Source organism: Parafrankia elaeagni (genome assembly GCF_000374165.1).
GTDB lineage: Bacteria > Actinomycetota > Actinomycetes > Frankiales > Frankiaceae > Parafrankia > Parafrankia elaeagni.
This window is the reverse complement of the sequence record NZ_KB893670.1, coordinates 115344-173014: the sequence shown is the minus strand read 5'-3', so window position 1 is coordinate 173014 and position 57671 is coordinate 115344. Positions and strand designations below refer to the sequence as shown.

The 57671-nt window shown below is 73.7% G+C and carries 52 protein-coding genes and 1 pseudogene (2 of these 53 cut by a window edge); 32 read left to right on the top strand and 21 right to left on the bottom strand.

Annotated elements, in window-relative coordinates; all coding sequences use genetic code 11:
• The 5 genes from xseA to B207_RS0100740 all read left to right on the top strand — a co-directional run.
• A protein-coding gene (gene xseA, locus B207_RS0100760; protein ID WP_018634595.1) for an exodeoxyribonuclease VII large subunit crosses the window boundary here: on the top strand, positions 1-804 show its 3' portion. Its footprint begins 474 nt before the window's first position; the window shows 804 of its 1278 coding nt (coding positions 475-1278); its start codon lies off the left edge, out of view; its stop codon occupies positions 802-804.
• A complete protein-coding gene (locus tag B207_RS0100755; RefSeq protein WP_018634594.1) occupies positions 791-1069 on the top strand; it encodes an exodeoxyribonuclease VII small subunit in 279 nt (92 codons plus the stop codon). Before xseA ends, B207_RS0100755 begins: the two co-directional genes overlap by 14 nt.
• Before the next feature lie 170 nt (positions 1070-1239).
• Positions 1240-1830 (top strand): DUF4245 domain-containing protein, encoded by a 591-nt coding sequence (locus B207_RS0100750; RefSeq protein WP_084691939.1) that lies wholly within the window; start codon positions 1240-1242, stop codon positions 1828-1830.
• A 351-nt stretch (positions 1831-2181) separates the two neighbouring features.
• A complete protein-coding gene (glpX, locus tag B207_RS0100745; protein WP_026310529.1) occupies positions 2182-3207 on the top strand; it encodes a class II fructose-bisphosphatase in 1026 nt (341 codons plus the stop codon).
• Positions 3208-3389: 182 nt separating this feature from the next.
• Entirely contained in the window at positions 3390-4241 is an 852-nt protein-coding gene (locus B207_RS0100740; RefSeq protein WP_018634591.1) for a sterol desaturase family protein, read from the top strand.
• Between the two features lie 22 nt (positions 4242-4263).
• On the opposite strand, the gene B207_RS0100735 is transcribed toward B207_RS0100740, so the two are convergent.
• The 4 genes from B207_RS0100735 to B207_RS0100720 form a co-directional block, all read right to left on the bottom strand.
• On the bottom strand, positions 4264-5571 hold the full coding sequence (locus B207_RS0100735; RefSeq protein WP_018634590.1) for a glycosyltransferase family 4 protein: 1308 nt from the start codon (positions 5569-5571) through the stop codon (positions 4264-4266).
• Positions 5572-5586: 15 nt separating this feature from the next.
• On the bottom strand, positions 5587-7161 hold the full coding sequence (locus B207_RS0100730) for a hypothetical protein (protein ID WP_026310528.1): 1575 nt from the start codon (positions 7159-7161) through the stop codon (positions 5587-5589).
• A 71-nt stretch (positions 7162-7232) separates the two neighbouring features.
• Positions 7233-8207, bottom strand: coding sequence for a polysaccharide deacetylase family protein (locus tag B207_RS0100725; RefSeq protein ID WP_026310527.1), 975 nt, complete (start codon positions 8205-8207; stop codon positions 7233-7235).
• Positions 8208-9314: 1107 nt separating this feature from the next.
• Positions 9315-9917, bottom strand: coding sequence for a DUF6542 domain-containing protein (locus B207_RS0100720; protein ID WP_018634588.1), 603 nt, complete (start codon positions 9915-9917; stop codon positions 9315-9317).
• A gap of 484 nt (positions 9918-10401) precedes the next feature.
• On the opposite strand from B207_RS0100720, the gene ychF reads away from it, so the two are divergent.
• A complete protein-coding gene (ychF, locus tag B207_RS0100710) occupies positions 10402-11478 on the top strand; it encodes a redox-regulated ATPase YchF (RefSeq protein WP_018634586.1) in 1077 nt (358 codons plus the stop codon).
• 42 nt (positions 11479-11520) lie between these two features.
• Here ychF and B207_RS0100705 read toward each other — a convergent pair whose 3' ends face one another.
• The gene (locus B207_RS0100705) at positions 11521-12702 is read right to left on the bottom strand and encodes a heparan-alpha-glucosaminide N-acetyltransferase domain-containing protein (RefSeq protein WP_018634585.1); all 1182 of its coding nucleotides are present in this window, start codon (positions 12700-12702) and stop codon (positions 11521-11523) included.
• 101 nt (positions 12703-12803) lie between these two features.
• Between B207_RS0100705 and B207_RS0100700 the strand changes: the two genes are divergently transcribed.
• Positions 12804-13145 (top strand): DUF952 domain-containing protein, encoded by a 342-nt coding sequence (locus B207_RS0100700; protein ID WP_018634584.1) that lies wholly within the window; start codon positions 12804-12806, stop codon positions 13143-13145.
• Between the two features lie 72 nt (positions 13146-13217).
• On the opposite strand, the gene B207_RS0100695 is transcribed toward B207_RS0100700, so the two are convergent.
• Positions 13218-13517, bottom strand: a complete 300-nt coding sequence (locus B207_RS0100695) for a 4a-hydroxytetrahydrobiopterin dehydratase (RefSeq protein ID WP_018634583.1) — start codon at positions 13515-13517, stop codon at positions 13218-13220.
• Positions 13518-13749: 232 nt separating this feature from the next.
• Between B207_RS0100695 and B207_RS0100690 the strand changes: the two genes are divergently transcribed.
• From B207_RS0100690 to B207_RS0100660, 6 genes and pseudogenes are all read left to right on the top strand, one after another.
• Positions 13750-14214: a (deoxy)nucleoside triphosphate pyrophosphohydrolase gene (locus tag B207_RS0100690; protein WP_018634582.1), complete on the top strand. Its 465-nt coding sequence runs from the start codon at positions 13750-13752 to the stop codon at positions 14212-14214.
• Positions 14215-14406: 192 nt separating this feature from the next.
• Positions 14407-16248 (top strand): translational GTPase TypA, encoded by a 1842-nt coding sequence (gene typA, locus B207_RS0100685; RefSeq protein WP_026310526.1) that lies wholly within the window; start codon positions 14407-14409, stop codon positions 16246-16248.
• Between the two features lie 128 nt (positions 16249-16376).
• Positions 16377-17291, top strand: a pseudogene (gene mshB, locus B207_RS0100680) (N-acetyl-1-D-myo-inositol-2-amino-2-deoxy-alpha-D-glucopyranoside deacetylase); the annotation flags it as partial.
• A gap of 297 nt (positions 17292-17588) precedes the next feature.
• Positions 17589-18683, top strand: a complete 1095-nt coding sequence (locus B207_RS0100670) for a S1C family serine protease (RefSeq protein ID WP_084691937.1) — start codon at positions 17589-17591, stop codon at positions 18681-18683.
• 55 nt (positions 18684-18738) lie between these two features.
• Positions 18739-19416 (top strand): DUF6113 family protein, encoded by a 678-nt coding sequence (locus tag B207_RS42700; RefSeq protein ID WP_154675062.1) that lies wholly within the window; start codon positions 18739-18741, stop codon positions 19414-19416.
• A gap of 156 nt (positions 19417-19572) precedes the next feature.
• Positions 19573-20184 (top strand): flavin reductase family protein, encoded by a 612-nt coding sequence (locus B207_RS0100660; RefSeq protein ID WP_154675061.1) that lies wholly within the window; start codon positions 19573-19575, stop codon positions 20182-20184.
• Between the two features lie 47 nt (positions 20185-20231).
• Here the strand turns inward: B207_RS0100660 and B207_RS0100655 are convergent, their stop codons facing one another.
• Both B207_RS0100655 and B207_RS43120 read right to left on the bottom strand, forming a co-directional pair.
• Positions 20232-21137 carry a transglutaminase family protein gene (locus tag B207_RS0100655; protein ID WP_026310525.1) on the bottom strand — a complete coding sequence of 302 codons (906 nt, stop codon included), beginning with the start codon at positions 21135-21137 and terminating at the stop codon, positions 20232-20234.
• A gap of 199 nt (positions 21138-21336) precedes the next feature.
• A complete protein-coding gene (locus tag B207_RS43120; RefSeq protein WP_456095346.1) occupies positions 21337-21720 on the bottom strand; it encodes a putative acetyltransferase in 384 nt (127 codons plus the stop codon).
• 89 nt (positions 21721-21809) lie between these two features.
• Here B207_RS43120 and fdxA point away from each other — a divergent pair, with 89 nt between their 5' ends.
• The 6 genes from fdxA to B207_RS0100615 all read left to right on the top strand — a co-directional run bounded on the left by fdxA (position 21810) and on the right by B207_RS0100615 (position 27568).
• On the top strand, positions 21810-22133 hold the full coding sequence (gene fdxA / locus B207_RS0100640; protein ID WP_018634573.1) for a ferredoxin: 324 nt from the start codon (positions 21810-21812) through the stop codon (positions 22131-22133).
• A 59-nt stretch (positions 22134-22192) separates the two neighbouring features.
• The gene (dapC, locus tag B207_RS0100635; protein WP_018634572.1) at positions 22193-23854 is read left to right on the top strand and encodes a succinyldiaminopimelate transaminase; all 1662 of its coding nucleotides are present in this window, start codon (positions 22193-22195) and stop codon (positions 23852-23854) included.
• Positions 23855-24031: 177 nt separating this feature from the next.
• Complete coding sequence (locus B207_RS0100630; protein ID WP_018634571.1) at positions 24032-24877, top strand: 2,3,4,5-tetrahydropyridine-2,6-dicarboxylate N-succinyltransferase; 846 nt, start codon at positions 24032-24034, stop codon at positions 24875-24877.
• A gap of 36 nt (positions 24878-24913) precedes the next feature.
• Positions 24914-26011, top strand: coding sequence for a succinyl-diaminopimelate desuccinylase (gene dapE / locus B207_RS0100625; protein ID WP_018634570.1), 1098 nt, complete (start codon positions 24914-24916; stop codon positions 26009-26011).
• Between the two features lie 97 nt (positions 26012-26108).
• Entirely contained in the window at positions 26109-26972 is an 864-nt protein-coding gene (locus B207_RS0100620) for an LOG family protein (protein ID WP_407671332.1), read from the top strand.
• A complete protein-coding gene (locus B207_RS0100615) occupies positions 26969-27568 on the top strand; it encodes an LOG family protein (protein WP_018634568.1) in 600 nt (199 codons plus the stop codon). Before B207_RS0100620 ends, B207_RS0100615 begins: the two co-directional genes overlap by 4 nt.
• Before the next feature lie 24 nt (positions 27569-27592).
• On the opposite strand, the gene folP is transcribed toward B207_RS0100615, so the two are convergent.
• On the bottom strand, positions 27593-28405 hold the full coding sequence (gene folP, locus B207_RS0100610; protein WP_051102312.1) for a dihydropteroate synthase: 813 nt from the start codon (positions 28403-28405) through the stop codon (positions 27593-27595).
• Positions 28406-28660: 255 nt separating this feature from the next.
• On the opposite strand from folP, the gene B207_RS40960 reads away from it, so the two are divergent.
• The 3 genes from B207_RS40960 (at position 28661) to B207_RS0100595 (ending at position 31578) form a co-directional block, all read left to right on the top strand.
• Positions 28661-29350, top strand: coding sequence for a DivIVA domain-containing protein (locus tag B207_RS40960; protein ID WP_018634566.1), 690 nt, complete (start codon positions 28661-28663; stop codon positions 29348-29350).
• 172 nt (positions 29351-29522) lie between these two features.
• On the top strand, positions 29523-29690 hold the full coding sequence (locus B207_RS37685) for a DUF3117 domain-containing protein (protein WP_018634565.1): 168 nt from the start codon (positions 29523-29525) through the stop codon (positions 29688-29690).
• Between the two features lie 52 nt (positions 29691-29742).
• On the top strand, positions 29743-31578 hold the full coding sequence (locus tag B207_RS0100595) for a leucyl aminopeptidase family protein (protein ID WP_018634564.1): 1836 nt from the start codon (positions 29743-29745) through the stop codon (positions 31576-31578).
• Positions 31579-31641: 63 nt separating this feature from the next.
• Here the strand turns inward: B207_RS0100595 and B207_RS31945 are convergent, their stop codons facing one another.
• The 3 genes from B207_RS31945 to B207_RS0100580 form a co-directional block, all read right to left on the bottom strand.
• Positions 31642-32049, bottom strand: coding sequence for a hypothetical protein (locus tag B207_RS31945; RefSeq protein ID WP_018634563.1), 408 nt, complete (start codon positions 32047-32049; stop codon positions 31642-31644).
• Between the two features lie 136 nt (positions 32050-32185).
• A complete protein-coding gene (locus tag B207_RS37715; protein ID WP_051102296.1) occupies positions 32186-33433 on the bottom strand; it encodes a hypothetical protein in 1248 nt (415 codons plus the stop codon).
• 217 nt (positions 33434-33650) lie between these two features.
• Positions 33651-34313: an O-methyltransferase gene (locus tag B207_RS0100580; protein ID WP_018634562.1), complete on the bottom strand. Its 663-nt coding sequence runs from the start codon at positions 34311-34313 to the stop codon at positions 33651-33653.
• A gap of 166 nt (positions 34314-34479) precedes the next feature.
• Between B207_RS0100580 and sigE the strand changes: the two genes are divergently transcribed.
• The 4 genes from sigE (at position 34480) to tatB (ending at position 39957) form a co-directional block, all read left to right on the top strand.
• The gene (gene sigE, locus B207_RS0100575; RefSeq protein ID WP_026310524.1) at positions 34480-35337 is read left to right on the top strand and encodes an RNA polymerase sigma factor SigE; all 858 of its coding nucleotides are present in this window, start codon (positions 34480-34482) and stop codon (positions 35335-35337) included.
• Complete coding sequence (locus B207_RS36585) at positions 35334-36161, top strand: anti-sigma factor family protein (RefSeq protein ID WP_018634560.1); 828 nt, start codon at positions 35334-35336, stop codon at positions 36159-36161. Before sigE ends, B207_RS36585 begins: the two co-directional genes overlap by 4 nt.
• 1608 nt (positions 36162-37769) lie before the next feature.
• Positions 37770-39170, top strand: coding sequence for a S1C family serine protease (locus B207_RS0100555; protein ID WP_230204761.1), 1401 nt, complete (start codon positions 37770-37772; stop codon positions 39168-39170).
• Between the two features lie 274 nt (positions 39171-39444).
• Complete coding sequence (gene tatB, locus B207_RS0100550) at positions 39445-39957, top strand: Sec-independent protein translocase protein TatB (RefSeq protein WP_026310521.1); 513 nt, start codon at positions 39445-39447, stop codon at positions 39955-39957.
• A 208-nt stretch (positions 39958-40165) separates the two neighbouring features.
• On the opposite strand, the gene B207_RS0100545 is transcribed toward tatB, so the two are convergent.
• The gene (locus B207_RS0100545) at positions 40166-41311 is read right to left on the bottom strand and encodes an Mrp/NBP35 family ATP-binding protein (RefSeq protein ID WP_018634558.1); all 1146 of its coding nucleotides are present in this window, start codon (positions 41309-41311) and stop codon (positions 40166-40168) included.
• Between the two features lie 303 nt (positions 41312-41614).
• On the opposite strand from B207_RS0100545, the gene B207_RS31930 reads away from it, so the two are divergent.
• Positions 41615-42181 carry a MarR family winged helix-turn-helix transcriptional regulator gene (locus B207_RS31930; RefSeq protein ID WP_018634557.1) on the top strand — a complete coding sequence of 189 codons (567 nt, stop codon included), beginning with the start codon at positions 41615-41617 and terminating at the stop codon, positions 42179-42181.
• Here B207_RS31930 and B207_RS0100535 read toward each other — a convergent pair.
• The 3 genes from B207_RS0100535 to B207_RS0100525 form a co-directional block, all read right to left on the bottom strand.
• Positions 42171-43058, bottom strand: a complete 888-nt coding sequence (locus B207_RS0100535; RefSeq protein ID WP_026310520.1) for a PHP domain-containing protein — start codon at positions 43056-43058, stop codon at positions 42171-42173. The two genes, B207_RS31930 and B207_RS0100535, sit on opposite strands and share 11 nt — an antisense overlap.
• A 68-nt stretch (positions 43059-43126) precedes the next feature.
• On the bottom strand, positions 43127-43561 hold the full coding sequence (locus B207_RS0100530; RefSeq protein WP_018634555.1) for a hypothetical protein: 435 nt from the start codon (positions 43559-43561) through the stop codon (positions 43127-43129).
• Positions 43558-46143 (bottom strand): AAA family ATPase, encoded by a 2586-nt coding sequence (locus B207_RS0100525; protein WP_018634554.1) that lies wholly within the window; start codon positions 46141-46143, stop codon positions 43558-43560. The genes B207_RS0100530 and B207_RS0100525 overlap by 4 nt, the downstream gene beginning before the upstream one ends.
• A 167-nt stretch (positions 46144-46310) precedes the next feature.
• On the opposite strand from B207_RS0100525, the gene B207_RS0100520 reads away from it, so the two are divergent.
• Complete coding sequence (locus B207_RS0100520; RefSeq protein ID WP_018634553.1) at positions 46311-47966, top strand: alkaline phosphatase D family protein; 1656 nt, start codon at positions 46311-46313, stop codon at positions 47964-47966.
• A gap of 89 nt (positions 47967-48055) precedes the next feature.
• Positions 48056-49093, top strand: coding sequence for a diacylglycerol/lipid kinase family protein (locus tag B207_RS0100515; RefSeq protein WP_230204760.1), 1038 nt, complete (start codon positions 48056-48058; stop codon positions 49091-49093).
• A 105-nt stretch (positions 49094-49198) separates the two neighbouring features.
• Here B207_RS0100515 and ctaD read toward each other — a convergent pair whose 3' ends face one another.
• The 4 genes from ctaD to gabT all read right to left on the bottom strand — a co-directional run bounded on the left by ctaD (position 49199) and on the right by gabT (position 53294).
• Positions 49199-50899, bottom strand: a complete 1701-nt coding sequence (ctaD, locus tag B207_RS0100510) for an aa3-type cytochrome oxidase subunit I (protein ID WP_018634551.1) — start codon at positions 50897-50899, stop codon at positions 49199-49201.
• A 66-nt stretch (positions 50900-50965) separates the two neighbouring features.
• Entirely contained in the window at positions 50966-51595 is a 630-nt protein-coding gene (locus tag B207_RS0100505) for a DUF6758 family protein (RefSeq protein WP_018634550.1), read from the bottom strand.
• A complete protein-coding gene (locus tag B207_RS39370; RefSeq protein ID WP_154675059.1) occupies positions 51592-51747 on the bottom strand; it encodes a hypothetical protein in 156 nt (51 codons plus the stop codon). Before B207_RS39370 ends, B207_RS0100505 begins: the two co-directional genes overlap by 4 nt.
• A gap of 131 nt (positions 51748-51878) precedes the next feature.
• Positions 51879-53294, bottom strand: a complete 1416-nt coding sequence (gene gabT, locus B207_RS0100495) for a 4-aminobutyrate--2-oxoglutarate transaminase (RefSeq protein ID WP_018634548.1) — start codon at positions 53292-53294, stop codon at positions 51879-51881.
• 380 nt (positions 53295-53674) lie between these two features.
• Between gabT and B207_RS0100490 the strand changes: the two genes are divergently transcribed.
• On the top strand, positions 53675-55108 hold the full coding sequence (locus B207_RS0100490) for an aldehyde dehydrogenase family protein (protein WP_018634547.1): 1434 nt from the start codon (positions 53675-53677) through the stop codon (positions 55106-55108).
• Positions 55109-55164: 56 nt separating this feature from the next.
• Here the strand turns inward: B207_RS0100490 and B207_RS0100485 are convergent, their stop codons facing one another.
• A complete protein-coding gene (locus B207_RS0100485; protein ID WP_018634546.1) occupies positions 55165-55863 on the bottom strand; it encodes a suppressor of fused domain protein in 699 nt (232 codons plus the stop codon).
• Positions 55864-55926: 63 nt separating this feature from the next.
• On the opposite strand from B207_RS0100485, the gene B207_RS0100480 reads away from it, so the two are divergent.
• Together B207_RS0100480 and B207_RS0100475 are read left to right on the top strand one after the other, a co-directional pair.
• Entirely contained in the window at positions 55927-57402 is a 1476-nt protein-coding gene (locus tag B207_RS0100480; RefSeq protein ID WP_018634545.1) for a TerD family protein, read from the top strand.
• Positions 57403-57660: 258 nt separating this feature from the next.
• Positions 57661-57671, top strand: partial view of a magnesium transporter MgtE N-terminal domain-containing protein gene (locus B207_RS0100475; protein WP_035739598.1) — the beginning only. The gene runs 1360 nt beyond the window's last position; the window shows 11 of its 1371 coding nt (coding positions 1-11); its start codon is at positions 57661-57663; its stop codon lies off the right edge, out of view.

Genomic DNA, 57671 nt, shown 5'->3' with positions numbered 1-57671 from the left:
GTCGTCGAGAACGCCCGCCGGCGGTGGCCCGCCGTGCGCATCGAGCTACGCGAGGTGGCCGTCCAGGGGCCGCTGGCGGTGGGCCAGATCCTGGACGCACTCGCCGCGCTGGACGCCGACCGGGCCGTCGAGGTGATCGTCATCGCCCGCGGCGGCGGCTCGCTGGAGGATCTCCTGCCGTTCTCCGACGAGGCTCTGCTGCGTGCGGTTGTCGCCGCCCGGACACCTGTGGTGTCGGCCATCGGACACGAACAGGATGCACCTCTGCTCGATTTCGTCGCCGACGTCCGCGCGTCCACGCCGACCGACGCGGCCAAGCGTGTGGTCCCTGACGTGGCCGAGCAGGCCGCCCTCGTGGACGCCCTGCGCGGGCGCGCCCGGCGGGTCCTCGCCCACCGCCTCGACCTGGAGACCCGCCGGCTGGCCGACCTGCGGGGGCGGCCGGCCCTCGCCGCGCCGCTGCGCGACGTCGAGCACCGGGAGCAGACCGTGGACGCGCTGCGCGCGCGGGCGCGGCGCTGCGTCACCCATACGGTGGATGTCGCCGGGCGTGACCTGGCCCATGCGGCGGCACGGATGCGCGCGTTGTCTCCCGCGGCGACCCTGGAGCGCGGCTATGCCCTGGTCCAGCGGGCGGACGGCCTGGTGGTGCGTTCTCCGGACGAGGTCACGCCGGGGGAGCGGCTGGTGGTCCGGGTCGCGGGCGGTACGTTCGCCGCCGCCGTGCCCGCCGCCGTGCCCGCTGTCGGAGATGCCGCGGCCGACGCCCTCTCCGGACAGGGAGACCACGATGACCGGTCCTGATCGCGAGCCGGCTGCCCCCGCCGGAGTCACCTACGAGGCGGCGCGGGCGGAGCTGGAGGACGTCGTCCGTCGGCTGGAGGCCGGCGGGTGCGCGCTGGAGGAGTCTCTGGCGCTCTGGGAGCGCGGGGAGGAGCTCGCCGCCCTGTGCCAGAACCTGCTGGACGGGGCCCGGGCCCGCCTGGCGGCGAGCCCGGCGGCACGGGCGGCAGCCGTGCCCGTGCCCCAGCCGGGCCCGGGGGGCCCGAGCGGGCCGGGTGGAGCCTGACCGCCGCGACAGGGTTCACTCCGCGACAGGGTTCACTCGTTGGGCGGATCCACCCGGCGCCGTACAGACTCGGCGGGCCGTAGGGTCGGGTGTGCGGGCCGTGGGTGACGGTCGCCGAGCCGGTGGCCCGACCGGGGCCGGTGCGGCCGTCTGATCTGGAAGATGAGGGCGTGGCGCGTCAACGCGGTCAGGAAACAGTTCGGGACATGGTGCTCTCGCTCGGCGTGGTGCTGGCGGCCGTCGCCGTCTTCTTCGTCTTCGCGATGCCGCGGGGGACGGAGGATCCCGAGGTCAAGGTCGTCGACGTCGAGACCACCCTGGTCCCGTACGCGCGCCAGGCGCCCTACCCGGCCTCGGCCCCGAGGGACCTGCCGGGCCTGTTCAAGCCGACGTCCATCCGGATGATCCTGCCGTCGGGTGGCACCAGCGACGGTGACACCACGAGGATCACGATCGGCTACGTGGTGGACCGGCCCGAGGACCGCACCTTCGCCCGGTTCCTGCAGAGCAACGCCTCCGACGCGGTGCAGGCCATTCTCGGAGACCGCCCGGTCACCGGCTCGGTGGACGTCGCCGGCGAGAGCTGGGAGGAGCGGCGGGACGACCGCGGCCACCTGGCGCTCACCCGGATCGTCGACGGAGTGACCACGATCATCGACGACGGCGGCGGTCCGGGTGCCGCGGAGCTGGCCGATCTGCGGACGCTCGCCGCCGCGGTCCGCCCCATCGATGTCACGGCGGCCGTCGGCACGACTTCCTGAGCCGGAGGCTCTGGTCCGGAAACGGCTGTGTGCGCTGGAAACGGCTGTGTGCACCGGAAACGGCTGTGTGCACCGAAACAGCTGCGGGTGGCCGTCACGCCCCCTCCGCGTGACGGCCACCCGTATCGACCTGTTTGACGCGGCACGTCCGGCGAAGGTTGCGCACCCATCGAAGATTTTTTTCGATGGGTGCGGGGCGGCCCCCGCGGTCGGCCGACGGGCCCGCGCGGGCCTGTGGGGGAGCCGTCATCGGCGCCGGGCCGACTGCTGACGCCTGGTGTCGGATCGCTGTCGTCTGGTGCTGGAGCGTTACCATCGGCACGCGGCGCTCCGGCCAACTACGCTCCTCCCGTGGCTGCCGAGACCGCTTCCGTACCCGTATCTCTCGCCGTCCAGGGCCAGGCGCCGGACAGGAACCTCGCGCTTGAGCTGGTCCGCGTGACCGAGGCCGCCGCGCTCGCCGCTGCCCGCTGGGTCGGGCGCGGCGACAAGAACGGTGCCGACCAGGCCGCGGTCGACGCGATGCGCCGGCTCGTCGGGACCGTGTCCATGCGCGGAGTCGTCGTGATCGGCGAGGGGGAGAAGGACGAGGCCCCCATGCTGTTCAACGGCGAGGAGGTCGGTTCCGGTGAAGGCCCGGACTGCGACGTCGCCGTCGACCCGGTGGACGGGACGACCCTGACGGCCAAGGGCATGAACAACGCGGTGTCGGTGATGGCGGTCAGCGAGCGCGGCTCGATGTACGACGCCAGCTCCTGCTTCTACATGGAGAAGCTGGTGACCGGGCCGGAGGCGGCCAGCGTCGTCGACATCGACGCCCCGGTGGAGGACAACATCCGCGCGGTCGCGAAGGCGAAGGGCATCCTGCCGCGTGACGTCACGGTGGTCGTTCTCGACCGCCCGCGGCACACCGAGCTGGTGAACCAGATCCGTGCCGCCGGTGCCCGCGTCAAGCTGATCTCGGACGGTGACGTGGCCGGCGCGGTCATGGCCGCCTCCGCCGACACCGGCGTCGACCTGCTGCTGGGTATCGGCGGCACTCCGGAGGGGATCATCGCGGCCTGTGCCGTGACCTGCACCGGCGGTGTGGTGCAGGGCCGGCTGTGGCCGCGTGACGACGCGGAGCGGGCGAAGGTGCTGGAGGCGGGCCACGACCCGACCCGCCTGCTGCAGACCCGCGACCTGGTCGACAGCGAGAACGTCTTCTTCGTGGCGACCGGCATCACCGACGGGGAGCTGCTGGCCGGGGTCCGGTACCGGCCGGGCGGGGCGAACACCTCGTCGCTCGTCATGCGCTCCCGCTCCGGCACCATCCGGCGCGTCGACAGCCAGCACCAGCTCACGAAGCTGCAGGCCTACTCGACCGTGCCCTTCTAGTCTCCTACCCTCGGGCCATGGCTGACACGGCCCGAGGCTCCGCCGCCGCGGCGGCATCCACACCGCCCGGTGGCCGGCGGCGACCCGGGCGATGGCGCCCTGATCGGCTGCGGCGTCCTGAACTGCTGCGGCGGTCCGGCGGGGCGCGGTCCGGGCAGGGGCGTCCGGCCGGTGGCGGCCCGGTGGGGCGGGCGGTGGCCCGGCTCGACCGGCCGGGGCCGCACGGCAGCGCGGCCGAGGTGACGACCATGCCCGCGGCCCTGCGGCGGTTCCTCGGGCACCCACGGCCGCCGGTCCTCCTCGGTGCGGTCGGTGCGGTCGCGGCCGTCCGGGCGCTGCGTGGCCCGATCCGCCGCCGTGACGCGGTGACCGCCGCCGTCTGCCTGGGTGCGCAGCCGTTCGTGGAGTGGTGGGTTCACCGCGGGCTGCTGCACGCCAGGCCGGGCGGGCGGCTGGGGTCGATCGGCTACCAGCTCGCCGGGCACGGACACGAGCAGCACCACCGTGACCCCACCAACCTGGACACGATGTTCCTGCGGCCCCGGGAGGTCACGGCCGGAGCCGCGGCCGGCGTGGCGGTGGCCGCGCTGGCCCCGCCGGCAGCAGGGACGGTCGCCGTCTGCTTCGGCCTCGGCGCGCTGGCCTACGACTGGACGCACTTCCTCATCCACACCGGCATCCGCCCCTCGGGCCGCTACTACCGGCGGGTGTGGCATGGCCATCGTCTGCACCACTACCGCAACGAACGGTACTGGCTGGGGGTGACCAGCCCGATCGCGGACGTCGTGCTGCGCACCTCGCCGACCCGCGACGACGTACCGGTCTCCCCGGCCGCGCTTGGTGCCTCGGCGCTGACTGCCCGCCATGGCCGCGACCGCACCGATCGGCCGGGTCGCCCCGGGCGGAGGGGCTGGGACGTCCGCACGGCTGGCGCCGCGGGCACGACCGGCCCCGGGCGTGTCGCCGGGACGGCGCCCGGCCTCCGCACGGCCACCACCGACCCGAGGGCGCGCGGGCCGTACCCGCCGGTCTGATCACCCCGCCGACCCCGTCCGGTCAGCCTGTCCGGTCAGCTTGTTCGAGCAGCCCGTTCGAGCAGGCCAGGTTCGGGTCCGGGCGTCGGCCCCCGTCGGGCAGTGGCCTCCCGCGGGTCGGGCGGCGTCGTGCGGTGCCGCCAGCCCGTCCCGGGTGGCGGACTCGGCCGGCGAGGCTGATCAGCGTCCCGGCCATCGCATCGGCCTGCGCGGCAAGGGTGTGGTGCGCGACGACGCTGGCCCGGGCCCGGGCGCCGAGCAGCTCGGCGAGCGTCTGGTCGCCCAGCACTCTTGCGATTCCGGCGCTGAGATCGTCGACATCGTCCTGGCGGGCCAGCAGGCCGGTGGCGCCGTCCGTGATCACCTCGGGGATTCCTGAGGTCGGGAAGGAGACCACCGGCCGGCCGCAGGCCTGCGCTTCCAGCACGCTCAGCGGCAGCCCCTCCAGGCTGGAGGCGAGGACGAGGACGTCGCTGGCCCGCAGCAGATCGCCGATGTCGGACCGCGCGCCCAGGAAGACGACCCGGTCGCCGAGCAGCTCGGCGCCCAGCCGGCGCAGGGACGTCCCGGACGTCGGATCGAGGCTGGGAGCGCCCGCGACGGCCAGCCGGGTCGACGCCAGGTGGTCGGGCAGCGCGGCCACCGCCCGGATCACCTTGTCGATGCCCTTGCGGGGGTCGAGCCGCGACATGGCCAGGACCAGCGGGGCGGCGGGGTCGGTGGACAGGCTGGCCCGAACACCGGGGTCCGCCGGGCCGGGGCGCAGCGCATCGGTGTCGACGCCGTTGCGGATCACTACGGTGTGCCCGGCCGCCCAGTCGGGCAGCGAGGCCGCGACGGCGTCACTGACGGCGACCGTGCGGGCTGCCGCCCGCACGGCCACGCCGCGCAGTCGTCCGATCAGGTCGGGTTCGTTCTCCTCGTGCAGGACGAGCAGCGCCGGCCGCCGGCACGCCGCCGAGGCGAGTGCGGCTTCGAGGTGGGACCAGTGGCTGTTCGCCTGCACGACGTCGATGCCGAGCCGGCCGGCGATCCGCGCCGTCCGGACCGCGGTGGCCACGGTCCGGACCGCTTCGCGGGCGGCGAGCGGCGCGCTCGGGCGGCCGTCGCCTCGGCGCAGCGCCCGGTTCACCGGGACCGGCAGGACGACGTGCTCCCGGCCGGCGGCCCGCCAGGCCGCTGCCGTGGCACTGCCCGCCGGGGCGGCCAGGATCTGCTCGATCCCGCGCTGCTCCAGCAGCGGGGCGAGCCGCAGGACGAAGCGCTGGGCACCCCAGAGGCCTTCGCCCTGCTCGATGATGAGGACCCGCGCGACCGGCTGCCTGTCCACCCCAGCGACGTTACGTCACGTCACTCGACGTGTCTTCTCGGTGATGGCGGGTGCGGGGGTGTGCAGCCACGTGGGCCGGACGGGGCGGCGGGACATCGCCGGAACGGCGGCGACGAACCGCCCGAGCAGGAGTGCCAGCGCCCAACCCGCCACCCCGTAGGCGGAGGCCGCCGCCGGGAGAACGGCGACGAGGGTGACGAGACCCGCCAGGGCTCCGACGGCGTGTGGCCGGGTCCGGGCCGCCGCGGGCTCCGCGGCCGTCACCGCATCGATCACCACGATCAGCAGCAGCAGCCGGCAGCAGGCGGTCCCCGCAGCGACGTGCTCCGGGCCGAGGGCGGCCCACGGTAGCGGAGCGGCCACCAGCGCCACGGCCACTCCCGGCAGCACCGCGGGCCCGTGCCCCTCGACCAGCCGGCCGACGGCCAGGATGACGAACACCGCCAGCGCGAACGCGCCCGAGGCGGCATCCGCCTGGCGGCCGACGAGGAGCAGGACGAGCGCGGTCGCAGCCATCGGCCAGACCGCGCCGCCGGCCAGGAGCTGCCCCGCGGCGGCCCGTGCCGCCACGACCGGCCCCACCGGGGCCCGCAACAGGTGAGGCCGGGCTGCCCGGGCCCGTCCTGCCAGCCGCCGTGTCGGCGCGGGGAACGACGCTGGCCGCTGGGCGGCGTTGGACTGCCAGAGCAGCCATCCGCACCGTGGGCCGGCCGCCAGCGCGACCGGGGCCAGCCAGGCGAGCAGAGCCAGATGCGCCTGGCTCGCGCCGGTGTCGCTGAGGGCGATGATTGTGCCCAGTCGAGCAAGGCCGACCGCCACGCCACCGAGTGCCTCGGCATCCAGCCGGCCGCGGGGGCCGGCCGGCCCCCGCGGCCGGCCCTGCCACAGGCTTCCGCTGGCCGCGGCCAGCGGAAGGAGAATGAGGAAGCCAGGACTCACGCCGAGAAAGGCGAGGCCGGGAATCAGCCAGCCGCTCGCTCCGGCGAGCAGCGCGGCGCCGCAGGCCGCGAGCAGGCCCGCGCGTAGCCGGCGGTGCGCACCGGCGCCGGCGGTGGCATCCCGCGCGAGCTGCACGACGAGCCACACACACAGTGCCGCGGCCGTGTCGACCGCGAGGACCGGGGCCGGCACCCGGTGCGCCGCGAAACCCCAGAAGGCGGCGGCGAGCAGCAGGGCCGCCACCTGGGAGGTGACGGCCACCGCTCGGCTCGCCGCGGCCGTCCGACTGGCCCGCGACACCCGCGTGGGCCAGTCCGCGCGAGCCGCGTACTCCGTCCAGTCCGCGGTGCCGGCCCAGTCGGCGTTCCCGGTCCAGGCCGCGTGCCAGGCCCAACCGGTGCCCAGGTCCCGGTCACCGCGCGCGTCACCGCGCGTGGCGGCGCTGGTGCGCCGGCCCGTGCTCACTTTCCCCCCGGCGTGGGTCTCCCGGCCGGTGCCGGGCTCTCTGCCGGTGCCGGGCTCTCTGCCGGTGCCGGTGCCGCTGCTCGCGCCTGCATCCCCGCCTGTGCCTGCTTCTCTCGCCGTGCCGGTGGCCCGGGTGCGGCCGATGTTCTCGATCAGGTCCGGGCGGCAGGTCGGATCCGCGGGCACGGTCGGCCCCGCGGATGCTGTCGGGGTTGTCGGATCCACCGGCCCGCGCCGCCGGCCTGCCGCCGGAGTACTCACTGCTGTGGACGTCCGGGCCGGTCCGACGTGGGCAGGTGCGTTCCCTCCGCGGCGCGTGGCGCGAAGCGCGGACGGTAGGCGATGCTGAGCCGGGCCGGAATACGCACGCCGATCGTGGAGGGGACGAGCCGGAAGCGCGACGCCGGCTGGACCGTGCGCGGCAGCGTGCGGCCGATGCCGTTCAGCCAGGCGCGCACACGGTGGTCGGCGAGGCCACCGTCGACGGTCAGCCGGGTGAGTGCGAACGGATCGTCTCCCGGATGCGACAGTGCCTCCCCGACCGCGCAGGCGGCGCTGTAGCCGGCGGCGATCACGAGCTGGCGGACGGTCGGGTCCCACCCGCCGCGCGGGTAGGCGAACGACCGCGGCTCCTCGCCGGTGACGGCGGCCAGCCGCCGCCGACACAGAGTGATTTCCGCGGTCACGTCGGAGCGGTGCAGCTCGTCGAGGCGCCGGCCGCTGTGGCCGCTCGCGCCGATCTCGACGCCCAGTTCGTGCAGGCGGCGGACCTCCGCCTCGGTGAGCATGCCGGGCGCTCCGAGCCGGGAGGTGGTCACGAAGACGGTGGCTGCCAGGCCCCGCTCGGCCAGCTCACGCGCGGCGACGAAGGTCGCCGCCCGGTCGCCGTCGAAGGTCACGACGAGCGCGTCGGCCGGTGCCTCGGCGGAGCGCAACGCCGCGCAGTACTCGGAGACGGTCATGAACCGGCGGTTGGATCGCTGGATCATGCGGCGGTGCCGGGCGAACACGGCCGGGGTGACGGTCGATCGGCGCGGGACGTGCCCGGTGGGATCGGCGGCCACGTCGTAGCGGAGAATCGGGACCGGCTGAGGCCGGCTGGCCGTGCCGGCACGGCCGCGGTGCCGGGTGCTCACCGGCGCGGGCTGTGCGGGCTGTGCGGGCCCGACCTTGGCCGGGCCTTCCTTGAATTCTTTGTACTCAGCTGTGGTGACGGATTGTGGGGAAGACACTATCGCCCCTCCAGCGGTCCCCGGGCCACCCGTTCTCGCCGGGTCGGCTCATATCGCGGAAAGTAACCGGTTGGCGTCCTGCGGAATCTAGCATGGGTGGTTGCTGGGTGTAGCGACGCCGTTACGGCTGACAGATCTGTGTCAAGAGGTAAGCGGAAAATGAAAGGTCGTCGACGGCTCTTCCGTGTGGGACATTGGAGCCATTTCCCGGCCTCGGTCGGCCTTTGGTGCGCCTCATTCTTGCAAGTTAGATCATTTTTTCGTTAACTCTGTGCCGCATGACGGTCGGAGAGCTGTGATGATCCTGTCGTCGCCGTCTCCGCTGTGAAGCGCGGACGCCGTCACCTCTGCCGCGGATCTCCGCTGTGACCCGCGGTGTGGTGCGCATCGGCACTGGCCGACACCAGCACCTGACGCCGGTTCGTGGGGCTGGGGCCGCTAGCGGTGCCAGGTGGACGGGCCGGACGGTCGTGTCGCACGGATTGCCGCCGGCGGCTCATGCGACCGGCCGACAGTGTCGAGAGCGGCGCTGTCGCGGCCACCGCCGACGCCCGCCGGCGGGAAGCGGCTAGGGCGGGGGTGCTCCCACCCGCCCGAAACGGCGCTGAAGGCGCGTGAACCGCGGGCACCCGCATTTGCCGCAGTCGCTTCCCGGTCGGTAATGCCGGTGCAAATCATCTCTGTGGCCGCACCGGCACGTACGCCACCAGGAGCGCGGGGCGCGACCCTGGAAATTCGGCGTGTTGGTGGGCACGGACTGACAGTACCCCACGGATCAGCCCAACCGATTGTTGTGCTGCCTACCCTCGGGTGCCCAATGGTGGTGGAGGGCGGTCCTGGCCTGAGGAAAGCCCGAGAGTGCTAACCCGTGAACAATCTGGACGAATCGTTCCGGTGGCGCCTTGGTGTGTGTCCCCGGTCGCGGAAAACTCCCTGTTCGACGCCGGTGTGGAACAGGGCGGGACGGCGCGGCTGGCGCACCCTCCGGGCTCGGGCGATCCGGGCGACGGAGTAGCCCTCCGGGATGGGTGGGTTTGGCTCGGCCCGGGCGTGGGGAGGGGTTGATGCCCGCCGCGGGGCGGGAGAGGCCGGCCGGGGACGGGGAGGCTACAGCGGTCGGCGGCGGCGGGCCGCCGCGGACTGGGCGAGCGAGCGCTGCCGCTCGCGGCGGGCGATCTGCGCGCGCCGGCCGCGCACCGCGGCCAGCGCTGCCACCAGGATGACCGCGGCCAGCAGCACCGGAGCGTGCAGGATCATCTCGGAGCCGATGTCGATCGCGCGGTTGCGCAGGCCGGTGCTGCCGTCACCGGCCGCGGGGTTCAGGAACCCCACAATGACAGTGATCAGTGCGTAGGCGAGCGGCGGCATGATCACGACACCGATCAGGTCGTCGACGTGGACCCGCGCGATCGCCAGCACACACGAGGCCACGAAGAGGACCCCGAAGACATACCGAAGATTGTCGAAGAGCAGCGAATCGACAACGGCACCGACGCTGCCGGCAATGACCACGAGCAGCGCCGCCCCCAGGGCGGTGAGCCCGCGCCTGGTTCCGGTGACGAGCGTCGTGCGTTCCGGGGCACCAGAGCGTGGGCGTGGGTTGGACGGGTACGCGTCATCCGGCGCGCGGCCGCGGCCGGGCCTGCCGGGCGATCCGGCGGACTGCCGGTGAGGCGGCGTACTCACCAGGGCAAGGTACCGCTCCGACATTGCGACTGCGTCAGGGCGATGGGCCGGAGAACGAACGCGTCCTGGTCGCTGCACTTTGGGCATACCTTTATGCACGATGCGCTACCAATTGCCGTGGCGTGTCAGGCCACGGCGGGCGCGTCCCGCGCGGGTGCGGTGGTTGCGCGGGATGGCGCGGCTCTGCGCGGATGACCGTGCGGAAGCGGCCCGATCCACCGGGTCGGGGGCGAGCGCGCCGCGTCGCGCAGTGCTTGGGACCAGGTCGGACGGCGCTCGTGGTCGGGGGCGTCGTCGACACTTTCGGTGACCGCTCCTGTCGTGTCGGGAAGAAGGTGCACCCGAATGGACCGATGGTGCCGCCGCCGGGCACCCGGGTCGCGATGCGGCCATCCCGCCCGGGGCCGCCGCGGCCCGGCGGCTGTACCGCACCGGCGGCTGTACCGCACCGGCCGCTGTACCGCACCGGCGGCGGTGACCGGGGCGATCACCCGTAGACTGCTCGGTCATGGGTCTGTCGATCGGCATCGTCGGGTTGCCCAACGTGGGCAAGTCCACGCTGTTCAACGCCCTCACCCGCAACGAGGTCCTGGCGGCCAACTACCCGTTCGCGACGATCGAGCCCAACGTGGGCGTCGTCGGCGTCCCGGACCCGCGGCTGGCGAAGCTGGGCGAGATGTTCTCCAGTGCGCGGGTCGTGCCCGCCACGGTGAGTTTCGTCGACATCGCCGGCCTGGTCAGGGGCGCGTCGGAGGGGCAGGGTCTGGGTAACCGCTTCCTGGCCAACATTCGCGAGTCGGATGCGGTCTGTCAGGTCGTCCGGGTCTTCTCGGATCCCGATGTGGTCCATGTCGAGGGCAACGTCGACCCGGCGTCCGACATCGAGACCATCAACACCGAGCTGGTGCTGGCCGACCTGCAGACCATCGGTGCCCGGCTGCCGAAGCTGGAGAAGGAATCGCGGCTCGACCGCACGAAGCAACCGCTGGTGGCCGCGATGAAGGCGGCCCAGGAGGTTCTCGACGCCGGGCGTCCGCTGTCCAGCGAGCGGTCTGTCGACCGGGCCGCGCTGCGGGAGCTGTTCCTGCTCACCGCGAAGCCGTTCCTCTACGTCTTCAACGTCGACGAGGACGTCCTGGCGGACCCCGGCCGACACAAGGAGCTCGCCGAGCTCGTGGCTCCGGCCGACGCGATCGTCCTCTGTGCGAAGGTCGAGGCCGAGCTGATCGAGCTTCCCGAGGAGGACGCCACCGAGCTGCTGGCGTCCCTCGGGCAGGAGGAGAGCGGGCTGGCACAGCTGGCCCGCATCGGTTTCCACACCCTCGGGCTGCAGACGTTCCTCACGGCCGGCCCGAAGGAGTCCCGCGCCTGGACGATCACGGCCGGTGCCACCGCGCCCGAGGCCGCCGGCACGATCCACAGTGACTTCCAGCGCGGCTTCATCAAGGCCGAGATCGTGTCCTACGGCGACCTGATGGCGGCCGGTTCGATGGCGGCTGCCCGTGCCGCCGGCCGCGTCCGCATGGAGGGCAAGGACTACGTGATGGCCGACGGCGACATCGTCGACTTCCGCTTCAACGTCTGACCGCGGGCGGCTGCCCGACAGCGCCCTTCTCGGCCCTGTCGGTCAGATACCCCGCCCGGCCGCGACAGTCGGCTGTTGGGTGTGACGCAGCAGGTGAGCCGCCCGGGGGAGGACGGAGACGGCGGCTTCCGCCGGTCCGCGGCGCCCGGTGGTTCTCCACAGGGTGGCAGCAGCCAGGGCCACCATGATCTGCAGCACGTACGCCCTGGTCGGGTCCGTGGGCAGAACGTCCGTGGACATCACCACCACATGCAGCGCGTAGAAGGTAAGGGTCATCGCGCCGAGAGCCGCGATCGGGCGGGTCAGCGGGACGTGGGCGACCAGCAGCGCCAGCCCGAGCAGTGCCAGCGCCGTCCCGGTGGTGTGCGCCAGGTCGAACGGCGTCGTCGAGTGCGGTGTGTCGACCGCCAGCCACCAGGCGGTGTCCGTCGGCGTCGTCCCGTACAGGCCCGAGTCGATGAACCAGCCCTGTGGCAGGCTTCCCACCCCGGAGATCACAGCCGGGTCTCCGAGCTCGCCGCTTCCGCCGAGTGGCCCGAGCAGCAGCCAGGACGTCCCGCTGGCCACGGCGGCGAGCAGCAGGCCGCCGGCGAACAGCCGCACCGCGACCGCGCGTGACCGCAGGTCCGCGTGGGCCACGGCCATGCCGACACAGAGGTAGCCCAGCCAGGCGAGGGCGGGGTAGACCCCGCTGATGGTGAGCTTCGCCAGCAGATGTCCCGATTCTGCCAGGTCGTCGAACCTCGGCGAGGACAGGTCCGAGGCTGGCAGGTCGTCCCGGACGGCCTGGCTGACGGCCGGCACCGCGGTCATCGCCAGTACAGCGACCGTCACCAGGACCGGGACGGCCGCTCGCAGCAGCGGCAGCGCCAGCACGAACAACAACGCGTAGTAGACCAGGATCACCGCGATGCCCGAATCGGCGTAGGCGAGTGCCAGCCCGATCACCCCGACACCGAGCGCGCGCAGGAAGACCGAGAGCCGGGCCTCGGCAGCGGTTCTCCGGCGGGTGGACAACACGAGGGCCACCCCGGCGAGGACGGCGAACGCCGCGGAGGATCGTCCCGCGGCGAGAGTGAACGCGGGTGAGACCGCCGGATCGTCCGACCCGGTGTCGGTGAAAGCCGGGTAGACGTGGGTCGCAACCATGCCGATCAGTGCGACGCCCCGGGCGAGGTCGACCCCGGTGATCCGCCCGGACCCGGGCTGGCTCGAATCGTCCATGCCTCCAGAGTCGCAGCATCTGGGGCTCCCGGGGTGGGGGACCGGCCGCGTAAGGTGCGGTTCGTCCGGGGGAACGGCGAAGCGGAACGGGTGACGAACGGATGATCTGTCATCTGGTTGGGCGGGACGAGTGGGCCTCCGGAGCGGGCAGCTACCGTCCCGCGAGCCTCGACACCGAGGGCTTCATCCACTTCTCCGCCCCGGAACGGCTGCTGGAGACGGCAAACCTGTACTACGCGGGCCGCTCCGACCTGCTGCTGGTCGTCGTGGACCCGCAGCGGCTGTCCGCTCCGCTCCGCTGGGAGCCGGCCGCCGGGCCAGCGGACCGCGGTGACGTGTTGTTCCCGCACCTGTACGGCCCGATCGACCCGGGGGCGGTGCTGGCGGTGACGCCGATCCCGTGTGGGCCGGGCGGAGCCTTCACGACGATGCCCGTCCTGTGACCCGGAACCAACGCCGGTTCGGAGCGCGGGACCAGCTCAGAAGGCGGGACCGGCTCAGAACGTGATGCCGGCTCAGAACGTGATGCCGGCGGAGCGCAGGATCGCCGAGATCCGGCGCGCGAGCTCCATGTCGAGCTCGGTCACCCCGCCGGCGGAGTGGGTCCAGACGGTGAAGGTCGTGCTGCCCGGGCCGTGCTCCACAACCGGGTGATGATCCATCTCGTCCGCCGCGCGCATCACCTCGTCGACGACGGCGGTCGCCTCCTCGCCGTCGACGAGGATCTCCAGGCGGATCCGGTCGGCGTCGCCGATCCAGCCCGGGAGGGCCTCCAGGGAGGTGGCGACAGCGCTGTTGTCCAGTCGTGTGGGCATCCGGGACTCCTCGGTGAGCGGTGATCCGTGTGAGGCGAACGGTGGCCTCGTGTGTGGTCCGTGGCCGTCCGGCTGCGTTGTGACCGGTCCCGCACCTCGCGCGGATCGTGCCACCCGCGGGCCGGCTCCGCCAGATCCACACGCGGTGGCCGGTGGCCGGTGGGCAGCGGCCGGTGGGCGGGCCCGGGGGTCCGGGGGTCCGGGCCCGCCCGGCTCTGGGAGAGTCCGGACCGTGGTCGGCACACCGGAGGAAGCACAGGGGCGTCCCGGCGGACCGGGGCGGCTGGTCGTCGCGGTCGCGCTGGTCGACAGCGCCCGGCGGGTCCTGGCCGCCCGGCGGACGTCCCCGCCGGAGCTCGCCGGGCTGTGGGAGTTTCCCGGCGGGAAGGTCGAGCCGGGGGAGGACGAGCTCGCGGCGCTGCACCGGGAGTGCCGCGAGGAGCTCCGGGTGGAGATCGAGACCGGTCGCCTGTTCGGGGAGATCGCGCTGCCCCGGCCGGGCTGGCGGATGCGGCTGTGGCTGGGCCGGGTGAGCGGCGGCACACCGGTCGCCGTCGAGCACGGCGCGCTGCGCTGGCTGGGTGTGGACGAACTCGACGACGTGCCCTGGATCCCCGCGGACGCCCCGCTCGTCGACGCGTTGCGGGTCGAGCTCGCCGATCCGGTGGATCCGGTGGACGGTTCGTGGGCACGGTGACGGTCCGCCGCGCGCGCTGTGTCGCGGCGAGTCCGTACCATGGAGATGGACCGCGGCGGTGTGGACGTCGTACACCCGGGCGGGGCCACCCCCTGGGTGGCGCGTCGAAGATCGCGGTCCTTCATCTGACGAACCGTTTCGGGGTCCAAGGTTCGAGCCCTGAAGCCCCACGTTTCCCCGGAGCTCACCACCGTGCCCGTACGCGCTGACCTTCGCAATGTCGCCATCATTGCCCACGTTGACCATGGCAAGACGACTCTCGTGGACGCGATGCTCCGGCAGTCCGGCGCGTTCGGAGAGCGCGGTGAGGCCACCGATCGGGTCATGGACTCGATGGACCTCGAACGCGAGAAGGGCATCACCATTCTCGCGAAGAACACCGCGGTACGTTTCGGTGACGTCACCATTAACATCATCGATACTCCCGGCCACGCCGACTTCGGCGGCGAGGTCGAGCGGGGCCTCGCGATGGTCGACGGCGTGCTGCTGCTGGTGGACGCGAGCGAGGGCCCGCTGCCGCAGACCCGCTTCGTGCTCCGCAAGGCGCTCGCCGCGCGCAAGCCCGTCGTCCTGGTCATCAACAAGGTCGACCGGTCGGACGCGCGTATCAGCGAGGTCGTCGACGAGGCCTACGAGCTGTTCCTCGACCTCGACGCCGACGAGGACCAGATCGACTTCCCGATCGTCTACTGCAACGCCAAGGCGGGCCGGGCGTCCATCACCCGCCCCGAGAACGGCCAGAGCCCGGACTCACCGGACCTCAAGCCGCTGTTCGACCTGCTGCTGGAGACGATGCCCGCCCCGTCGTACGTCGAGGGCGCGCCGCTGCAGGCACTGGTCACGAACCTCGACGCCTCGCCCTACCTGGGCCGCCTCGCGCTGTGCCGGGTGCACAACGGGACGATCACGCGCGGCCAGGCCGCGACCCTGTGTCGGGTGGACGGCAGCCAGCAGCGGGTGAAGATCACCGAGATGCTGATGACGGAGGCGCTCGAGCGGGTCCCGGCCGAGGAGGCCGGCCCCGGCGACATCATCGCCATCGCCGGCATCCCCGACATCATGATCGGCGAGACGCTGGCCGACACCGAGGATCCCCGCCCGCTCCCGGTGATCACGGTGGACGAGCCGTCCATCAGCATGACCATCGGCGTGAACACCTCGCCGCTGGCCGGCAAGTCCGGCAAGAAGATGACCGCGCGCCTGCTGAAGAACCGGCTGGACGCCGAGCTGGTCGGCAACGTGTCCATCCGGGTGCTGCCGACCGAGCGTCCCGACACCTGGGAGGTGCAGGGCCGCGGCGAGCTGGCGCTCGCGATCCTCGTCGAGCTGATGCGCCGCGAGGAGTTCGAGCTGACCGTCGGCAAGCCCCAGGTGGTCACCAGGGAGGTCGACGGGAAGATCCACGAGCCCGTCGAGCGGCTGACGATCGACTCGCCCGAGGAGTACCTCGGGGTCCTGACCCAGCTGCTGGCGCTGCGCAAGGGCCGGCTGGAGCAGATGGTGAACCACGGCACCGGCTGGATCCGGCTGGAGTACCTGGTGCCCGCCCGTGGCCTCATCGGGTTCCGCACCGAGTTCCTCACCGAGACCCGTGGCACCGGCCTGCTCCACCATGTCTTCGACCGGTACGAGCCCTGGTTCGGCGAGCTGCGCACCCGCCCGACCGGTTCGATGGTCGCCGACCGGTCCGGCGTCGCCACCGCGTACGCGCTGTTCAACCTGCAGGAGCGCGGCACGATGTTCGTCGCGCCGACGACCGAGGTCTACGAGGGCATGATTGTCGGTGAGAACTCCCGGGCCGACGACATGGACGTCAACCCGACCAAGGAGAAGAAGCTCACCAACATGCGTTCCTCGACCGGCGACGAGCTGGTCCGGCTCTCGCCGCACCGGCAGCTCTCGCTGGAGCAGGCGCTGGAGTTCTGCCGCGAGGACGAGTGCGTCGAGGTGACCCCGGCGACGGTGCGGCTGCGCAAGGTCGCGCTGACCGCGTCGGAGCGGGAGAAGCTGCGCTCGCGCCGCCGCACCGGCTGACGGCGCCCGCCAGCCCCGAACCGCACGCGCCGTACCCGGCCCAACCAACCAACCCGGCGCCCCACCTGCGCCGCCCCATGCGGTGGCGCGGGTGGGGGTGGCGCGGGTGGCCCACGTAGGGTCGTGCCGTGACACAAACCGTCGAAACGGTGCCGTTTCAGCCGCCCCGCCGGGTGCTGTTCGTTCACGCCCACCCGGATGACGAGGTCATCTCGACCGGGGTGACCATCGCGTCCAACGCCGCCCGGGACGACACGCACGTGACGCTTGTCACCTGCACGCTGGGCGAGGTCGGTGAGGTGCTCGTCCCCGACCTGATCAACCTGCGGGCAGACCGCGGTGACCAGCTCGGCGGCTACCGCATCGGCGAGCTCGCGCGGGCCTGTGCCGAGCTCGGGATCACCGACCAGCGTTTCCTCGGCGGTCCCGGCCGCTGGCGCGACAGCGGCATGATGGGCACCGAGGCCAACAAGGATCCGCGCTGTCTGTGGCAGGCGAGCCTGGACGAGGCGTCGGAGGCCCTGGTCCGTGTCGTCCGGGAGGTCCGGCCGCAGGTTCTCGTCACCTACGACGCGAACGGCGCCTACGGGCATCCGGACCACATCCGGGCTCACGATGTGTCCGTCCGTGCCTTCACGGATGCCGCCGACCCCGAGTTCGCGCCCGATGCCGGACCGCCCTGGCAGATCGCCAAGCTCTACGAGACCGCGATGCCGAAGTCGGTCGTGCAGGCGAGCATCGACTACTTCCGGGAGCACTCGCCGGGGAACAACCCGTTCGAGGCCGAGTCGGCGGACGACGTCCCGCTCGCCGTCCCGGACGACAGGATCACCACGCTGATCAGCGCGGAGGAGTTCCTGCCGGCGAAGCTGGCGGCGATGCGCGCCCACCGCACGCAGATGGCCGTCGACGGCTTCTTCTTCGCGCTCGCCGACGGCATCGGCCAGCGCATCTGGTCCGCGGAACACTTCGTTCTCACCCGCGGTGAGTCCGGCGCCGAGCCGGGCGCACGTGAGGGCGATCTCTTCGCAGGCCTGCCGCTGCCGCGCNGACCCGCCGGCCCCGCCGGCCCCGCCGGCCCGCCGACCGCGTCGACCCGTCAGCCGTGGTGCAGCGCCGCCGTGTCGCCGCTGGTCCGTCCACGTAAGTGGTGTTTCCGCCGAGGGTGGACGCCAGGGCGGCATGTCCTTCTCAGGTGCAGTCGTTGATACAGATGCAACGCTGTAATCAGTGCGAGGAGGTTCGGATGGCCCAGCACGGCAGCGCCCGCCCGAGCCCGAAGGGGTGGCTCGCGCCCCTCGAAACCCCGGGCGTGACCGTCATCCCCGAGGGCGGCACCGATGTTCCGTAACCGGGGGGTGCCCCGCCCTGGGGGCGAGCCGGCCGAACCCGGCCGCCCTGCGGAGCCGGCCGAACCCGGCCGCCCTGCGGAGCCGGGCCGACCCGGCGGCCCGGGTGAGTCCGCCGGCGCCGGTGCTGACGCCGCTGCCGCTGCCGACAACGCCGCGTTGGACGCCTACTCGAGGATCGTCACCCGGGTGGCCGAACAGGTGACCCCGAGCGTGGCCAGCCTGCGGGTCCGCACCCCGCGCGGCCCCGGCGCCGGCTCCGCCGTCCTGTTCACCGAGGACGGCTTCCTTCTCACCTCCGCCCACGTCGTCGAGGGAAACCACGCTGGGACGTCCGTCGGCACCGCGGAGTTCGTCGACGGGACCGAGCGGGCCGTCGACCTCGTCGGCGCCGATCCGCTGTCGGACCTCGCCGTCCTGCGGGCCCGGGGGGCCACGCCGGCGCCGGCCCAGCTCGGCGACGCGGCCACCCTGCGGGTCGGCCAGCTGGTCGTGGCCGTCGGCAACCCGCTGGGGCTGACCGGGAGCGTCACCGCCGGTGTCGTCAGCGCACTGAACCGATCACTGCCGACCCGTTCCGGCTCCGCGGTGCGTGTCGTCGACGAGGTGATCCAGACCGATGCCGCGCTGAACCCGGGGAACTCCGGCGGTGCGCTTGTCACCGACGACGGCCGGGTCGTCGGCGTCAACACGGCCGTCGCCGGTATCGGGCTGGGCCTTGCGGTGCCGGTGAACAGCACCACCCGGCACATCCTCGCCGCGCTGATCCGGGATGGGCGGGTCCGCCGCGCCTACCTCGGGGTCGCCAGCGCGCGGGTCCCACTGCCGTCCGGCCTCGCCGGCCGGACGGGGCAGCGGTACGGCCTGCGCCTCGCGGAGGTGGTGCGGGGGAGCCCGGCGGGGCGGGCCGGCCTGTTCGCGGACGATCTCGTCCTCTCGGTGGCCGGGACGCCGGTGGCCGGGCCGGGTGATCTGCAGCGGCTCCTCTCCGAGGACACCATCGGGCAACCGGTGGAGATGACGGTCTGGCGGCGCGGGGCACTCGTGGACGTCGTCGCCGTGCCGGTGGAGCTCGCCGTCCGCTGAGGAGGGGACGCGGGTCGATCACCCGTTCGCCGCCGGCGCTCGAACCGAACGGTCCATGGCCTACTGTCGGAGAATGCCCCGTCCGACCCGTGGCCCCGGCCCCAGCTCAGGCCCCGGCAAGGCTGCCCGCGGCAGGCCTGCCCGTAGCGGGGGCGGAGCCGCCACGGGCAGAAGCGGCTCCGCCCCCGCTACGAGGGGGGCCGCTCCCGGCAGCGAGCCCGTCCCGGCCGCCCCGTCCGTCCAATCAGTTCCGCCGGTTCCGCCGGTCGCATCGGTTGCTGCCGGCCCGCACGCGCCGGGACGGGTCCTCCTCGGCGGGTCCTACGCCTTCGGCGTCCTCGCCGGGTTCGTGCTCGGGTTGTACGGGGTGGTCCTGGTGACTGCCGGGCCGCGGCCGGGAGGTTTCCTGATCTCGGTCGGCCTGCTGATGGCGCTGGTCGGCAACGCCGGTGCGGCGCTGCTGGTCCGCTGGCTGACCGGTACCCGACTCGGAGCGATGATCATCCTGATCGGCTGGCTGCCGATCGTCCTCGCGCTGGCCTCGTCGCGGACCGAGGGTGATCTTCTGCTCAAGGCGTCGGCGACGGGCTATCTCTTCCTCGGGATCGGCGTGCTGACGCCGGTGGTCGTCGCCGTGGTCGGGAAGGCCCGGCGCGGCCTGACGGCCCTGCCGCCGATGGCAGCGTCCCCGAGGGTGCCGTCACGGCCTGCGCCGCGGGCTGGCGGGGGCTGACCGGCGGCGCGCGCCGCCATGGGGCATCGAGCGTGGTCGGCCGGGCCGTCGCGTGGGTTCTGCCGCCACCGGCGGGTGTGCGGTGGCGGTGTCGATGGTCACTGATGGGGAACCGGGGCCCGGTGTGGCCCCTGCCTCGGCGGTAGCGTGGCCGCCGTGGCAAGCCCAGCGCGCCAGCCCCTGCCCGAGCCCGTCCCCGTGGACTCGCCTCGTGCGCGATCCCGTCCCGCGGATGCGCCCGGAATCCTGGAGCGGCCGGACCCAGATGCCTTCCGCAAGGTCGTCGGGCGGTTCGCCACCGGTGTCACCGTTCTGACCACCGTCGTCGACGGACGTCATCTGGCGATGACCGCGAACTCGTTCGTCTCGGTGTCGCTCGAGCCGTTGCTGGTCCTCGTCAGTGTCCGGCAGGACGCCCGATTCCACGATCCGCTGCTGGCGGCCGGGGTGTGGGGGGTCTCCGTCCTCGCGGACGACATGAGCCAGGCGTCCCGCGACTTCGCCCGGCGGGGCGGCGCGGCGGATCCGGGTGACCGGCAGCTCCGCGGCTGGGCGCATTCGCTCGGGCCGCGCACCGGTGTCGCGCTGCTGGACGGTGCGCTGGCACTCCTGGAATGCGGCACTGTCGCAACCCATCCGGCCGGTGACCACACCCTTGTCGTCGGCGAGGTGATGGGCCTGGCCCGACCCCGCCCGGACGCGGCGCCGCTGGTCTTCTACGAGGGCGCCTACCTGTCGACCGGCCCGCGCGCGGGCGACGGGAGCTGAGGCGACGGGAGCTGGGACAGGCGGGAGCTGGGACGGGCGGGAGCTGGTCAGTTGAGCTTGGCCCGCGCGGAGCCGGCCGCCTGTCGGGCCGCCGCCGATGCCGCGGGCTCGACGGTCGCGACGGCATCGGCGAAGTTGGTCAGATCCCGGGCACCGCCGAGGAAGTCGCCCAGCCGGACGCGCAGTTCCCCGCGCTCCCGCCGCAGTGCCGCCGGGTGGTGCGGCAGCAGCAGGGACAGCTCGACCGCCCACAGGCGGGTCCGCGGGACGTCCGTGCGCGCCGCGAGCACCCGGATGTTGCCCAGGATGCGGGCCAGCAGGTCCTCCGGGGACATCGGGGCGAGATGCGCGCGGGTGAACGGGGTGCCGCCGGCGCGCACCCGGGCCGCCGCGTCGTGGACGGACATGATCCGGCCACCGGAGTAGGGGTCGACCAGGATGTTCTCGCCGGGCGCGCCCACCGCGACGATCACATGCCCGGGCAGCCCGACCGCGTAGGCGGGGATGCCGAGCCGGCGCGCGACCTCGATCCAGACCACGGACAGCAGGATCGGCAGGCCGCGGCGGCGGCGGAGCACCTCGGGAAGCAGGGAGGCCCGGAGGTCGTCGTAGTCGCTGTCGTGACCGGCGAACCCGGCGTGCTCACCGAGCGACTCGCCCAGCGTCTCCGCGGCGACCCGTAGATCCAGGCCGGCGAGGAGGCCCCGGCCGTCGGCGGCCGGCTCGGCGGCGGCCTCCGCCGCGGGCTGCCCGCGGCCGCTGCCCCGGGCGGTCGCGCCGCGCGCCGCGAGCAGCGGGGCCGTCTCCGCGGCCAACGCGTCGAGCGCCCGGCTCGTCTCGACCGGGTTCGTCTCGGGACCGGCCTCGGCGGCGATCAGATGACACGCGAGAGCGAGGTCGACCTGCTCGCGCCGGACGACCGTGGCGAACATCCGCCTGCTGTGGGCGCTCACCGCTGGACCTCCACGTTCGGATCAGCCCGTCCGAGCCGACCGGCGTCTGCGTCGATCCGGGGACCGATCAGGTCTGGGCCCACCCCGCCCGGCCCTCCGCGCTCCCGCCCGGGCCCACGGATGTGCGCCCGGACCCCTCACCCTGCCTGTCCAGCACGCGGACCAGTCGCTCGCGTCCCGGTGGCCGTCCTGCTGACCGTCATTGTCCTTCAGTATCGCCGCGGGGGGCGCCGCGGTCCGCCCCGTCCTTCGGGTCATCCGGCGGGACGTCCTCTTCTGTGATCTGCTTGTTGCGTTCCGCGATCTCCTGGCGGCGGCCTGATCCGGCCTGATATGAACCGGGTGCCTGGCCGGGGGATCGCCCGGTGGCCCGGCGGGGTGTCGGGGGGACGACACGCGCCGCCACTAGGGATTCCTCGGGCACGCTCACTGTCGTACCGTCGGAGCGACGGAGGCGAAGCTCGCCTTCGGACCAGGACTCAAGCGTGCCCAGAACATCACTCAGGGGGAGCGGTCCGGGAATACGACGCCGGATCACGACCCGTGAGCCGATGTCTGCTGGAGTGATGTGGACGACATACACGACCAGTGCACGCCCTTGCTGTCGACACCGAACTGTCCAGGTCGATACTAAGGAACTCAGTCGTCCGTGAGCTCGAGGAGGAACGTCCGGTGACCTACGTCATCGCGGAGCCCTGTGTTGATGTAAAGGACAGGGCATGCATCGAGGAGTGCCCGGTCGACTGCATCTACGAAGGCGGACGGATGCTCTACATCCAGCCTGACGAGTGCGTCGACTGTGGTGCGTGTGAGCCTGTCTGTCCGGTGGAGGCCATTTACTACGAGGACGACGTCCCCGAGCAGTGGAAGACCTACACCGACACGAACGCCACGTTCTTCGAGGAGCTCGGCTCGCCGGGTGGAGCGTCCAAGGTCGGCGCACTCGAGTTCGATCCGCCCGCCGTCTCGGCGCTGGCCCCCCAGGCCGAGTCCTGACCGGTCCGGGGGAGTCGGCTGGACCGCCCCGGACGATCCGATCGCCGGGGCGGTCTCGGGTGCGGCTGCCCGATTTTCCGTGGGACCATCTGGTCTCGTTCAAGGAGAAGGCGCGGGCCCACCCGTACGGTCTGGTCGACCTGTCCGTGGGGACTCCCGTCGACGCGACGCCGCAGGTCGTGCGGCACGCGCTCGCCGGGTCCGCGGACGCTCCCGGCTACCCGCTGACCGCGGGGACACCGGATCTGCGTGAGGCGGCGGCCGGCTGGCTGGCCCGCCGTCTCGGGGTGGTCGTCGAGCCGTCCGCCGTGCTGCCGGTGCTGGGCACCAAGGAGCTGGTCGCCCAGCTCCCCGCCCAGCTCGGGCTGGAACCCGGCGACCGGGTCTGGGTGCCCACCCCGGCCTACCCGACCTACGAGGTCGGCGCGCTGCTCGCCCGCTGCGAGCCCGTCGTCGGGCCCGCCGAGGGCGTCACCCTGGTCTGGCTGAACTCGCCCGGGAACCCGACGGGCCGCGTGCTGTCCGTCGAGGAGATGCGCGCCGTCGTCAACTGGGCCCGTGAGCGCGGCGTGATCGTCGCCAGCGACGAGTGCTACATCGAGCTGGGCTGGGAGGCCCGTGCCGTCTCGGTGCTGCATCCGGACGTGTGCGGCGGCTCCCACGAGGGCCTGCTCGCCGTGCACTCGCTGTCCAAGCGGTCGAACCTGGCGGGCTACCGGGCCGGTTTCGTCACCGGTGACCCGGAGCTCGTGGACGGCCTGCTCCAGATCCGCAAGCACTCCGGCCTGATGATGCCGACGCCGGTGCAGGCCGCGACCACCGCAGCGCTCGCCGATGACATGCACGTCGCCGACCAGCGCGCCCGCTACGCCAACCGCCGGGCCGTCCTCGCCGCGGCGCTGGCCGTCGCCGGCTTCACCATCGACCACAGCGAGGCCGGCCTGTACCTGTGGGCGACCCGCGGTGAGGACTGCTGGGTCACGGTCGACGCGCTCTCCAGCGTAGGTGTCCTGGTTGCGCCCGGCAGTTTCTACGGCGAGTCGGGCCGGCGCCACGTGCGTGTCGCGCTCACCGCGCCCGACGCCCAGATCGCCACCGTTCCCGAGCGGATGACGATGCTCCCGATGACGGGCGGCCAGAACGCCCAGAGCGGGCGTCCCGGCCAGTACGGCGTCGGTGACGGCTGGGCCCAGGGCCCGGCGGCCACGGGCGGCTACCCGCAGCCGCCCCAGCCGCCCCAGCCGGCTCACGCCCGCCACGACGCCTACCAGAACAGCTACCAGGACGCCTACCCGCCGGAGAGCTACCCGCCGGAGAGCTACCAGCAGCCGGAGAGCTACCAGCCGGACCGTTACGGGACCGGCGATGCCGCGCACACCGGCGGCCACCGTGTCGGGGGCTCCGCCAGTCCGGCGGGGGCGTTCGACCGCGACCACCGCTACCGGACGGACCAGCCTGCCCCGCGGCCGTACGAGACGGGCCAGCAGCCGCTGCCGCCGTACAGCACCGGCCAGAACCCGCTGCCGCCGTACAGCACCGGGCAGCAGCCGCTGCCGCCCTATGACACGGGCCCGAGCCATGCGCCGCAGTACCGGTCCGCCGCGGCTCCGGAGGCGGATGCGCCCGCCGGCACTTCGGGCCCCGGCAACCCCGACGGTTCGGGTGGCCCGGCAGACCACGACGGTGCCCGGGGCTGGCGGGCGGAGCCGGACATCCGCTGACCGTCGGCTGAGACCGCCGGTCCGGGTCCGCCATCGGCAGCCCCGCCTCCGGCCACGCTCCGGCGTTCCGTCGAAGTCGGTCGAAGTCCGTGGTCGCGCGCGCCGCCCATGGTCCGGACCGTAGGGTCTACAGGCGTGAGCAGCGTGAGCGAAGGAACGTCCAGCAGCCCGGCCGGTGTGGCCGGGGCGCCCGGCGGCGGGGTCGGCTCCCCGCTGGACCGGGCCATCGACGACCTGTGGGAGCGCCGGGCCGAGCTGACCCCGGACGACACCCAGTCCCGCAAGATCATCGTTGGCGCGGTCGACGCGATCGACGCCGGCGAGGCCCGGGTGGCGGTGGTCGGCACGGACGGATCGGTCGTCGTCGACGAACGCGCGAAGCGCGCGATCCTGTTGTCGTTCAAGGTCCTGCCGATGGTCGAGTCCGCCGCCGGGGACTTCAGGTTCCACGACCGCGTGCCGCTCAAGACCCGGTTCGACGGTGTCCGGGTGGTCCCCGGCGCGATCGTCCGCTGGGGTGCGCACATCGAGCCGGGCGCGGTGCTGATGCCCAGCTACACCAACATCGGTGGCTACGTGGGCGCCGGGACCCTGGTCGACACCTGGGCGACGGTCGGCTCCTGCGCCCAGGTCGGGCGCAACGTGCACCTGTCCGGCGGCGTCGGCCTCGGCGGGGTGCTGGAGCCGCCGAGCGCGGTGCCGGTCGTGGTGGAGGACGACGCGTTCGTCGGCAGCCGCTGCATGGTGGTCGAGGGCGCACGCGTGCGGCGCGGGGCGAAGCTCGGCGCGGGTGCCATCCTGACCGCCTCGACGCACGTCTTCGACGCCGTCACCGGCGAGGAGTACCCGCGCGGCGAGATCCCCGAGCGCGCGGTGGCGGTCGGTTCCAGCCGGGTCCGCTCGTTCCCGGCCGGCGAGTTCGCCATGCCGTGCATCCTCGTCCTGCGCACCCTGGCGGAGGGCGAGATCCACGACAAGCTCGCCCTCAACGACATCCTGCGGGAGCACGGCGTCGCCTCCTGACCCGGGCGGGTGCCGCCGGCCGTTAGGGTCGGCGGCATGGAGCTCGACCTGGCCCTCCCGGTGACCGACCTGACCCGTGCCCTCGTCGACGTCCCGTCGGTCAGCGGTGACGAGGCGGTGCTGGCGGCGGCCGTCGAGACGGCGCTGGGAGCGCTGGGCGGTCTCGAGGTCCGCCGGGACGGCGACGCGGTGCTGGCCCGCACCACCCGCGGTCTGCCGTCCCGGGTCCTGCTCGCCGGCCACCTGGACACGGTGCCGATCGCCGACAACCTGCCGGCGCGTTTCGACGGCCCCCGCCTGTACGGCTGCGGGACGTCGGACATGAAGGCCGGCGTGGCCGTGATGCTGCGGCTGGCCGCGTTGCTCGGTACGGCTACCGCTAGCCGTACCGATGTCACGCCCCGGCATGACGTGACCTGGATCTTCTACGACAACGAGGAGGTCGCGGCCGAGCGGAACGGGCTGCGTCGGCTCGCCGCCGGCCACCGCGACTGGCTGGACGCCGACCTCGCCGTGCTCATGGAGCCGACCGCCGGCGAGATCGAGGCAGGCTGCCAGGGGACGCTGCGTGCCGTCGTCACGACCCGCGGCCGGCGCGCGCACTCGGCCCGTTCCTGGCTCGGCGACAACGCGATCCACGGGACGGGGGAGCTGCTCACCCGGCTCGCCGCCTACCGCCCGCGCTCGGTGACCCTGGACGGCTGCACCTACCGTGAGGGGCTGTCCGCGGTCCGGATCGAGGGCGGGGTCGCGGGCAACGTGATCCCGGACGAGTGCCGGGTCACCGTCAACTTCCGGTTCGCCCCCGACCGGGACGTCCCCGGCGCCTTCGCGCATGTGGCCGAGGTGCTCGACGGGTACGAACTGGCCCTCGACGACAGTGCCGCCGGGGCGCCGCCCGGGCTGTCCGCCCCGGCCGCGGCCGCGTTCGTCGCGGCCACGGGGCGCACCCCGGTCGCCAAGTACGGCTGGACGGACGTCGCCCGGTTCGCCGCGCTGGGCATCCCGGCGCTCAACTACGGCCCCGGTGACCCGAACCTCGCCCACACCCGGGACGAGTACGTCGACGTGGCGCTGATCGAGGAGGCGGAGCGCGTTCTCGGCTCCTACCTGGTCACCGGCACGTCGGTGTGACCGCCCGGGCGTGGCACGGCCCGATCCCGGGCTCCGGGGCCGGGAACCCCGGGTTCCGGGGCCGGGAACCCCGGGGCGCACGGCATATCTGCGTATCGTGCGGGGCGTGACCCGCTCTGCCTCTCCTGATTCGACGGGGCCGCCGCCGGAGCAACGCCGCGGTCCGGTGACGGCCCGTCATGGCCAGGTGCAGGCGTCGACCACCGACCAGCGTCTGCTCGGCACCCGCAGCCCGGCGTCGTTCGTCCACAGCGACCCGTGGCGGGTGCTGCGCATCCAGAGCGAGTTCGTCGAGGGGTTCGGCCTGCTCGCGGACCTGCCACCGGCGGTCACCGTGTTCGGGTCGGCGCGGGTCGGCCGGAACGAGCCCGACTACGAGCTTGGACGCCGGCTCGGCGCCGCGCTGGCCCAGGCCGGCTACGCGGTGATCACCGGCGGCGGCCCGGGCGCGATGGAGGCGGTGAACCGGGGCGCGCGGGATGCCGGCGGCCTGTCGGTCGGCCTGGGCATCGAGCTGCCGTTCGAACAGTCGCTCAACGACTGGGTCGATCTCGGCGTGAGCTTCCGGTACTTCTTCGTCCGCAAGACGATGTTCGTGAAGTACGCCGAGGCTTTCGTGATCATGCCGGGTGGTTTCGGCACCCTCGACGAGCTCTTCGAGGCGCTCACCCTGCTGCAGACCGGCAAGGTCACCCGCTTCCCGGTGGTGCTGATGGGAACCAGCTACTGGGCCGGCCTGCTGGACTGGCTGCGCACCACCGTCCTCGACGCGGCCCGGATCAGACCGGGCGATCTCGACCTGGTGACCCTGACCGACGACGTCGACGAGGCGGTGCAGGTCATCCTGCGCGGCACCGGACGGCTCGATCCGCCCGGTGGGCAGGAGACCGGCGAGCAGACACGCAGCGGCAGCGTCGCCGGTGGCGGAGCCGGTGGGCCGGTGCCGACGGACCCGTCGTGAACATCTGCGTGTACTGCTCGTCGTCCGACCTGATCGATCACTCGTTCGTCCTGCTCGCCGCCGAGGTCGGCGCGGAGCTGGCCCGGCGCGGCCACAGCCTGGTGTCGGGCGGCGGGTCGGTGTCGTGCATGGGTGCCGTCGCCCGCGCCGCGCGGGCCGGCGGTGCGCACACGATCGGGGTCATCCCCGAGGTGCTGATCGCGATGGAGGTCGGCGATGCCGACTCCGACGAGCTGATCGTCACAGCCACGATGCGTGAGCGCAAGGCGGTGATGGACGACCGGGCCGACGGTTTCCTGGCCCTCCCCGGCGGGCTGGGCACCCTGGAGGAACTGCTGGAGATCTGGGTCGGCGCGCTGCTCGGCCTGCATGCCAAGCCGGTCGTGGTGCTCGACCACGACGGCGTGTTCGCGCATTTGCGCATGCTCGTCGAGGACCTGGTCACCCGAGGCTTCGTGCGCCCGCCCGCCCGGGACATCGTGGTCTGGGCCACCAGCGTCACCGAGGCTCTCGACATCCTGGAGAGCCGCGCCGCCGGGCACGGGCCCAGCCACCCACCGGCGCCGACCTCGGCGGAGCTCGCCGAAGGGGAGTAGCCCCCGGTGTGGCGAACGCCGGTGTCAGACGACGCCGCGGCGCGCGATGCGCAGATCGACATCCCCGCGCAGCGCGGCGACCATCCGCAGCGCGCGCCAGGTCGCGGTCACCTGGTGTGCGCGGAAGACGCGGGCGCCGAGCCAGGCCGCCACGGCGGTCGCCGCCAGGGTGCCCTCCAGCCGCTCGTCCACCGGGGCGTCCAGCACCTCGCCGACGAAGTCCTTGTTGGACATCGCCATCAGCACCGGCCACCCGGTGGCCACCAGCTCCGGCAGCCGCCTGGTCGCCTCCAGCGAGTGCCGGCTGTTCTTGCCGAAGTCGTGCCCCGGATCGATCAGCACTCCGTCCGGCCGCACCCCGAGCGAGACCGCGCGCTCGGCCAGCCCGACGGTTGTGGCGGCGATGTCGGCGACGACGTCGTCGTAGGCGATCCGGTGCGGGCGGGTCCGCGGTGGCAGGTGGCCGGCATGGGTGCAGACCAGACCGGTGCCGAACTCGGCGGCCACCTCCGCCAGTTCCGGGTCCACGCCGCCCCAGGCGTCGTTGAGCAGGTCGGCGCCCTCGCCCGCGACCACCCGCCCGACCTCGGCACGCCACGTGTCGACGCTGATCACCACGTCCGGGTGGCGGCCCCGCACGGCGGAGACGAACCCGCCGATCCGGCGCAGCTCCTCCGCCGCGTCGATCTCCTCGCCCGGGGCCGCCTTGATCCCACCGATGTCGATGATCGCGGCGCCGCCGCCGACCGCCGCCTCGACGGCGGCGAGAGCCTCGGCCTCGCCGTAGGTGGCGCCGCGGTCGAAGAACGAGTCCGGCGTGCGGTTCACGATCGCCATCACGACGAGCTCGGACGGGCCGAACACGCGCGCACCGAGCCGCAGCGGCCGGGCGGCCGGTGCCTGGCCGCTCGTCGGGCGAGGGTTTCCCGTGGGATGTGGATGTCCGGCCTGGCGGGGGTCGGCGGTCGGGTGAGGATCAACGGGCACCCGGCCCAGCCTGCCAGACATCCTGCCGGCCAGGCGAGGCATCCCACTGGCGCGTCAGCTGTCCCGGGTCGGCCGGGCGACGCCGCCCATGGCACGATCGACCACGTGGTGCTCGCAGTGGAGATCGTCCTCATCGCGACGGTCGTGTTCGTCGTGGCCGCGCTGGCCGTCGGGCGGTTCGACCGGTTGGCGCCCGCGGCGCCGGACGGGCCCCACGTCGGTCTCGGCGGCCAGACCGTCGCCTCCGGTGACGTCGAGGCGGTTCGTTTCGGGATGGCGGCGCGCGGCTACCGGATGGCCGAGGTCGACGCGGTGCTGTCCCGCCTCGCCTACGAACTGGCCTGGCGGGACGAGGAGCTCGCACGCCGGGACGACGAGCTGCTGCGCCTCGCGGAACTCGCACGCCTCGGCGGCGTGCGGGACCCCGCCACCGACCCGGGGGATGACACCGCGGACCAGCTCTACGCCGACAGCGCCCCGACGGACAGCGCCCCGACGGACAGCGGCACGTCCGCCGACCGCGGTGCGACCGGCCGCCCCGCTGACGAGCCCGACCCCGCTGGCCCCGCTGGCGAGCCCGGCCCGATCGAGCCCAGCCCGACCGAGCCCGGCCCGGCTGGTGGCCGTGGCCCGGTGTCAGGCCTGGGCACCTCCACCGACCTGGGCGTGGCTCGGGGCGATGCCCGCCACGACGGGCCCGACCGGGGCGAGCCGCGCGGGCCCCGTCCCGTCCAGGACCAGCCCGGCGAGCCCGGCACCGTGTCGCTGGACAAGGATGCCGATGGGCAACAGTAGTGAAACGCATCAGATCCACTAGCGCCGAGCCTGGAAGTGCCCGGAAGACCATCGAGATCACTACCCTGCCGTGACCGTTGTGATTCCCTGCTGGGACGTGTTTCCGTTTGCGGGCGGGTCTCCGGGATAATCGTCGTCAGACGCAGGTCCGACGGCAGGAAGAGGTGCACCGATGGCGGCCATGAAGCCGCGGACGGGTGACGGTCCGCTCGAGGTCACCAAGGAGGGGCGCGGCATAGTCATGCGGGTCCCGCTCGAAGGGGGCGGCCGGCTCGTCGTCGAACTCACGGCCGACGAGGCGAGCGCGCTGGGTGACGCCCTCAAGGTCGCGGTCGGTTAGATTCGGTGGTCATCAACCACCACCGAGGCATCCGCGGCACGCGGTGCCCGGTATGAGCCCTGTCGCAGCCGTCGCCGGCCCCGATCTGCTGGAGTCGAGGTACCGGGCCCCGCTCGTCATCCTCACCTCTGCTGACCTTCCGTTCCTCCTCCCGCCCGCAGGCGGGCCGGCGGGGCCGGCGGGGCCGGCCGGTGAGGCCGACGGGTCCACCGCTGACACCGACGGCGCGGTCGCTGACTGCGCCGTCCTCGCCGTCGTGGCCGCACCCGTCGACGGCACTGTGGTCGTGTCGGACCGCGGTCAGCGGGCCTGCGCCGGTGTCGGGGTCGATGTGGAGCAGCTGATCGAGAACGAGGGCTTCCGCGCGGATACCGGCGGGGTGCTGGTGGTTCCCCTGTCCCGGGCCGAGCGGCCGTGGCGGCTGATGCTGCTCGGTGTGGGTTCCGGCGAGGTGGCTGACTGGCGCGCGGCCGGTGCCGCACTCGCGCGGCGCGCGGGCGCCAAGGGTAGGCCCCTCGTCGTCGCGGACCTGGACGCCGACCGGGCCCACGCCTTTGTGGAGGGCTTCTCTCTCGGCTCCTACCGGCTGGCGGATGCGGTCTCCGGCGCTCCGCCTGACGGGGACCGGGCCGCCGCGACGACTGCACCCGGCGCCGAGGTGGCTGGGGTGGCGGGCGGGTCCACCGGTCCGACCGAGGCGGCGGCAGGCGAGCTGACGACAGGCGAGGCGGCGACAGGCGAGCCGGCGCGCGAGGGGTCGGACGCCGCGGGAACCGCGGGAACCGCGGGGGCCGCCGTCGCGGCGGAGTTGCGTGCCGATCGGGTCGTCGTCCTGAGCGTCGAGCAGGCCGGGGAACCGGTCATCGCGGAGGCCGTGCGCCAAGCGAGGGCGGTCGCGGACGCGGTGTGCCTTGCCCGTGATCTCATCAACATGCCGAGCCTGGTCAAGACGCCACACTGGTTCGCCGAGCAGGCGCGCCGGGTTGGCGCCGAGGCCGGTCTGGAGGTCACCGTCCTCACCCACGAGGACCTGATCCGTGAGGGTTTCGGCGGGCTGGTAGCGGTCGGCGGCGGGTCGCCGCGTCCGCCCTGCCTTGTCCGTCTCACCTACGACGGCCCGCCCGCGCCCGCGGGGGCCGCTCCCGGCCACCGGGTGCTGGTCGGCAAGGGGATCACGTTCGACTCCGGCGGTCTGTCCCTCAAACCGTCGGTCTCGATGGCCAGCATGAAGACTGACATGTCGGGTGCGGCCGCCGTCCTGGGAGCGATGACGGCGCTGGGGGATCTGGCGGTTCCCGGCCGGGTCACGGCGCTGCTCTGCCTGGCGGAGAACATGATCGGCGCATCCGCTGTCCGGCCCGGCGACGTGATCACCTGCTGGGGCGGGACCACGGTGGAGGTGCTCAACACCGATGCCGAGGGGCGCCTGGTGCTGGCCGACGGGCTCGCCTACGCGGCCGCGACCCTCGAACCCGACCAGATGGTCGACCTCGCGACGTTGACCGGCGCGATCACGGTCGCGTTGGGCCGGCGCACCGCAGGCCTGTTCGCTTCGGACGACACGCTCGCCGCCGAGCTCACAGCCGCGTCCGCCACCGCGGGGGAGCGGGTCTGGCGCCTGCCGCTCACCGAGGAGTACCGACCGGCGATCGACTCCCCGGTCGCCGACCTCGCGAACATCGGCCGGGCGCTGGACGTGAACGGCGGCTCCATCACCGCGGCGCTGTTCCTGCGGGAGTTCACCGCCGGCCGGCCGTGGGCGCACCTCGACATCGCCGGCACCGCCCGCGCGGACTCCGACGATGGCGAGATCAGCCGTGGCGGCACCGGGTGGGGTGTCCGCACCCTGCTCGCCTACCTGGCCGGAGCCGGAACGGCCGAGGCCTGAGCCCCCGGGCCCGCGGGTGCAGACCCGCGGGCCCGGGAGCCGGCCGGGTCAGGGCTGGTCGGATCAGGGCCGTGCGGGACTGGCGGGGCCGGTGGGGCTCGCCGTGCTCGCCGTGCTCGCCTGGTCCAGCGCGGTGAGCTGCTGCCATGCCCAGCGCAGACTGTTCTTCTCCGGCATCACCGCGGGCCAGCCGGCGAGGGCCGCCTCGATGTCGTAGCGGTCCGCCCGCGCCAGGATCTCGACCAGGAGCTCGTCGACGTCCGCCTGGTCGACCCGCAGCTGGTCGAGGTAACGCGCGAGAATTCCACCCGGGTGGGGTTCCCGCACCGTGTAGACCTCCCGGGTGTCGACCACCCAGCTCAGGCGGTAGGTGGAGTGCTCGTCGCCCTCGGTGGTCCACCCGTCGCCGAGAGAGATCTCCTCGGACGTCCGCCGGCGGGGATCAGCATCGTAGAACTCGCGGATGTTCATGCTGTACGCCTGCCCCTCCGAGCCGTCGCCGCAAACGTCGCGGCCCTGCCTGCCGGCCCTGCCTGCCGGCCATGCCGGGGCGTGCCCGCGGCGGACTTCCGCCGCGGGCGGCTGCCACGACTCCCGGGACGGTGCGCTACGACCCGCCGCCGGCCCGGGCGAGGGCGGAACGGTACGCGGAGGCCATCGCCTCCGGCAGGATCATCGAGAGCCGCAGGACGACCCGCCCCTGCACAAAGGTGTACGCGGCCGGTAGATCGCCGCCGGCGCCCGGGGCACTCAGCCGCGAGCCGCGGGCCTGCGCCGCGGCCGGATCCCCGAAGACCTCGATCGCCCCGCCGCGTTCGATGGCGTCCGGCGGCGCCCCGGCGATCTCGCTGGCACTGATCCGGGCGTCGCTGAACGCGATCCGGCTGCTGTAGCCGCCTGGACGTCCGAGCAGGCTGTCCGGGTCGTTCTGCGCGGTGTAGACCACGGTCGTACGCAGCGGCAGGCCGTTGCCGGCAAGCATGATCGCGACCTGCTCCGCGGTCGGGCCGACGGCCTGGCCGGGCACACCCCCGGCCGGATCGGTCGGACCCGCGCCGGGACCTCCGATGGTGGCGCCGGCGGTCGGCGTCGGGCGTGCTGCCGGGGCCCCGGCGGAGCCGGCGGTGACCCGGTTCAGCGCATAGCCGGCCGCTCCGGCCAGTACCGCGATGCCGACCAGGAAGGCCACCCAGCCCAGCCAGTTCTCACCCCGTTCCGGAGGCGGCGGTGGGGCGGAGGCGGCCGGTGACACGGCAAAGCGACCCGAGTCGCCGAAGGGCGGCCGGCGGATGCTGTTCGGCGGCGGTGTGGGCTGGTCGGCGTAGTCCGCCGTGGACAGCCGCGTGCCGCCCGCGCCCCCTGGGCGGCTGGGTCCTCCCGGGTGCCCGGGGCCTCCCGGACGGTCGGGCCGCCCTGTGGCCGGCGGACGGCCGGGGCCGGTGGGACGGCCGGGGCCGGTGGGACGGCCGCCGGTGTGCCCCCGCCCTTCGGGCAGGGCGTGCGAGTCGGTGCCGCCGAACCGGCCGGGATGCCGGTCGTCGCCGCGGCGACCGGCATGGCCGCCTTGGCGCTCGTGGCCGCTGCCCCCGCGGTCGGGTGAGTCGTCGGGGCCACCGTTCCCCCCGTCCCTGCGGCCGCCCCACCCGTCTCTGCGGTAGCCACCGGTGGCGTCGTGGCCATCCCGGCCGGGGACCGGACCCACCTCGTTCCGGTAGTAGCCGGACCGTTCGCGGTAGCCGGTCTCGTCGGCCCGACCACGGTGGCCGGCCCAGGAGTGGGGCTCGCGGACGTCGCCACGGTCGTCATAGCGGTCGCGGTCGTCGTCAGAGCGACGACGCTCCACCTGACCGCGCACCTGACATCTCCCGGCTCGACGCTGTGCTGCCCGGCCTGTGCGCACCGACGTGCCGACGGCTCCCGGTCGTCGCCGCGAGGCGCCGTGGCGCCAGGACGGTGACAGCAGTGATCCCCGGTTCCGTCAACACGAAGGTGCCCCCCGGCACGAACGGGCCAAAACGAGACTAAACGGTAGCCCGGATGGGGCGCGCGATGTACGCGGGTGCGCCGGCCGATCAGCCGACGGGCGAGGACTTGGCGACGACGGCCACCAGAAGCCCGTCACCGGCGGTGAGGAGCATCTGGGTGAGACGCGCGTCGTCCCGGACGGCGGTGGCGACCTCGCGCACGGCGACGACTTCCTGGCTGCGGGCGGTCGGGTCCATCGTCAGACCGGCGGCGAGGACTCCGGCGAACGCGACCACGCCACCAGGACGCAGCAACCGCAGCGCCTGGGTGAGGTACTCGGTGCTCTCCCGCCGATCGGCGTCACAGAACACCAGGTCGTAGGCGCCGTCGGTCAGCCGGGGCAGGACCTCGAGGGCCCGCCCGGTGATCAGTCGACTGCGGCCGGGCGCCATGCCGGCATCGGCGTAGATCCGCCGGGCCAGTCGCAGGTGCTCGGCCTCCACGTCGATGGTGGTCAGCGTGCCGTCGGGGCGCATCCCGCGCAGCAGCCAGGTTCCGGACACGCCGGTACCGGTGCCGATCTCGACGACCGCGCGGGCCCCCACGGAGGCGGCGAGGAAACGGAGGACTGCTCCGACGCCGGGGCTGACCGGGAGGATCCCGACCTCCTCGGCGCGGGCGCGGGCAGCACGAAGGACGGGGTCCTCCAGGAGGAAGCCCTCTGCGTAGGCGACGGCAGATTCCCGTGCCGCGATGTCAATGTCCGGCATGACACCCGCAGCCTACGGGAACGGGAGACAAGACAGGAACGTTCGTCTTGTCAGTGCGCCCGTGTCGACTGGGTCGAGGGGAGAAAATTCGGTGTCCGCAGCGGGATTCGCCGCTCCCTGGCCGGCGCGTCGGGTACGTTCGTCGCGAACCGATCGAGAGGCGGCCGTGGCGGCGGAGGAACTCGGGGCGGGATCGGCCGTCCGGGACTCGGCCACCGCCCCAGAAGTCACGAGTTGGGTGCCCCCGTCCTGGGAGGACGTGGTCAGGGAGCACGGCAACCGGGTGTATCGCCTTGCCTACCGCCTGACCGGTAACGCCCACGACGCCGAGGATCTCACTCAGGACGTCTTCGTACGCGTGTTCCGTTCGCTGGCTGACTACACCCCCGGCACGTTCGAGGGGTGGCTGCACCGCATCACCACGAATCTCTTCCTGGACCGGATGCGTCGCCAGCAGAAGATCAGGTTCGATGCGTTGCCGGAGGACACCGAGCGCCTCGCCGGTCGCGAGGCGAGCCCGGAGGCGGTGTACGCCGAGAGCCACCTGGACGCCGACGTCGAGGCGGCCCTCGCCGCGCTCCCGCCGGACTTCCGGGCGGCCGTGGTGCTGTGCGACATCGAGCAGCTCTCCTACGAGGAGATCGCCCAGACCCTCGGGGTGAAGCTCGGCACCGTGCGCAGCCGGATCTCCCGCGGCCGGGCGATGCTCCGGGCGGCCCTGGCCGACCGTGCACCGCGCGGCGCGGCGATGACCGCCGAGGGCGCGCTGGCGCAGAGCGGCCAGGCCGACGCCGAGGTGCCGCCCCTTCCCGCGTCCGCCGGCGTTCCGGTCGCGGCCGACGCCGCCAGTTCCTGGGAGCGCGAGCCGGCCGACGCCCCGCACCACGACGAGGCGTTCGGTGACGACGGCTTCGGCGACGGGGAACGACCGGGTCGGCGAGGGCGCAGAAGCGAACGCCGGCGCGGTCCGGTGAGCAGTGCCGTCGGAGCCGAGGGCGGTGCTCCTCGGGAGCGGCGGGCGTGAGCGGCCACCTGGGCGAGCGTCTCACCCCTCTGGTGGACGGCCAGCTCGGCCACGACGATCGCGACCGGGCACTGGCTCATGTGGCGAGGTGTCCCGCCTGCCAGGCGGAGGTGGCCGAGCAGCGGCTGATCAAGTCCCGGCTCGCGCGGCTCGCCGAGCCGTCGCTGCCGAGTGGGCTGGCCGCCAACCTTCTCAACCTGGGCGCCCGGGAGTACCGGGCGGCCCCACCCGTACCTCCGCCGCCGGCCCCGCTCAGGATCCCGGCGATGGCGAGCGGTTTCGTGGCCGGGCGCGCCGAGCGGGCCCAGCGGGCCGGCTCCCGTCCGGAGCTGTCCGGGTCTGGGCTTTCCCGTCCGGAGGCGTCCCGTCCCGCGCCCCGGGCGAACCGGGGCGGTGGCACGGTCGGGGCGGCGAGAACGCGCCCACCCGGTGTTGTCCTTCCTGCCCGACGGCGGGAGCTGGCGGTCCGGCCGGGTCCGGCCGCGGGCCGTCCTCCGGGCCCGGGTTCCTCCCGGGCCGGTGCGCATCCGTATCCGGCCCAGAGCGGATCACCGCGCGGCGGACCCGCCCCCACCCGCCGGCCGGTGGGCGCGGCACGGTCGAACGGCCACGGCCGGATGCGGCGGACACTCGTCGGCTCCGCCGCCTTCATGCTGCTCGCCGTCAGCGGCTCGGCGCTCGCGGATGGCAGGGCGGCATCCCGCCCCAGCGGGCCGGCGACGATCGTCCCGACGGTGGTGACGGCGATACCGGCCAAGGCCCCGTCCGTGAGCGTCCCACGCCCAAGCCCGATGATCGCTTCCGCCTCGTTCCCACGGCCGTAGCGGGCCGGCGTGCTCCGGTGAGGCGTGGGCGATAGCCCAACCGGGCTACCGAAAAAGTGTCCAGCTGTCATCTTCCCCGGCGAAAAGGGCAGGTCGGCCGCCACCAGCTGCGCGAACGCACCGCATCCCTCACGATGAGCTACCGTGGCGCGCCACGCCGGGGGGATTTGGTGCCTGCTGACCTTCCTGTGCTCGTCCGACACCTTTACCGTGTTGTCCGCCTGATGCGCGGACCGTGCGGCGGGCCCACAGGCAGCCCACGGTCCTCAGTGTGGTGATCGGGCACTTCGGGGAGGGCATGTGGACACCACCGGCGACGACCAGACCGCGGATGCCCCGTCCGGCGCGGACGCACGGCCCGGTGATCGAGGCCGGGCCGGCACCTCGGCGCCACGCGTCCCGACGCCGGCCCGGCCGGCACCTCGTCCCCGCTCCGCGGAAGCGGTGGAAGGCACCGCTCCCTCCAGCGGCGGTGCCGACCGTCCGGTCCCGGATCCGTTGCCCCTGCATGGCCCGGCGCGCCGTCCGCAGGATGGGCAGCCGGACCGCCTGGCAGGTGGCTCCCGCCGCCCCACCGGAGCCGGTTCGGACCCCGAGCCCGGAGCCGGCGGCGCCGCCCGACGCACCGGCGCGGCCCCCGCGCGGCCAACAGCCGCCACCCCCTTCGTGCCCGCCAGGCCAGCGACGAAGCGGGAGCGTCCCGACGACGACCTTTCGGGGCCCGGTACGCAGGCAGCCCAGCGAGATCGGGGCACGGGCCCGTCGACCGCGGGCCGGCCCGCCACCCCGGCCGCATCAGCCTCGGCCCGACCTGCATCGGCCGGCTCCGCAGCCGCGGCGGCCCAGCCGGCGCCGGCCGCCCCTTCGCCGGCGGTGCCGGGCGCGGACACCCGGTCCGGGAAGACCGACGCTGCGGAACGGTCCCCCGCGCGCGGGCAGAGCTCCCACCGGGCGCCGTTCGTCGAGCCTGTCCGGTCCACAGCGCGGGTGCCCGGTGGCACGGAAGCCGGGCGCGGTGCGACAGCCGGGCGCGGTGCGACCCCCGCCGGAACCGCCTCGCGTGAAGGCGTTGACCGTGGCACGGCGGCACCGGCGCCGGCCGGCGCCGGCAGTGCCCGGCCTGGTGACGCCGGTGCCAGGTCTCGGGACGCGAACGACCGGTCCGGGGATACCGGTCCCTCGGCACCGCCCGCCCGCCCCGCGGCCTCGACTGGCCGGTCCGCCCCCGCCCGGCACGCGCCCGCGCCCGCCGGCCCGGCCGGTCGTCCGGCCGCTGTCACCCCGCCGGCGTCGCCCGCGCGGAACGCCGGTGCGCCGCCGGCTCCGTCCGGTTCCTCAGCTCCGTCCGGTACCTCCGCCCGCTCGGGTCCCTCCGCGCCCGCGCCCGCGCCCGCGGCGTCGGCACCGGCGGCGTCCCGTGCTGCGGCCCCTCGCCCTGCCGTGGAGACTTCGGGGAGCCCGCGTCCGTCGGGAACGCCGCGGGCGAGTGCGCCGCGGGCGAGTGCGCCGCGGGAGTCGGCGGCCACCGTCACCGACCGGTCGACGACGGCGCGGGCGGCACCGGGTTCCCCCGGCCGGGCGGCCGGGCGGCCGACACCGGATCCCTTCGTGGATCTGGTCGCCCAGCGCCGGCCGCCGCGGCCGCCGACACCGCCGCCGTCCGAGCTGACGTCCCGCGCGAGGAGCGGAACCCGGTCCGACACCGGGCCGGTCAGTCTCCGGCGGCCGGCGGATTCCGCCGCGCCGTCGGGAGCAACCCAGGCTGCTCAGGCCGCCCAGAGCGGACCGGCTCTCCGGGCGGAGACGGCGGCCAGGACCGCGGCGGCCGACGCGGTCGTCCGCGGTGCGTCCGGTGCGTCCGGCGGGTCCGGCGCGGGCGGGCCTGCGGCGGAGACTCCCTCACGGCTCAGGGGCGGGCAGGGCCGGCGTGCCCTCGTGGCCACCGCGCTCATCGCAGGGCTGTGCGGCGGTGCGATCGGTGGTTGGGTGACCAGTCTGCTGTCCGACCGGTCGGCCGGGGGTGCCGCGCCGACGGCATTGGCCGCCCCGGCCCCCACCGTTGTCGATCCCGGCTCGGTGGCCTCGGTGGTCGCCCGCGTCCTCCCGTCGGTGGTGACGATCGACGTCACCGCCGGCACCCAGGGCGGGAACGGCTCCGGCGTGATCATTCGGGCGGACGGCTACGTCCTCACCAACAACCATGTGATCGCCCCAGCGGCGAACGCGGCTGGCCAGGTCATGGTCACGACGACCGCCGGCGCCGAGCCGATCCTCGCCGAGATCGTCGGCCGGGACCCGCGTTCTGATCTGGCCGTTCTGCGGCTGCCCGGCGCATCCGGGCTGCCCGCGGCCACCCTGGGCCGGTCGGGGTCGCTCGTCGCCGGCGCTCCGGTGATTGCGATCGGTGCCCCGTTCGGCCTGGCTGGGACGGTGACGACCGGGATCGTCAGCGCGCTGGACCGCAACCCGACCGTGCCGGCGGAGGGCGGCGGGGCGTCCGTCATCATCGGCGCGATCCAGATCGACGCGGCGATCAACCCGGGGAACTCGGGTGGCCCGCTGCTCGACGCGAAGGGGCAGGTCGTGGGCCTCAACACGGCGATCGCGACCGCTCCCGGAGCGGCGGGCCAGTCGGGCAGCGTGGGGGTCGGGTTCGCCATCCCGATCGACTACGCCTCGTCGGTCGCCGACGAGATCATCCGCACCGGGCGGGCCACCCATCCCTACCTCGGGGTGTCGGCGGCCACGGTCACCGCGGCCGAGGCCCGTGCGCGTGGCACCGTACCGGGGGCCATCATCCGGGACGTCGAGCCGACCGGGCCGGCCTCGTCGGCGGGCCTGATCCCCGGCGACATCATCCTGCGGGTCGACGACCGGACGGTGACGAGCACGAACGATCTCAACGCGGCGACGCGCCTGCACCGCATCGGTGAAACCGTGACCGTCACCTTCTGGCGCAACGGCGCTCAGAGCACCACCCGGGTGGTGCTGCAGGAACAGCCCGGGTAGTCCGGACGAGCGATTCAGGGTCTCGCCGGCCTGCGTTGCCGGGCTGGCACTGCCGGGCCTGCACTGCCGGGCCTGCACTGCCGGGCCTGCACTGCCCGGCTGGCGCTGCCCGGCTGGCACGACAGTGGGGGCGGCGAGATCCGGGCCGGCCGGTGAGCCGTGCCCGGAACGGCCCGGTACGTGCTGGTCGTGCCCGGATCGACCGGGAACAGGTCACCTGCTCGTCATGTCGGAGCCCTTCGCGCGCAACGACACTGGGGGTACTCTGACCGATGTGTTCAACGGCGTCGGATGGGGCGAGGTAGTTGTTCTGCTCCTGATCGGGTTGTTCGTTTTCGGACCCGACCGGCTGCCGAAGGCTGCCCGGGACGCCGGCCGCATGCTGCGCCAGTTCCGCCAGATGGCGAACGGGATGCGCAACGACCTGCGGTCGGAGCTGGGCCCCGAGCTGGCCGATCTCGACCTGCGGGATCTGCACCCCAAGACCTTCGTGCGCAAGCACCTGTTCGAAGGCGACGACGACCCGTTGCTCACGGGTTATCCGAGCAAGCGAGCCTCGTTCGAGTCGCTGCTGGTCGGGGACGATCTGCCGGCCGCGCCGCCGTCCCTCACCAAGAACCACCTGCCGACAGGCCCTGCGGAGCCGGCCCCGGCGGCGAAGCCCGACCCGCACCTGTCGCTGACGAAGCCCGGTTCGCCCGGGCGCGCCGTCGCCACGGGCAGCGCACCGGCGGCCCGGCCCGAGCCGCTCGCGAGCCCGGCGCCGTTCGACTCGGACGCCACCTAGCAGCTCGTTCGCGGCAGCCGGTCACGAGGGTCTGCCCCACGGTCACGACACCAGTGCCCGGTCACGACACCAGTGCCACGCACGGCATCTCATCACAGCAGAACAGCCAGATAGGGCGGGCCTCCGAAGAGGCCCGCCCTATCTGGCTGTGTGCCTGTGCCTGGGTGCCTGTGCGCGCCGGTTCCGGCTGTGTGTCGCCTGCCGGGTGTCAGGCGCGGCCGGCGGGGCTGATCCCGAGCGAACGGCCGGAGAGCCCGCGGGAGCGGAAGGTGAGCCGCTCGGCGACGGCGCGCAGCGCCTTCCCGGCCTCGGAGTCGGGCTCGGAGAGGACCAGCGGGCGGCCGTTGTCGCCGCCTTCGCGCAGCCGGACGTCCACCGGGATCTGGGCGAGCAGCGGCACGTCGTGGCCGAGGACCCGGGTCAGCCGCTCGGCGACGGCCGCGCCGCCGCCCTCACCGAACACGTCAACCCGCTCGCCGCAGTGCGGGCAGGGCATGTACGCCATGTTCTCGACGACGCCGACGACGTTCTGGTGGGTCTGCACCGCGATGGTGCCCGCCCGCTCGGCGACCTCGGTGGCCGCGAGCTGCGGCGTGGTGACGAGCAGCAGCTCGGATGTCGGCACCAGCTGGGCTAGCGAGATGGCGATGTCGCCGGTGCCGGGCGGCAGGTCGAGGAGCAGGACGTCGAGGTCACCCCAGAAGACGTCGGAGAGGAACTGCTCCAGGGCGCGGTGCAGCATGGGTCCGCGCCAGGTGACCGGCTCGTTGCCACGAGTGAACATGCCGGTGGAGATGACGCGGACCCCGTGTGCCTGGGGCGGCATGATCATTTTTTCGACCTGGGTGGGCGGGCGGTCGATGCCGAGCATGCGGGGGACGGAATGGCCGTAGATGTCGGCGTCGAGGACACCGACGGACAACCCCGAGCGGGCCATCGCGGCGGCCAGGTTCACGGTGACCGAGGACTTTCCGACACCGCCCTTGCCGCTGGCGATGCCGTACACACGGGTCATGGAGCCCGGCTGGGCGAAGGGGACGACCCGCTGCGCGGTACCGCCCCGCAGCTTCTCGTGCAGGGCCGTCCGCTGCTCGGCGGACATCACTCCCAGCGCCACCCGGACCTCCCGCACGCCGTCGACAGCGCTGACGGCACGACTGACACGGGACGTGATCTCATCGCGCATCGGGCAGCCGGAGACGGTCAGCAGAACGGCCACGTCGACGGATCCGTCATCGCGGACGTGGACCGACTCCACCATGTCCAGGTCGGTGATCGGCCGCCCGATCTCCGGGTCCAGCACTGTCGCGAGGGCGGTCTGGATGGCGTCGGACGAAGGCAGGGCTGGTGACAAGGGAAACCTCGGTCGCGGGTCGACATCCACGGTCGGGTCACGACCACGGATGTTGCATAGCGGGGGCTCGTAACGGGCCTGTGGACGGGATCGCTGTGTGGATCGCGGGTTCGCTGTGTGGATCGCGGGTTCGCTGTGTGGATCGCGTGTCGCGGCCGCGCAGTGGATGCTTACCGGGCGCGACCCTGTCCACGATAGCCCGCCGCCGGGTCGCCGGGCCGGCCCGGCGGTGGGGTCACGGCCGCTCCGGGCGGCCTCGGTGGCCGGCGACGCGACCGTTTCGCGCGACGTACTCTGATCCACATGGCGCGGGAGATGGTGGACGCGCGGGGAATGCGCGCCTGGCGGCAGCTGCTTCGGGCACATGCGCACGTGACCCGCCTGCTGGAGGCCGAGCTCGACGCGGCGCACCAGCTGCCGCTCGCCTTCTACGACGTGCTCGTGCAGCTGTCCGAGGCACCCGGGCACCAGCTGCGGATGAGTGAGCTCGCCCACAAGGTGCTGCTCTCCCGCAGCGGCCTGACCCGGCTGGTCGACCGGATGGAGCGGGAGGGCCTGGTCGAGCGCCGTTCCTGTCCGTCGGACGCGCGGGGCACCCTGGCCACGCTCACCGACGCGGGGTTCTCCCGGCTGCGGGATGCCTCCGGCACCCACCTGCGGGGGGTCGCGCGCCACGTCCTGAGCCACTTCACCCCGGAGGAGCAGGACATCATCACGGAGCTCCTCGGGCGCCTGGGCGACCCGGAGAGCGCCCCCGCCGAACTGGCCACAGCTCACGCCGAACCATCGCCCACACCGACCCACTGGTCCCCTGGCGGTGGCGGCGATCCTGGCGGTGGCAGTGCCTGGCCTCGGCCCGCTACCCGCTGACCTGGCCCGCCCCCGCTGTGATGGGCGCGGCGCCGCTCGCCCGGTCGACCAGCGCCTCGTAGGACGTCCGCGCCGTCGTCTCCGAGCCGAGCACCCGGCGGTCACCGGGGCCGTGGAAATCGCTGGCCCCGGTGACCAGCAGGCCGAGCTCGGCGGCCAGCGCCCGCAGCCGGTCCCGGTCGGGTGGCTGGTGGTCGGGGTGGTCCACCTCCACGCCGGTCAGGCCGGCGCGGGCCATGTCCGTGATGACCTCCGGGCCGACGGTCTCCCCGCGGGCGCTGGCGAACGGGTGGGCGAACACGCTGACGCCGCCCGCGTCCCGGATGAGCCGCAGTGTCTCCCCGACGTCCGGCTGCGTCTTGGGAAGCCAGAACCGCCCGCCGGCACCGATCCAGTCGTGGGTGAACGCGTCCCGCACCGTCGGGACGAGGCCCGCGTCGACCAGGGCCGCCGCCACATGCGGTCGGCCGACCGTTCCATCGGCGAGTTCCCGGACCCGTTCCCAGCGCAGGGGGTGGCCGGCGGCAGCGATCCCCTCGACCATCCGCCGGGCGTGGCTGGCCCGTTCGTCGCGCAGGCGGGCGCGGACGGCGGCGAACCGGGGCTCGGCCCGGTCGAACAGGTAGGCGAGCACATGCAGGGACACCTTCCGGCCACGGACCGCGACCGAACAGGAGATCTCGGCGCCGGGCAGCAGGGTGAGTCCGAGCGGCAGGGCGGCCGCGGCCCGGTCGATGCCGGCGGTGGTGTCGTGATCGGTCAGCGCGAGGACGTCGAGGCCGGCGCTCGCGGCGTGCCCGACCAGCTCCTCCGGTGTGAGCGAGCCATCCGAGGCCGTCGAGTGCGTGTGCAGGTCGATGCGCGGCTGCGGGCCGATGCGCGGCTGCGGGTCGATGGTCAGGGGGACCTCCTTGACTCGACCTCCTTGATCCCAACCGACTCACACTATCCGCTTGGTCGAAGTCCGTTCGGCGGCAGTCCGCCCGGCGGTATTGGCTCCGGCTCGGTCAGCCTCGGCAGCAGCGCGCACAGGTCCTGGTGCCAGCGGCGCAGCTCGGCGGCGGTCGGTGCCAGCTCGTAGGCGTGCAGGTGACCGGCCCTGGACAGCGCGTACCAGGCACTGCCGACCTCGTCCGCGGCCGCGCCGTCCACGAAGGCCGGCAGAAGCAGCAGCTGCGCGCGCATCGGCAGCCGCATCAGCTCCGGGCGGCGGTGGGCCCGCCACACCTCGTCCACGGCCTGCTCGACGGCGAGCCGCAGCAGCCAGGCGCAGATGCGGGGCCATGACCCGCGCAGGTCGGTGGCATCTCCGCCGCGCAGCAGCCGGTCCGCCTGCGCGAGCGGTACCTCCGGATCCAGCCGCGGCCCGGGGCGGCTCACGCGAGCGAGCGGAAGTGGTCCGCCAGCCGGGCGGTGTTGCGGATCAACGCGGCGAGGTTGCCGCCGTAGCCGACGTGCACCCCGTCACGCAGCGCACGGAAGGTGTCCGCCGCCCACGGCGCGTGCCCGTCCAGCTGGCGCAGCACCAGCCGGGCCCGGCGGGCGTCGTCGAACAGCGCGAGTGCCGCCTTCTCGGTCACCGAGTGCGCCGCCGTCAGGGCAGCCTCGACGTCCGCGTGCCGCGCGCCCGCGGCCAGCCGGCGGCGCCGGACCGCCTCGTTGCACGCCGTCTCGACCGCCGTCCGGCACATCGCCGGGACCAGCATCGCCGCCATGTCGCGCGGCAGGCTGGCAGTGCGGACCAGGGCGCGCGCGTCGGCGAGGTGCCGCTCGACCGGGTCGAGGTTCTCGCGCAGCTCGACCCGTGATCCCTCCCGGCGCACCAGGTCGAGCACCGTGGCCGGCAGTCGTATCCGCCGGACGGCGTCCGCGAGCCGGTCGTCGTGGGTGAAGACGACGACCTGGCGGGTCTCGGCCACCTGGGCGAGCACCCGGGCCAGCCCGTCCACCTTCGCCGGGTCCATCGACTGGACCGGGTCGTCGATGACGAGGAACCGGAACGGGCTCGCCTCGCTCGTCGCCCGCGGGAGGAACAGCGCCAGGCCGAGGGCGTGCAGCTCCCCCTGGCTCATCACGCCGAGGGCGGTGCCGTTCACCCCGTCGACGGTGACGTCGAGATCGACCCGTCGCTGGTTCGCGCTGCCGGTCAGCCGCACCGGGCCGAGATCGACGTTGCTCTCCTGGCGCAGCAGCGACCAGATACCGGCGGACTCCTGCGCGAACGGCCGGATCCGCTGATCGCGCAGGTCCTGGGCCGCCTCCCGCAACCACTCCAGGGCGCGGCGGACGTCCGCCAGCTGCTGTGCGTCGGCCTGGACCTTGCGCGCAGCCCCGACCCAGGCGGTGGCCCGCGCGGCCAGGGGCAGCCATGCGGCGTCCGCCTGGTCGAGGGCCTTCGCCGCGGCGGTGGCCAGCTCCTCCACCGCTTCGCGCAGCGGTGGGTGGGCAGCCGCGAGCCCGTTCGCGACCGCGGACGGATCGGTCAGCAGCCGCAGCGCTGCCCAACGTTCCCAGGCAGTGCCCGCCGCACGGGCCGGTGTGGAGCAGTCCCCGGCCTGTGCGGCGGCCAGCGCGGCGGGCACCGGGTTGAGTAGCGCGGCGGGCACCGGGGCGACCAGCAGACGGACCTCGGAGAGGGCACGCCCCAGCTCCTCCCGCACGGCGGCCAGCGGCGCGGCCCGCTCCCGCAGGAGGGCCAGCTCCGCGGTGGCCGTGCGCGACCACGTCGCGTCCAGCCGGCCGGTGCCACACACCGGGCAGGGGCGCTCCGCCGCCGCGCTGGCGTCCGCGCTGGCGTCCGCGCTGGCGTCCGCGCTGGCGTCCGCGTGGGCGTCGGAGTGCTGCTCGTGGTGGTCGACTGCCGCGGCGAGCAGGGTGGCGAGCCGGGCCGCGTCGCCGATCGCGGTCCCGAGCAGCCCGGTCTCCTCGGCCACCAGCTCGCGCAGCCGGGCGGCCAGGACCGCGACCTCGCCAGACGCCGGTACGCGCAGCGCGGCCAGGGCCGCGAGCCGGGCGTGGTGCTGGAGCTCCTCGGTCACCGCCTGGCCCGGGGGGACCGCGGAACCCGGGGCAGGGGGTGGCTGGGCGGCGAGCGCCCATGCGCGGTCCAGGTCGAGGTGGGACGGGTCGCCGAGGGCGTCGGCCACCTGCGCGGCGCGCGGGTCGCCGCTCGCCCGCAGCGCCGCCAGCAGTGGCGGATGCTCCTCCCACAGCCGGCGGGCGACCTCGGTGAGCCTGCCGCGGGCCGCGGTGAGCGTACGGGCGACGTCCGCGACCGTGTCGAGGCCGAGGATCGCGTGCAGCGCGTCGAACATGGCACTCGGCCGGCCGCCGAGCAGGTCACTCAGCTCCGCGTAGGACAGGAACGGCCGGTGGGTGGAGAACGCCGCGTCCCAGCCGGACGTCGACAGCCGCCCGCCGTCCGCCGTCGCCGCCGCACCGTGTCCTTCGGCGAGGCCGTCGCCGTCCTGCCAGCTTCGGGTGACGGTGACCGGGCCGGCTATCCCCTCGACCGTGCAGGTGATCTCGATGCGGACCGTCCCGCCGCTGTGCAGGTTGCGCCAGCCTCCGCGCCACACCGCCGCCCGCTGGGACCAGCGGCGGCCCTCGCCGGTCAGCGCGATCTCGGCTGCCTCCGCGAAGCTGGACTTGCCCGAACCGTTACGCCCGGTGACGAGCGTGAGCCCCGGGCCGGGGCGGAGCCGCAGGGTCACCCACGGACCGATGCCGCGGAACCCCTCGACGCTGACCGCCCGCAGATACACCGCCGCTTCGGCGGTGAGTCGCTCGGAGTCGCGGCCGGTGTCACCCGGGCTGGTATCACCCGGGCTGGCGTCACCCGTGTCCCGCCGGCCCGCTCCGGGCGCGTCGAGGGTGGTCAGGATCAGGTCGCTGACCCGGGTGGGCAGGTCGCTGTGCGCCAGCTGCGCGGCGATCAGGTCCCGGAGACGGTCGCGAGGCATCCTGGCTCTTCCGGTTCGGCGGCGGACCCGCGAAATCCTAGACGAGTGGGCCATATCCCTCGGTGGCGCCGGGTCCGGCTCGCCCAACGCCTGGGGGGACGGTCTGGTCGGTCCGGTTGGTGATTGGTCGTCCGCCGTTCATCCCACTGTGGTGTCATCACCCGGTGATGCGGGACGAGGGTTTGTTCGCGGTCGCGCGACCGGGCCGGCGAGTGGTTCTGGCGGGTGGCGTCGGTGCCCTGGTGGCTGCCGCGGTCGGGGGATGCGGAGGCGGATCCGGGTCGGCGCCGACCCCCGCGCCGACGATGCGCGCGCCCACCCCGATTCCCGGGATCCGGGACGGGGCGTTCTCCCTCGGGGTCGCCAGCGGTGATCCGCTGCCCGACGGCGTGATCCTCTGGACCCGGCTGGCGCCCGAGCCGACGTCCGGCGGCGGTATGCCGCCGCGTGACGTCGAGGTCGACTGGCAGGTCGCCCGGGACGAGCGGTTCTCCGACGTGGTCCGCGGCGGGACGCAGCTCGCCACCGCCTCCTTCGCGCACTCGGTGCACGTGGACGTCCGCGGTCTGGAGCCCGGGCGGGACTACTTCTACCGGTTCCGCGCCGGGGACGTCCTGAGCCCGGTCGGGCGGACCCGGACCGCGGCCGCTCCCGGGGCCGCCGGCGGGCGGCTCTCGTTCGCGCTCGCCAGCTGCCAGGACTTCCAGAACGGGTACTGGCCGGCCTTCGACGCCATCGCGGGCGACCACCCGGACTTCGTCCTCCACGTGGGGGACTACATCTACGAGTACGACCCGGAAAGCGCCTACCCGGACCGCCGCCACACCACCCCCGAGACCCCTGGTCTCGGCCAGCTCCAGACCCTGGCCGACTACCGGAACCGGTACGGGCAGTACAAGTCCGACCCCGCGCTGCAGGCGGCCCATCTCGCCGCGCCCTGGGTCGTGACCTGGGACGACCACGAGACCGAGAACAACTACGCCGGCCTGGTGGACGAGGCCGGCGACACCGGTGACCGCCGCCAGGACGAGGCGACCTTCGCCCGGCAGCGGGCGGCGGCCTACCAGGCGTACTACGAGCACATGCCGATCCGGGCCGAGCTCGACCCGGGGTCGCCGGACCTGCGCATCTACCGCCGTCTGACCTTCGGCGACCTGCTGACTCTCAACGTCATGGACACCCGCCAGTACCGGACGCCGCTGCCCGGCTCGCCCGCGGACGGCATCGGCGCCGTCCGGGCGGGCCGGGACAACTCCGGCGGGACGATGTCCGGGGCAGCCCAGGAAGCGTGGCTCGTCGACGGGCTGCGGACATCCCGCTCGCGCTGGAACGTGATCGCCCAGCAGACGATGATGGCCCAGCTGCACGGCCAGCTGAACGGCAGCGAGACGCTCACCAACCTGGACCAGGCCGACGGCTACCTCCCGTACCGCACGCGGATCCTCTCGGCGGTGCGTGACAGCCGGGTCGCGAACCCGGTGGTGCTCGCGGGGGACATCCACTGCGCGTGGGTGAACGACCTGCGGGTCGACTTCGACCGGCCGGAGACCCCGGTGATCGCGACCGAGTTCGTCTGCACCTCGGTCAGCTCGGGGTTCTTCCTGATCAGCGAGGACTTCGTCCGGGAGAACAACGCGCGGCTCAACCCGCACGTGCGCTACTTCCGCGGCGACCGGCGCGGCTACACCCGGATCACGGTGAGCGACGACGAGTGGCGCTCGGACATGCGCGTCGTCGAGACCATCGAGCGGCGGGACGCTCCGACGTCCACCGACGAGACCTGGGTCGTCGAGGCTGGCACCGCCGGAGCGACCAGGGCCTGATCCCGCCCCGCCCTCGATCGGGATGCGGAGGCGGAAGGCGGGCGCGGAGGATCCCCGTGGGCGCGGAGGATCCTCGTGGGCGTGAGGACATGGCCGTAGGCTGTGCCGTGATCAGCTCGGCGGTGGTGGGAGGACGGATGGCCGGCATGGACGGGGTGGCCGACGGGGTGGCCGAGGCGACTGAGGCGACTGAGGTGGCTGAGGTGGCGAACCCCGCGCCTGCGGTGGTGGACGCGGCGGTGGACCGCTCCCGGCTGACGGTCGTGGTCAACCCGAAGGCGGGTGGCGGGCGGGCGGCCAAGGTGCTCGACGATGTCCGCGCCGCCCTGGACCGGTGGGCCGACGACGTCTCGGTGGAGACCACGAGGAGCCTCGAGCACGCTGACGAGCTGGCCCGGGCCGCCGTGGCCGACGGCCGGGTGACCGTGGCGCTCGGCGGTGACGGCCTCTCCGGCCGGGTTGCGGGCGCCGTCGCCCGTGCGGGGGGTGTGCTCGCGATCCTGCCCGGCGGGCGGGGCAACGACTTCGCGCGCGGCCTCGGGATCCCGCGTGATCCCGCCCTCGCCGCGACGGCGCTCGTCGCCGCGGTGGAGCGCCGGGTGGACCTGCCGGAGGCGAACGGTGTGCCGTTCCTGGGGATCGCCAGCCTCGGGTTCGACTCCGACGTCCAGGTGATCGCGAACCGGACGACCTGGCTCTCCGGTCAGAGTGTGTACACCTACGCGGTGATGCGGGCGCTCGCGGCATGGAAGCCCGCCCGGTTCACCGTGACGATCGACGACGAGGCGCCGCGGGAGCACGCCGGCTGGACGGTGGGCGCTGCGAACGCCGCCTACTACGGCGGCGGGATGAAGTTCGCCCCGGACGCCGACATCGCCGACGGCCTGCTGGAGATCGTGCTGGTCGCGAGGACGGGGCGGCTGACGTTCCTGCGGCTGTTCCCGCGGATCTTCTCCGGGCGCCACGTCGAGGTGCCCTATGTGCAGGTCAGCCGGGCTCGGCGGCTCGTCGTCGACGCCGACCGGCCGTTCCAGGTGTACGCCGACGGCGACCCGGTCGCCGACCTGCCGGCCGAGATCGTCGTCCGGCCGGGCGCGCTGCGCCTGCTGGTGCCGCCGCAGCCCTGAGCGCCAGGCGGGGCCCGTACCCGGCAGGGCCGAGGCGCTTTCACCGGCTCAGAGCTCAGAGCTCAGAGCTGAGAGCTGAGGCCGGTGGCCCGGGCGGCCGTTCGTTCAGCGGAGCTCGGGGGTCGCGTGGTAGTCGGCCGTGCCGGCGACCTCCGGGTAGTGCAGGTCGAAGGCGGGCCGCTCCGAGCGGATGCGGGGCAGCTGGTGGAAGTTGTGCCGCGGCGGCGGGCTGGACGTCGCCCACTCCAGCGAGTTGCCGTAGCCCCACGGGTCGTCGACGAGGGCGAGCCGGCCGTGCCGGTACGAGTGCCACACGTTGTACATGAACGGCAGCGTCGAGACGCCGAGCAGGAAGCTGCCCGCGGTCGACACCGTGTTCCAGCTGGTGAACCCGTCGTTCGGCCCGTAGTCCGCGAAACGGCGGGGCATGCCCTGCGTTCCGAGGTAGTGCTGGACGAGGAAGGTCAGGTGGAAGCCGAAGAAGACCGTCCAGAAATGGATCTTTCCGAGGGTCTCGTCCATGAACCGACCGGTGAGCTTCGGGAACCAGAAGTAGGTGCCGGCGAACGCGGCGAAGACGACCGTTCCGAACACCACGTAGTGGAAGTGGGCGACCACGAAATAGCTGTCGCTGACGTGGAAGTCGATGGGCGGGCTGGCGAGCAGCACGCCGGTGAGCCCGCCGAGCAGGAAGGTGACGAGGAACCCGATACAGAAGAGCATGGGGGTCTCGAAGCTGAGGCTGCCGCGCCACATCGTGCCGATCCAGTTGAAGAACTTGATGCCGGTCGGCACGGCGATCAGGAACGACATGATGGCGAAGAACGGCAGCAGCACCGCGCCGGTGACGAACATGTGGTGCGCCCACACCACGATGGACAGGACGCCGATGGCGATCGTGGCGAAGACGAGGCCCTTGTAGCCGAAGATCGGCTTGCGGGAGAAGACCGGGATGATCTCGCTGATGATGCCGAAGAACGGCAGCGCGATGATGTAGACCTCGGGATGGCCGAAGAACCAGAAAAGGTGCTGCCAGAGGATCGCCCCGCCGTTCTCCGCGTCGAAGACGTGGGCGCCGAAGCGACGGTCGGCCTCCAGCGCGAGCAGGGCCCCGGCGAGCACCGGGAACGCGACGATCACCAGGATGGACGTCACCAGGAACGTCCAGCAGAAGATCGGCAGGCGGAACATCGTCATGCCGGGCCCGCGCAGGGTCAGTATCGTCGTGATCATGTTGACCCCGCCGAGGATCGTGCCCAGGCCGGACACGGACAGACCCATGATCCAGAGATCGGCCCCGGCGCCGGGGCTGTACTCCCCGCTGTTCAGCGGTGCGTAGGCGAACCAGCCGAAGGCGGCGGCTCCGTCCGGGGTGAGGAAGCCGGCCACCACGGTGAGGGAGCCGAACAGGAAGAACCAGTACGACATCGCGTTCAGTCGGGGGAAGGCGACGTCGGGCGAGCCGATCTGCAGCGGAATGAGAAAGTTCGCGAAGGCGAACGCGAGCGGCGTCGCGAACATCAGCAGCATCAGCGTGCCGTGCATCGTGAACAGCTGGTTGTACTGCTCGTTCGAGAAGTACTGCAGCCCGGGCCTGGCCAGCTCGGCACGCATCATCATCGCCAGCACGCCGGCGAAGACGAAGAACCCGAACGAGGTCACCGCGTACATGACGGCGATGTCCTTGTGCGAGGTCGTGCGCAGGTATCCGAGCAGAGGGACACGTGGACGCGTGTGCCCCGTTTCGCCGTGTTCGGTGGCGCCGGGCCGGGTGTCGGGGCCGGGTGGTTCGCGTAGAAGAGTCACTCCGGGCTCCCGGCTCTGGCACGGCGAACGGGCGGGCGGCAGAATACTAGCGCGCCCGGAGCCGGATCAGGGTGCGGACAGATGAGAACCCGTGGCGCCGAACAGCAGGTGGTCGACAAGCCTCGGATCGTCGCGCATGTCCTCTATCACCAGGTGTTCGAGCAGAATCAGCGCCGCGTCGGCCGGCCAGAGCACACACCACAGCCAGACACCCAGCGCCTCCCCGACGAAGGCCGCGCGGTCCGGGGGAGCGGCGAGCGGCCAGAGTGCCGTCGGGTGCCCGGCGGCCTCCACCTTCGCCTCGGGCCTCTCCTCGAGACGGTCCGGGTCGGCGAGCGGAAGGCCCGCCAGCCGGCTGCCCAGGCCGACCCGCGGCGCCTCGGCGACCAGCACCATCTCGGCGGGGCCGCCGACCGGCGACGGGCCGCTCACCGAGAGCGCGGCCGCGTGTGCCCCGGTGCGCTCGTCGCCGGCCCAGCCGACTCCGCTGACGAACCAGTGGACCGGCATCGGCGAGGGCAGCCACACCGGCACCCGGCTGGTCCGCCCCAGCGAACGGAGCACCTGCTCGCGCGAGGCATGCGCCTCGTGGAAGGGCTCGACGTCACCGTGCCGGGCGCAGCGCCACCGGTCACTCCACACGTTCGGCGGGTCGAGGTCGCTCAGGCAGGCCGGGCACACCGGCGGGGTGGTCACCGCACACCCCGCCGCGGCGCGCCGACGAGCGCGTCGACAGGCAGAAGGGCGTCGACAGGCAGGAGGGCGTCGACGGACAGAAGGGCGTCGACGGACAGGAGCGCGTCGACAGGCAGGAGTGCGTCAACTGAAAGAACGGGAACCACGGGCATCCTCCGCCTCCATGTAGCAGGTGGGCGGAGGTTTGATGCCCGCCGAGGCGGGTTCCGACTCCTTCGCGCGGGACTTGTCCACCTCGGCGCCAGATGTCGGACGGACCCGTGACTCTGCGGCGCGGAGGCGGTCAGGTGCCGTAGCGGTGGCGCGCGATGTCGGCGACGACCTCCTCCAGGACGTCCAGGCCCTCGACAAGCAGGTGTTCCGGGATGACGAGCGGCGGGAGCAGGCGCAGCACGTTCCCCCAGGTGCCGGCGGTGAGCAGGACCAGGCCGCGTCGGTGTGCCTCGGCCGCGCAGGCCGCCGCCACCGCCCGGTCGGGCCGGGGCGCCGCCTGCCCGGCGGGGGGTGGCTCGTCGGCGACGAGTTCGAGCGCGAGCATCGCCCCGCGGCCGCGGACGTCCCCGACGAAGGGGTACCTGCCGCGCAGCGACCGCAGCCGTGGCATCGCGATCCGCTCGATCAGGCGGGCGCGGGCGGCGAGGTCCTCGCGCTCCAGCGTGGCGATCGCGCCGAGCGCGGCGGCACAGGCGAGCGGGTTGCCGCCGTAGGTCCCGCCCAGGCCGCCGACCTGCGGCGCGTCCATCACCTCGGCGCGGCCGGTGACGGCGGCGAGCGGCAGGCCGCCGGCGATGCCCTTTCCGGTGACGATCAGATCGGGCACGATCTCCTCGTGCTCGCAGGCGAACAGGTGGCCGGTGCGGCCGAACCCGGTCTGCACCTCGTCGGCGACGAGGACGATCCCGGCCGAGGCGCAGAACTCCGCGAGCGCCGGCAGGAAGCCGGCGCCGGGGACGATGAACCCGCCCTCGCCCTGGATCGGCTCGATGATGACGGCCGCGACGTTCTCCGCGCCGATCTCCGCGCGGATCGCGTCGATCACCTGCCCGGCGGCCTGCCGGCCGCAGCCCTCCGGACCACCGGGCCAGCGGTACGGGTAGGCCATCGGCATCCGGTAGATCTCCGGTGCGAACGGACCGAAGCCCGCCTTGTAGGGCGTCGACCTCGCGGTCAGGGCCATCGTGAGGTTGGTGCGGCCGTGGTAGGCGTGCGCGAACGCCACGACGGCGGATCGCCCGGTGTACGCGCGGGCGATCTTCACCGCGTTCTCGACCGCCTCGGCACCCGAGTTGAACAGCACGGAGCGCTTCTCGTGCCCGCCCGGCGTCAGCCGGGCGAGTTCCTCGCAGACGGCCACGTACCCCTCGTAGGGGGTCACCATGAAGCAGGTGTGGGTGAAGCGGCGGGCCTGGTCGGTGACGTTGTGGACCACGCTGTCGGCGCTGTTGCCGACGTTGGTCACCGCGATGCCGGAGCCGAAGTCGATCAGTGAGTTGCCGTCGACGTCCACCAGCACGCCGCCGCCGGCGGCCACCACGTAGACGGGAAGCGTCTCGCCGACGCCGCGGGCCACCGCCTGCGAGCGGCGCCGGGCCAGCGCGGTCGAGCCCGGCCCCGGGACAGCCGTGACCAGCCGCCGGACCTGTGGAAGCCCCGGACCGCCGTGTGGCGGCCGCAGGGCCGTGTTCGTCCCACTCCGCACCGGGCCCCTCCTCCTGGCGGCTCGGTCCGGCGGCGCCGGACCGAGCTTGTTTCGGACCGACACCCGCTCCGAAGAGGAGTCGATTTCTTGGGGGAGTCGATCGCTTGCAGAGTGTAAGTGGCCGGCTGGTGGGCGTGCCGAGCAGCGGTTCCAGGGGCTCCCGGTGCGCCCGTGAACTGCGACCCCACCGCTCCGCACCCGTTGTGCCCGCTGTGGCCGGTGTGGTGGGACCTGGAGTCCCGTCGATCGTGAGGAGGAGGATGTCAGTTGTTGTCGCGCGGATTCCGACGGGTGGGGAATCCGCCACGTCCGGCGATGGTGTCCGGTCGGGTCCCCGCACGTCCGCCCGTCCCTGGTGGTGAGGAGAAGGTGGTCGTGTCATGACCGGGTTCTGGGTGGCCGGCCGGCGGCGCGGGTCCGCGGAGTCCTTCGAGGTGCGCAGCCCGTTCGACGGCCGGCTGGTCGCGACGGTGGCGCGCCCGGCGGAGTCCGACGTCGAGGACGCGCTGGCCGCGGCAGCGGGGGCCGCGCGCGCCTGCGCGGCGCTGCCCGCCCACGTGCGGGCCGGCGCGCTGAGCAGCGTCTCCCGCGAGATCGCCCGCCGCGGGGACGAGATCGCCGCCCTGATCACCAGTGAGTCCGGGAAGCCGATCACCTGGGCGCGGGCCGAGGTCGCCCGGGCGTCGTCGACCTTCCGCTGGGGCGCCGAGGAGGCCCGCCGTTTCGCCGGTGAGGTCGACCGGCTCGACACCGACCCGACCGGTGAGGGACGCATCGCCCTCACCCGGCGCTTTCCGATCGGGCCGGTGCTGGGCATCGCGCCGTTCAGCTTCCCGTTGCACCTCGTCGCCCACAAGGTCGCGCCCGCCATCGCCGCGGGCGCGCCGATCGTCGTGAAGCCCGCGCCGCGTACCCCGCTGTCCGCCCTGCTGCTCGGTGAGCTGCTCGCCGGGACCGACCTGCCGGAAGGGTCCTGGTCGGTCCTGCCCGTCAGCGACGACCAGATGCCCACCCTGGTGGCCGACCCGCGGCTGCCGGTGGTGTCGTTCACCGGGTCGGCGCGGGTCGGCTGGGCGATCCGGGACGCCGTCCCGCGCAAGCACGTCGTCCTCGAGCTCGGCGGGAACGCGGCCGTGCTGGTCGCGGCGGACTACTCGAGCCCGGCGGACCTGCGGCACGCAGCGCGGCGGATAGCCCTGTTCTCGAACTACCAGGCCGGCCAGTCGTGCATCGCCGTGCAGCGGGTGTTCGTCGACCGCAGCCTGTACGAGCCGGTCCGGGACGAGATCGTCGCCGCCGTCGCCGAGCTGCGCGGAGGTGACCCCACCGATCCCGCCACCGACGTCGGCCCGCTGATCGACGCGGCCGCCGCGGAGCGGGTCGGGGCCTGGGTGCGGGAGGCGGTGGCGCGCGGTGCCACCGTGCTGTGCGGCGGCATCGCGAAGGGCACCGCCTTCGCGCCGACCGTGCTGACCGGCGTGCCGCGTGACGCGACCGTGGCCAGCGAGGAGGTGTTCGGGCCGGTGCTCGTGCTCGAACCCGTCGACGGCCTGGACGACGGGCTGGCCCGGGTCAACGACAGCTCCTACGGCCTGCAGGCCGGTGTCTTCACCCGCGACCTCGGGACGGCCTTCCGTGCCCACCGGGCGCTGGACGTCGGCGGTGTGATCATCGGCGACGTCCCCTCCTACCGCGCCGACCAGATGCCCTACGGCGGCGTCAAGGGCTCCGGGCTGGGCCGGGAGGGTGTCGGCGCCGCGATGGCGGACCTGACGGTGGAGCGGGTGATGGTGCTCGCCGGCGTCGAGCTCTGACCGCCGCACGACCCTCGGGCCCTGCACGACCCTCGCCCCTGCAGGGCCCGAGGCGGTCAGCCCAACGGGGCCTCCGCCCGGTCGGGGTCGCGCAGGTCGGTGCCGACGTCCAGCCAGCGCTGGTGCATCGCGGTGGCGCCGTGCACGCGCTTGTACGCCGCCTCGTTCGGGGTCATCGGGAGCAGCGGCAGGAAGTGGACCGGAGCCGGCCCGGGGGCCGTGGGGCCCGGGGCCGCGGGTCCGGAGCCGTTGGCGGCCGCGGCCGGGCGAGCTGACGCGAGCGGCAGGTCGGGCACCAGGCCGCCGGGCTCGCCGACCAGTACGGCGGTGAACCGGGCGCCGTCCCACAACGGCTCGCCGAGGTCGAGGCCGGCGCCGGCGACCACCGGCCGGCCCTCGACCACCGGCACCGACGCGAGGACGGCCAGCGCCCGCGCCGCGCCGTCCCGCCGGCCGCGCAGTGACAGGACGAGCTCGGCCCGTGGCCCGGCCGGGTCGCGCACGGTGGCCTCGGCGGGCGTCATCGGCTCCCGCGCCATCCCGAGGGTCACATAGCGGACCACGCCATCGGGGTCGGGGCCGAAGCGGAGCACCTCGATCGGGTCTGCCCCGAGGAAGGTGAGGCTCGCCCGCCCGCTGTCCGGGCCGAACCAGCCGACGAGGTGCCCCTCGACGCGCCGCAGGACGTCTCCGCCGCTGGGCGGGTGCTCCGCGCGGTCAGGGCTGTCATGCTCCGGATCGTCGGTTGCGCTCATAGCGGTCGATCGTAGGATCGCGACGCCGCACCTGTTCGTTGTGACGGCGGATGGGAGGGCCAGATGGCACAGATGCTCAGCAAGGGTGCGAACGCCGCACTGCCGACGACCGAGGTGCGGGTCGAGGTCTCCTCGTCGACCCCGCTGGACATCGCCGCGCTGCTGGTCACTCCGTCCGGCAAGGTGCGCGATGACGCCGACTTCGTCTTCTTCAACCAGCCGGCCGGGCCCGGGGTGCGTCTCGCGCCGCCGTCCGCGCTGGAGTTCACGCTCACCGCGGTGCCGTCCGACATCGACAAGGTGGTCGTGACCGGCAGCCTGGACGGAAGCGGCCCGCTGACGTTCGCCGGCGTCCGTGGTCTCGCGGTGGCCGTCCGGGACGGCCGCGGCCAGGAGATCGCCCGTTTCGACCCCGCCGGCCTCAGCACCGAGACGGCGCTGGTGCTCGTCGAGCTGTACCGCCGCGCCGGGTCCTGGAAGGTCCGCGCCGTCGGGCAGGGGTACGCGTCCGGGCTCGCGGGCATCGCCACCGACTTCGGGATCGCCGTCGACGACCCGGGCACCGCCAGCAGCGGCTCCCCGCAGTCGGGCCCGCCGCCGGTCCCGTCCGCCCCACCCGCGCCGCCGCCCGTCCCGTCGCACTACGACGCCCCGACCCAGGTCGTGCAGCCGCCGCCCGGTGGTCAGCAGTGGGGTCCGCCGCCTCCGCCGCCCGGCGGGGGCCAGCAGTGGGGCCCGCCGCCGGCACCGCCGGCCGGGCAGCCGTGGGGCCCGCCCGCGGGTCAGCCGTGGGGCCCGCCCGCGGGTCAGCAGTGGGGCCCGCCGCCGGCTCCCGGCCAGTGGGGCCCGCCGCCCGCGGGGCCGCCCGGTGGTCAGCAGTGGGGTCCGCCGCCTCCGCCGCCCGGCGGGGGCCAGCAGTGGGGCGCGCCCGTCGGCGGGCCGCCGCCCGGCGCCGCCGGCCGGATCAACCTCGACAAGGGCCGGGTCTCGCTGCGCAAGGGCCAGAGCGTGTCGCTGGTCAAGACCGGCGCCCCGCCCCTGGCCCGGGTCCGGATGGGCCTCGGCTGGGATCCCGCGCAGCACGGGAAGTCCATCGACCTCGACGCGTCGTGCATCCTGTTCGACCAGCGCGGCAAGGACGTCGACAAGGTCTGGTTCATGTCGAAGAAGGGGGCCCGTGGCGCCGTCCGCCACTCCGGGGACAACCTCACCGGCAGGGGCGAGGGCGACGACGAGACCATCTTCGTCGACCTGGGCGCGCTGCCGCCCACCGTCGTGAGTCTGATCTTCACCGTGAACAGCTTCCAGGGGCAGTCGTTCACCGACATCCGCAACGCCTTCTGCCGGCTGATCGACGACCAGACCGGCCAGGAGCTCGTGCGGTTCGACCTGTCCGAGTCGAAGCCGGCGACCGGCCTGGTGATGTGCCGGCTGCAACGGGAGCCCGGGGCGCCCACCTGGGCGATGACCGCGATCGGCGAGTTCCACGACGGGCGCACCGTGCGCGCGATGGTAGGCCCGGCCAAGCAGTACCTCTAGGGCACCTCCAGGGGCCTCCAGGGCACCTCCAGGGCGGTCACGGCACTGGCGGCGGCCGGGCGGGCGCCGGGTGTGCCGGGTGTGCCAGGTGTGATGCGTGCGGTCTCGCGTCCCGGCGGGTTGCGGACGGGCGGCGCGCGGGTACCCTCCGGCCGTGACCCCTGCACCTCCGGCACCGTCGCACGCGACCCCGGCCCCGGTTTCCCCCGCCCCTGACGGCCGTCTGGCCGGTGCACGCCGCCCGGTGGGAGGACGGCGGTGACAGCGCG

Excerpts from the sequence above, each read along its gene's own strand:
- B207_RS0100485 (WP_018634546.1), bottom strand. The coding sequence starts at position 55,863 with ATGAGCGCAACCGACGATCCGGAGCATGACAGCCCTGACCGCGCGGAG.
- B207_RS0100520 (WP_018634553.1), top strand. The coding sequence starts at position 46,311 with ATGCGGGACGAGGGTTTGTTCGCGGTCGCGCGACCGGGCCGGCGAGTG.
- B207_RS0100755 (WP_018634594.1), top strand. The coding sequence starts at position 791 with ATGACCGGTCCTGATCGCGAGCCGGCTGCCCCCGCCGGAGTCACCTAC.
- B207_RS0100515 (WP_230204760.1), top strand. The coding sequence starts at position 48,056 with ATGGCCGTAGGCTGTGCCGTGATCAGCTCGGCGGTGGTGGGAGGACGG.
- ychF (WP_018634586.1), top strand. The coding sequence starts at position 10,402 with ATGGGTCTGTCGATCGGCATCGTCGGGTTGCCCAACGTGGGCAAGTCC.
- B207_RS0100525 (WP_018634554.1), bottom strand. The coding sequence starts at position 46,143 with ATGCCTCGCGACCGTCTCCGGGACCTGATCGCCGCGCAGCTGGCGCAC.
- B207_RS0100595 (WP_018634564.1), top strand. The coding sequence starts at position 29,743 with ATGAGCCCTGTCGCAGCCGTCGCCGGCCCCGATCTGCTGGAGTCGAGG.
- B207_RS0100720 (WP_018634588.1), bottom strand. The coding sequence starts at position 9,917 with ATGTCGGAGCGGTACCTTGCCCTGGTGAGTACGCCGCCTCACCGGCAG.
- B207_RS0100490 (WP_018634547.1), top strand. The coding sequence starts at position 53,675 with ATGACCGGGTTCTGGGTGGCCGGCCGGCGGCGCGGGTCCGCGGAGTCC.
- B207_RS0100670 (WP_084691937.1), top strand. The coding sequence starts at position 17,589 with ATGTTCCGTAACCGGGGGGTGCCCCGCCCTGGGGGCGAGCCGGCCGAA.
- B207_RS0100700 (WP_018634584.1), top strand. The coding sequence starts at position 12,804 with ATGATCTGTCATCTGGTTGGGCGGGACGAGTGGGCCTCCGGAGCGGGC.
- B207_RS0100580 (WP_018634562.1), bottom strand. The coding sequence starts at position 34,313 with ATGCCGGACATTGACATCGCGGCACGGGAATCTGCCGTCGCCTACGCA.
- B207_RS0100705 (WP_018634585.1), bottom strand. The coding sequence starts at position 12,702 with ATGGACGATTCGAGCCAGCCCGGGTCCGGGCGGATCACCGGGGTCGAC.
- B207_RS39370 (WP_154675059.1), bottom strand. The coding sequence starts at position 51,747 with ATGCCCGTGGTTCCCGTTCTTTCAGTTGACGCACTCCTGCCTGTCGAC.
- B207_RS42700 (WP_154675062.1), top strand. The coding sequence starts at position 18,739 with ATGGCCTACTGTCGGAGAATGCCCCGTCCGACCCGTGGCCCCGGCCCC.
- B207_RS37685 (WP_018634565.1), top strand. The coding sequence starts at position 29,523 with ATGGCGGCCATGAAGCCGCGGACGGGTGACGGTCCGCTCGAGGTCACC.
- folP (WP_051102312.1), bottom strand. The coding sequence starts at position 28,405 with ATGGCGATCGTGAACCGCACGCCGGACTCGTTCTTCGACCGCGGCGCC.
- B207_RS31930 (WP_018634557.1), top strand. The coding sequence starts at position 41,615 with ATGGCGCGGGAGATGGTGGACGCGCGGGGAATGCGCGCCTGGCGGCAG.
- dapE (WP_018634570.1), top strand. The coding sequence starts at position 24,914 with ATGGAGCTCGACCTGGCCCTCCCGGTGACCGACCTGACCCGTGCCCTC.
- B207_RS0100695 (WP_018634583.1), bottom strand. The coding sequence starts at position 13,517 with ATGCCCACACGACTGGACAACAGCGCTGTCGCCACCTCCCTGGAGGCC.
- B207_RS0100480 (WP_018634545.1), top strand. The coding sequence starts at position 55,927 with ATGGCACAGATGCTCAGCAAGGGTGCGAACGCCGCACTGCCGACGACC.
- B207_RS31945 (WP_018634563.1), bottom strand. The coding sequence starts at position 32,049 with ATGAACATCCGCGAGTTCTACGATGCTGATCCCCGCCGGCGGACGTCC.